Raw genomic sequence first — 57,671 nt, 5'->3', positions numbered from 1 at the left:
GTGCAGCGTCCACGCCACCGCAGTGCCGATCACGACCAGCGCGGCGACGCCGCACATGGCGAGCCGGCCGCGGCCACGCCATCTTTTCCGGAACAAGCCCATGAGCGGCGAGTATCGGTGCCTCACCTCGCAGGTGGCTGAGCCGTACCTCGGAGTTCCCTCAGAGTCGATTCGAAGGGTTCTTTGAGCTTGGTCTGACCTGGCCCGGAGGTAGTGGCGGTTGCATTGGCCAGCGTGCCGCGTTTCCCGATCCGGCGGCACGACGAGGATGGAGGACCTGTGTCTCTGCGCACGCGACAGTCTCCCCGCCCGCGATGGACGCTGGCGCTGGCCGCCGGGTCGGCGGCGCTGCTCCTGGCGGCCGGCTGCGGCTCGGACGGCGACGGCGGATCCAGCGACCCCGGCCAGGACCCCACAGGCGCGCCGAACGGAGCCTCGGCATACCTCGACTGCCTCCGCGACCAGGGCATCGACATCTCGAACACCTTCCCCTCCGGCCGACCCAGCGCGTTCCCCTCCGGCCGGCCGACCGCGTTCCCCTCGGGCCGACCCAGCGGCTTCCCATCCGGGCGTCCCACCGCGTTCCCGTCCGGTGGGCCGGGCGGCGGCCGGATGGGTGTCTTCCGCCCAGAGGGAGTCGACGACGCGACCTGGCAGAGGGCTCAGGAAGCCTGCGCATCGGTGCGGCCCAGCGGCGGCCCGGCAGGCAACGGCCCCGGCGGCCAAGACGGCCCGGGCGGCGGCAACCGCGACGCCAGCGCGGCGTACCGCAACTGCCTCGCCGACCGGGGTGTCGACCTGCGGGCCAACCCGGCTACCAGGGACCCGAAGGTCGCCGAGGCCATGCAGGCGTGTGACGTGCTCCGCCCGACCGCAACCACCACGCCGTAGGCCCAGGTTCGGTCCGATCGGCAGGAGCGCGCAAATCCGCAGCTCGCGTGCTGCGCCCCGCATCGTCACCCGTGGCTACGGGGCCCATCGACTCCGCTGTCCCGCTGTTACCGACATCGGTCGGGCGGATCCGGGACCGGCACCGCTCCGTAGCTGCACGCCGCTTGCGGCCGGTGGTGTGCCTCCAAGGCACACCACCGGCCGCAGGGTTCTGCGTCCCGTCGCCCGGTTAACACCTCACCCGCTGGTGATGACGCTGTCGGTGGCGAGATGCGACGTCCGTTGCCGGAGGAGCGTCTTCAGTTGCTCGACGTCCGCCGTCGTCTTCTGCTCGTCGTAGCCGTCGACGGTGGACAGCACCTTGGTGATGCTCTCGATGGCGTTCAACGCCGTCCCGTCCGCGTAGATCTTCTGGTAGAGGTCGCGGTAGGCGTCCTCGTACACCGGCTTGAAAGCGGCGCTGGCAAGGAAACGTTCCTTGAGCTTGTTGCCGCCGAGACCGCCCGGCCGACCCCGCCCACCGGCGGCGTCGCCGTCCGGACGCGGCATACCCTCCGGTAGCTGCATGCCGTCCGGCAGTTGCATGCCTTCCGGTGGCTGGAAGCCCCCGGGTGGAGCGGCTCCGGCCTGCGGGAACCGGCCGCCCATCCTTCGTGAGCTGTTGCAGCAGCCCACCCTCACCAGTCAGCTTCAGCCCGTCACCACGAGCCCGATCGACCAACATTGCGATCAACTGCTCGTCCGTGACCGCACCCGACGGCTCGGCAGCCGGCTGTCCCACGGTGGTCTCGGTCGTCATCTGGCGTCTCTCCCTTGATCGGTCGATCAGCCGTTATTTGTACAGTCCCAGGAATTCCGCCGGACGGCCGGTTGCAGGAGGGTGCGGATGATCGGATGGCTTGATGATGTCTGGTCCCGAACACGCCTGGTGCAGGTCGTCGAAGGGGGTGAGGATGGTGGTCCTCTTCCCGATCGTGCGGTTCTGGCCGAGCTACGCGGGGCTGGGACGGCCGAGGCGTTGCGTGTGTTGACCACGACGGGCCGGTTCACCGGTGACATCTGTCGTTGTCGGGGTGGGCCGACGCTCGTGCTCCGCGACAGCGGGGGCGAGGTGTTGGGCATCATGGTTACGGCTCGGTCAGTTGGGAGCGGTCGCGGTTCCGTAACGACCCCGCCGTGGCGGATCCGGCGGCGCTCCACCTGTTTCTGGCCGGGCACGGGGTGCCGGGCCAACTGGCCTGCTTCGTGGCGCCGCTGGCCGACCTGTTGAACCTGCACGAGGGTCGCCCGCAGTTCCGCCCGCCGGGAAAGTCGGCAAGCGGTACCTGGTCGAGCGCCGGATCCCTGACGTGTTGCACCCGGTGTTGGTCACGGTCACCGGTCAGCAGGCCGGCGAGCTGTCCGATGCGCGGATCGACGACGTCCGTCGACGGCTCACCGACGCCATGCCGTCGCTCACCGGCCGGGCGGCGATCCTGTTGCCCTGGCTGGGCCGGCTCCCGATCCCGGCGGAGGCGTTGTGGGGCGAGGGTGTCCTGGTACGGCGGCTGCTCGCCGATCTGACGCTGCCTGACGTCGCGGCCGCGGCCGCCGAAATCCGGACCGGACACGTCGCGATGGGTGTGGTCAACCTGGTCATGCACTCCGGCGACGACGGCACGCTTGCCACGGCCGTCGGTCCGACGCTGCCGCAAATGTTCCCGCCCGCATCCGCGGCCAGCACCGTACGGTGGCCGTGGCCGTGGCCGTGGCCGTTGCCGTGGGCGTGGGGGAGCGCGCCCACGGCTGGACCGTGGACCGGGTCTGTGGATAGGGCACGATGCCCAACCCATCACACTCGACTGACCGGTGGTGGCTTGCGGTGTGCCACTCATCGCGGCCGTCAGGTGCGAGGCGACCGGAGCGTACGGCCGCCGCGAGGGGCAACCAGGTGGGTGATCACGTCGTACCCGCCGCGTAGGGTCATCCGGTGGACGTGTACGACATCGCCGCCGGCCTGCCCGGCATCGACGTGCTGCGGCAGCGGTGCAAAGCGCTGGCCGTGCTGGAGTGTGTGATTGACGGTGGCGCGCCGTACTACGTCTACACGCAGTGGGGTGACGACGAGGCGGCGCTGATGAGCAACGACGGCGGTGATGAGTGGGCGGTCGTGTTCACCGGCGATGGCGCGTTCATCCGGGTCTTCGACCACGAGTCGGCGATGTCGCCGTACCGCGATCCGGACCGCGGGGTGTGGCCCGGCCTGACCGACGGCATCCCGGCGGTGTTGTCTCCGCAACTGAAGGAACCCGCGTTCTCTGACGAGTCGGGAAGGTTCCTCGCCACCGCCGTGCTGTGGCGGCTGGCCGGTGACGACCGCTGGGGCGCCGGTGCGGGCATCACCTTTCCTCCGTCGCGCGGACCGTACGACCCCGGGCCGGACGGCTCCGCGATGCTGGAGATCCTGCTGGACGACATCGTCGACCGGTTCGTCGAGTTTGCCGGCGACTACTACGAGATGGAGGTGGACCGTGTGGTGGTCGAGCACGTCGTCGCACACCGGCCGCTCAGCGACGCCGTGGTACGGGCGCTGAACCCACACGCCACCGTCGCCGATCTCCGAAGAGACGTCGCCGCGATCGGTTACCCGGTCACCGTGATGTAACCGACCTGGTACGCCACCGCGGCGTAGCGAGCGAGTCGCGGCATGAGCGTGCGTGGGCCGCCGTGGTACTGCTCGTGTTGGTCATGTGGGATAGAGGCGGGCCATCGCCTGGATCGTGTCGGTCATGCGGGCGACGAGCTGCGCGGGGGCGAGAACCTGGACGTCCGCGCCGAGCCGGAGCAGGGTCGCGGCGGTGTGTGGCACGTTCTCCAACGGGATGGTGGCTTGGCGCCAGCCGTCCGGGTCGGCGGGCGTAAGGGTGCGCCGCGCCAGCCGGGCGGCCTTCGGACCGAGGACGTCGGGGAGGGCGGTGACCCCGTTCGGCGTGAGGCGTACGGTGGCGACCTCGTCGGTGTCGGCCCGCTCGTACCGTTCGACGTGCGCCCGCCAGAACTCGGGCAGATCGAAGCCGTCAGGCCGGGCGAACCGCTCGGGCAGCGGCCGCAGGTCCACGATGGCCGAGACGCGGTAGGTGCGTGGCTGGCCTCGTCCGGCGGCGATCAGGTACCAGACCCCGGCCTTGAGTACGAGTCCCAGCGGGTGCAGCCGCCGGGTGACCTCGCCGGGCCGGGGTGCCCAGCGACGGTACCGGACCTCGATGGCCTGGTCCTGCCAGAGTGCCTCGGCTACGGCGAGCAGGTGCGGCACCGTGTCGGGCTGCCGGTACCAGCCGGGTGCGTCGAGGTGGAACCGCTGCCGGATGCGTATCGACGCATCCCGGTACGGGGTGGGCAGCGCCGCCATCAGTTTGAGTTCGGCGGCGGCCACCTGGGCGCCCAGGCCCAGTTCGGCGGCTGGCTGCGGCATGCCGGTCAGGAACAGCGATTCGGCCTCGTCGGCGGTCAGCCCGGTCAGTCGGGTGCGGTAGCCGTCCATGAGTTGGTATCCACCGGTGGGGCCCGATTCGGCGTAGATCGGCACGCCCGCCGCGGCGAGGGCCTCGACGTCGCGGTAGACGGTCCGGGCGGTGACACCGAGTTCCGTGGCCAGCTGTGCGGCGCTCATCCGACCCCGATTCTGCAGCAACAGCAGCAGGGACAACAGTCGACTGGCACGCATTTGGGAAAGTCTGCCAGGCCACTGACAGAAGATGTCAGGGGTAGCCCGCCATGATCGTCGTCATGAACGACTTCGACTTCTTCATCGGCTCGTGGAACGTGGTCAACCGTCGGCTCAAGACGCTGTTCGCCGGCAGCGACGACTGGGAGACCTTCCCCGGCACCACAACCTGCCGGTCGATCTTCAACGGCGCCGGCCACGCTGAAGAGATCATCTTCCCGACGCTCGGCAGCCGTGGCTTCACCCTGCGCCTGTTCGACGTCGAACGAAAGGAGTGGTCGATCTACTGGGCAAGCAGCCGTACCGGCCTGCTCGACCCGCCGGTCGTGGGCACCTTCACCGACGGCCGGGGCGACTTCTACGGCGACGACACCTACGACGGCAAGCCGATCAAGGCACACTTCATCTGGTCCGACATCACACCCACCTCGGCGCGGTGGGAGCAGGAATTCTCCGCCGACGGCGGACAGACCTGGGAATCGAACTGGGTCATGGAGTTCACCCGCGCGTGACAAAGCGGCTCGGCCTGGAAGGGTCGAGCCGCGCCCCTACCGGCCGCCCTCACTCGCCCGAGCGGTCAGCGACGAGCGAACGCCCGCACATCGGCTGCCAGCGCACTCGCCCCCCGCTGCTGTCGCCGCTGGACGAGGGTGGTGGGGAGCAAATTGGGAGCAGGAGGGCGCTCCCAACAGCGCCGAACGGCGCTCAACCCGTCTGAGCTGCTCTAATCCGCCCCGCACCTACCAGGGGTACTCGTATCCCTGCTGGTCGGAGGGTTGCGGATCGTCCCTTGACACGGAAGAGGTCTGGTTCAAATCCAGTATCGCCCACCAGCTATATAAGCAGGTCGTGCGGTTCGTTGCCGGATCTTCGGTAACGAACCGTTCTAATTGTGCTCCTTACGTTGGGAGCAAATTGGGAGCAGGTGACGCGCCGGCTTTCGGACGGCCGTCGTCGTGGCCGGGTGGGACGGAGCCCCGTGGCCGTTGCTCGACGGGGGATCGCACGGCCCGACCTCAGTCGGCACCGTCTTCGCCCCGTGGCCGTTACGCATGTTGGCCCGCCGGCCAGTCGTCTCGTCAACGCCAGCCTCCGTGCCGTTGACGGTACGTGGGCCAGTTCGGTCTCAACTCATCCGGTGAGCCTGGGACGGCATGACCCTGATGGGGCGGACATGCTGAAGCCCTCCCGATGACGGGCGGACTGTCAGCGTCCGCTCTGGGAGGGCTTTTCAGCGGAAGTAGTGGTCAGGTGATGACCGAGCCGGGGGAGTAGAACGTTCCCCTGAGCGGAGGATAACCGTCGTTCCACGTTACCGTGGCCGCCATCACACTCTGGACGAGGCCGGAGGCTCCGTTGAAGGGCACGCTGTGACTGCAGGTCGTAGATGGGCCAAGAGTCACCGGACAGGTCTTCACCGGGGCGAGGATGATGCCGTGCTGGGCAATGCCGATCTGCATGAAGATGGCGTCGGTCTCGGTCGCCAACCCGTTGTCGTCGGTCCACCGGCAGGCAACGGCCCAGGTCACGTTGAGGTAGCCGTTGTACACGGTGACGTCATTGCCGTAGCTGACATGACAGAGGATCGGCGCACCGGGTGCCTGCACGCTGATGGCGGAAGGATCGCTGAACGCGGCGCGTGGGCCGAGTGCTTGTGCGGCGGCCGGCGTGGTGCTCAGGGTGAGGCTCGCCAGCGAGGCGGCGAACACGACGACGAGAAGACGAAAAGATCGTAGACGTCGCAGTTTCATGAGGCTCCTTGTAGCTTGCGAGTGAGTCGTAGCCGTGGTGCCTGGTCGACATCCGTCGACTTTCGCGGTGGCTCAGGGACGCACATGGTGAACCTCCATTCCGGCGCTGCGGTCGCTGTCCCTGTGGCACGGAGCAGTCGAGTCGATGGTCGGTACGGCGAGCCGATACCGATCACCCAGTCGACAGTTGCGACTGCGTAAGGGCTACCAGTGACGATGCGGTCATCGACTGGATTCCTACTGAACACCGACTGGACGCCAGGATCGTTGAGGCCGACCAGAGCGGTCAGCCAGGGGCGGTGGGTCGAGCAACATGCTGCTGCAGTACTCGGCACACCGGTTCCGGTTCCACGACCTGCTCCGGCTCTACGCCGACAAGCTGGTCGAGGCGGAGAGCAGCCGGACCCGACACGACGCCTTCGCACGGCTGCTGGCCTCGTACGCCGAGCGGGTGACCGCCGCGATGGACCGGGCGCTGCCCCAGATGGTGCGGCTCGCCGGCCATCCCCGGCCGGAGGGCCAGTTCCCGGACGAGAAGCGGGCAGCGGCCTGGCTCGCCGCCGAGGCGACCGCGCTGGTGCTGCTGGCCGAGCAGGCCGGCCGGGACGGCGGGCTCGCCGACTTCGCCTGGCGGATCGCCGACCAGCTGCGCGGCTACCTCCTGGTCAACCCGCACGTCGACGGCTGGACCCGGATCGTCGGGGCCGGCTGGTCGGCGGCGGAGCGTTCGGCCGACCGCCGGGCGCGGGCGGCGATGCTGATGTCCAGGGGGCAGGCCCGGAGCATGGTCGGTCGCGACCTCGAAGGTCTCGACGACGCGCTCACCGCCCTGCGGCTGGCGCAGGAGTGCGGCTGGGACGCGGCGGCAGCCTACCTTTCCCACAACGTCGGCTGGCAGTACTACGAGTTCGGCCGGCTCGCCGACGCCGAGACGTGGTTCGGCCGAACTCTCGACCTGACCGCGCACGAGCCCCTGGGGCACATCCGCGCGGCGGTCCTGAACGGCATCGGCATGAACATGCTCGACCGTGGCCGCTACGAGGACGCCGCGACGAGCCTCACCGCCGCCCTGGAGATCAACAACGCGACGGGGCGCGAGCGTTCCGCGCTGGTCAACCGGGGAAACCTCGCGAGCGTACTCCGGCAGCGTGGTGAACTCCTCGACGCGGCCGAGCAGCTCGACACCGTCCTGCGCAGGCACCGGCGGCGCGGCGACCTGCGCGGCGAACTCTCCACCCTGGACGACATGAGTCGGCTGGAGATCGACCGGCGGAACCTCGCCACCGGGTTGAGCCTGGCCCGGCAGGCACACGATCTCGCGGTCGAGACGTACGACCGGCGGGCCCAGACGATGACCGCCGGCACGCTCGGAAACCCGCTCCGGGAGAACAGCGAGATCGCGCAGGCGCTCGACGTACTCCGGGACGGGGTTGCGATGGCGAGGCGGCACTCGTACCGCTATCTGGAGACCAGGGCACGGGTGGGCCTGGCCCGTGCCCTGGCGCTGGCCGGTGAGCCGGATGCGGCGTGACACGAGGCCGGCCGGGCCGAGCGGGTCGCCCACGACCTGGGGTTCGGGACGCTCGCGACGGAGGCGAGGACGATCGGGGCGGACCCGCCGGCTCCCGACTAGCCGGTGACGCCGACCAGCCGGTAGTAGCCCAGCGGGGGCTTGAAGTCGACGCTCATGTATCCGATCCCCGCCGCCGGGGTCATGGCCGAGTACAACTGCCCACCGCCCGCGTACTGGCCGACGTGGCCGTCGTAGAAGACCAGGTCCCCGATTTTGAGCTGGCTGCGGCTGACCCGGATGACGTCGCGGCTCTTCAGGTTGGTGAGGTCGGCATTGTTGTTGTTGGCCTCCGAACGCGCCCAGTCGTACTGCTGCGCCGACGACCTGACGCCGCCCCAGCCGGGGAAGTTGACCACCCGTTCGTAGGCGAACTTGACCAGGCCCGAGCAGTCGAACGCGTCCGGACCCTCGGCGCCCAGGACGTAACGCTTGTCGATCTGGTTGAGGGCGTACTGGTAGGCGAGCCGGGTGTAGTTGTAGGTCTTCTTCGTCACCGAGCACGCGGTGCCCTGCGCGCTCGTACCGTTGCTGACCTTCACCTCCAAGTGGTTGAACTGGGCGATCCCGGCCGGGTCCCAGGACATGCCGCCGCCGCTGGCGGAGGCGCCGTAGCCGCCGTCGACGCCGAACACCACCTCGTCGTTCCGGAAGACCCAGCTCCGGCCGTCGCCGGAGTCGTCCCTGGCGGCGATCTTGATCAACGGCGACTTGCCGTCCGAGCTGGTGTCGGTCAGTTCCCAGTGCACCTTGGCGGTGCGGGTACCCTCCCACTCGACCTGGATGACCGCGCGGGCACCCGGGCAGCCGACCGGGATCTCCAGGCTCGGGTTGCCGATCGGCGCGGCCGAGGCCGGCGCGGCCATGGCGACGCTGGTGGCCAGGAACACCGGTATGGCGAGCAGTATCGCGGGAAGTGACCGGCGTCGCCGGCCGGGCGTCTTTGTGAGCATTCGACTCTCTCCCTCGGTTCGTCCGTCCTGTGATCGGACGTCAGGGAGACTAGGAATCCGGCTGGCGCCGCCGATTCCCGTACCTCACCCGTACCGGGACGCCTGTACCGCGCCAGAACTCGTCGCACAGGCTGTGAGCTGGGAGTTCTCGGCTCGGTTTGATGATCGTCGGTATGGTCGTGCGGTTGCTGTACCGGGGAATGATCCACCTGTTCACCGGATCGGGGCTACTGATCCCGGGCGACAGAGCGCTGCTGGTCGAGGTCCTCGCGCTACGGCACGAGGTGGCGGTGCTACGCCGCCAGGTTCCGGTCCGGCCGGGGCTGTCCTGATCGGACCGGGCGATCCTGTCCGCCCTCGCCCGCCTGCTGCCCCATCGGATACGGGTACACCGGATCGTCGGCCCGGCCACGTTGCCGAACTGGCACCGACGGTGCAGCTGGGACACCATCCGGTATGGTCCTCGTCGGGAGAGCGGCGCCCTGCCCGGTCGCGAACACCCACGCCCTGGCCGACAGCTTCGGCGGTACGTCGACGATCTCCTCACCGTCGGCGAGTAGCCGGTCGGCGATGTGTCGGACGATGCCCTCGCAGCCCCCGATAGCAACGCTACTTCGAGCAGTGCAAACCTCTCTCCGCCCTGGGGCGACGCCCGGGCCGCGCAGGCCAGATGAGAGCCACACGACCGGCGTGGGCAGCCGAAATGAGAGAGCGACAGCCCGGGCGCCTCGACCGAAGCCTGGCCGGACCACGGTCGCAGGTCAAGGAAACCAGTAGCCGATGAGCGGACATGTCGCGCCCGCTCAAGCCGAGATCAGCGCGTCCGAGGGAGGTCCTATGATCGACACCAAGTTATGTCGAGTCGAGGGGACAGCGATGGGCATAGTCCACGTATTCGTTCGGGCAACCGAAGAGGAATTGGCACGCGCAGTCGCCGATCCGACGAGCTTCGAAGGGACGTCAGGCCGTCCCCCGGATGAGATGGCGGACCTTGACAAGGCGTTGCCAGACATCCAGGAGCTCCTCGTCGAAGCGGACATCAAGGTCGACCTGGAACTGGGCGGCAAAATGATCTTCCCCTACGGCAACAACACGGACTTCGTCATGGTCTGGAGCGTTGACGACGTCGCCGACACCGCCGAACAACTCCGCAACGTGCCGTTCGACCGGCTGGCCGCCTTCGTTGACGACCCGGACCTCGTTGACGACCCGGACGAGCTCGACTACCTGAAGGAATACTACGAGGACATGGTCGGCTTCTTCGTTGCGGCGGCGGAGGCTCGCGCAGGCGCTTTCATGATCACGGCTTAGCGTCACTGCACATCTCTCGCGATGAGCGCAGTGAGCGTCTTTTCCACGAACATCCGAGGAAGGAGCCTGGTGGCCGTGGGGCGACGGGGACCCGGCATCTCCCTGCTCCAGGTGCCTCTGCCGGTCGGGTGTTGTCTCGCGGACGGGTGAGACAGGTCCGGGTCGGCGGGTACGGCGTTGTTCTGTCGGAGGCGGCGGGCGTAGCAGGCGGCGTACGGCACCCTGTTGGGCCTGTCGAGGGCCCGGCGCGACCGACGACGAGACCTCTCGTAAGACGAGACTTCCCGTACCAGGCCCAAACCAAATTTAAACCAGCATAATAATCATTAGCTGGACATATGGCGTTGATTCTGGTCCGAGTGCGGTGACGGCCGTCTTGTGTCGGAGGGGTTGCCCATTGCCTGGTCCTCGGCGGCGCCCGCGCCCAGCGGCGGACTACAGGGCAGGCTGGTTGAACAGCCGGCCGGTCCTGTTGTTCGCGTTCGCGTTCGCGGTGATGGCCGATCCGGTGTCCTCGGTGGCCTACGCGATCGAGGCGGCCTTGCGGGCGTTGGACGCCGACCTGTCGCTGCTTCTTCCGACGATGGCTCTCGTCGTGGGCCTGATCGGGCTGGTGATCCTGAACTATCACCAGTTGGTCGCCCGTTATCCGCAGGGCGGGGGCGCCGCCTCTGCCGCTGGGGAGGCCTTCGGTGAGGCGTGGGCGTTCATCCCGATCGGGGCGCTGATCGTGGACTTCGTCCTGACCATCGCAGTCAGCGCGTCCGCCGGGGCCGCCGCGTTGATCGCCTTCATGCCCGGCCTGGCGTCGTTCCGGGTTCCCCTGGCGCTGCTGCTGATCGTCGGGGTCGGCGGGCTGACCTGGTTCGGTCATCTCGGCCGGGCCGTGTTCGCGCTGATGACGGTCGCGTTCGTCGGCGTCGCGGTGGTCGTCATCGGCTACGCGACCCAGGCCACCCCGCACCCGACCGGACAGGTCACCGCCGTGGAGCCCCGTCCGGCGCTGTTGGCTGTCGCGTTGGCGTTCCCGGTCGCCATGGCCCTCGCCACCGGGGTCGAGGCGCCCTCATCGGCGATCGCCCAGCTCGGCCAACTCGACGACGCCGGACGGCGCCGCTTCGGCCGGGTCACCCTCTGGACGACCCTGGGCATCGTCGGGATCATCACTCTTGGCCTGACCACCCAGGCGGTCCGGCTGCGGGTCGGCGTCCCGCACCCGGACACCACGCAGGTCGCCGAACTGGCCCGGGTCGCCGCCCCGGCCCCGGTCTTCGCCGCGTTCCAACTGGTGACCACACTCCTGCTGCTCGCCGCCGCCAGCTCGTCCTTCCAGGCGGGCCCCGGCTTGCTGAAAGCACTGGCCCGACAACGGCAATCCGACGGAAGCACCTTGGGAATCCTGCCCGCCGTGCTGGCCCGCACGAACTCCCGCCACACCCCGGTCTGGGGAGTGCTGTTGTTCATGGTCGTGTCAGCGTTGCTCACCATCGCGGCAGGCGGCCGTGATCAGGAGCTCGTCCTGTTCTATGCCGTCTCGGTGTTCCTCAGTTTCCTCGCCGGACTCGGCGCGATGGCCGTCTTCTCCCGCCGTGAGCGGCGCCGAACACTGCTGGTGATCAACCTGCTCGCCGCCGTCGGGGTCGCCTTCACCCTGCTGGTCAACCTCTCCCGAGGTGATCCACTCGTCTCCCTCGCAGCGGCGTTGCTCATCGCCGCCGGCCTGTACTGGCTCTGGGTGCGATCCGGACGCCCGCGCGGAATCCGTCACGCGAGCGCGGAGTCCGGCTAGGTCCGGGGCATTTGGCCGGAGGTGGGACCTGGTTGCTGGTGGCGTCGGCCCGCCCCGCGAGGTACTGCGCCAGAGCGCGGATCCGGTGCGAGAGGTTGTCCCGCCGGCCTGTCGGTGGTCGGCGGGACGGGGTGGCGTGGTTCAGCTGGTCAGGTCGCGGCGGTTGAAGACGGTGGTGGCGATGAGGACGAGTACGGCGATGGCTGCGGCGAGGATGCCGAGGTCGGCCCATTGGAAGCCGTTACGCAGGGGTTCGTTGCCGATGTAGTAGTGGAACGGGGAGGCGTAGCGGAGGCCGTCGGCGCCGATCTGGGCGGCGAAGGTGTTCGCGGCGTAGGCGAGGACACCGACGCCGGCGCTGCCGGCGAGTGCGGCGGCGCGGCTGCCGGTGGCGGCGCCGACGGTGATGGCGATGCTGCCGAAGACGGTGGAGAGCAGTGCCAGTGCCGCGCACTGGGCGGCGAACTGTCCGATGCTGATGGTGTCGAGTTGGGCGCCGGGGCGGACCGCGAGCATGGCGAGCAGGACGAGGCCGGCGAGGGCGCTGGCGCCGATGGCGAGCGCGGCGCAGCGGTGGAGCAGGAGTCTGGTGCGGCTGACCGGGTGGGCGAGGAGGAGGTCGAGGTAGCCGGCTTCCTCGTCGCCGGCGATGGCGCGGGTGCCGGTGGCAATGCCGTAGATGACGGCGATCAGGGGCACGATGATGCCGAAGACGCTGGAGCCAAGGTAGCCGGCGGCGCTGGCGATGTCTTCCATGTTGAGGGCTTCGCGCAGAGCGGGGGAGAAGCCTTCGACGGCCTGGCCCATCGCCCCGTCGGCGACCTGCGGATAGAAGCCGGCGTACATCGTGCCGACCAGAGCGGTGCCGACGGCGAAGCCGGTGAGGCTGCGGCGGGAGTCCCAGAGGGTCTTGGTCAGGACGTTAGGCACGGCTGGGCTCCTTGGCGGCTTCGGTGGTCTGGTAGTAGGCGAAGAAGAGCTCTTCGAGGTCGGGTTCGCTGGCCCGCAGGCTGGCGACCTGGTGTCGGGCGAGGACCTGGATCAGTTCGTTGGGGTCGGTGGCCAGGGCGAACCGCGCGGTCGGGCCGTCGATGGTCAGGTCGGAGATGCCGGGGAGTGTGGCGAGGGCGGCCTGGTCGACCGGGTCGGTGAAGGTGATCTCGAACCGGTGTAGGGCGTGGTCGCGGAGCCGGGCGACGGTGTCGAGGGCGACGAGGCGGCCTTCCCGGATGATTCCGACCCGGTCGGCGACGGCCTCGACCTCGGTCATGATGTGCGAGGACATGAAGACGGTCTGTCCGGCGGCCTTGGCCTCGCGGACGAGGTCGAGGAAGGTCTGTTGGACGAGCGGGTCGAGTCCGGAGGTCGGCTCGTCGAGGATCAGCAGGTCGGGGCGGTGCATGAACGCCTGGACCAGGCCGACCTTCTGCCGGTTTCCCTTGGACAGTGCCTTGATTCTGGCGGTCAGGTCGAGATCGAGGCGGGCGGCGAGTTCTTCGATCCGCGCCCGGGGTACGCCGCCTCGCAGGTGGGCCAGGAAGGTCAGGCATTCGCCGACCCGCTGGCGGGGGTTGACCACGAAGTCGCCGGCGAGGTAGCCGATCCGACGGTGGAGTTCGACGGCGGGCTCGCGGGCGTCACGGCCGAACAGCCGGGCCTGGCCACTCGTGGGGCGGATGAGGTCCAGCAGCAGCCGGATGGTGGTGGACTTCCCGGCACCGTTCGGGCCGAGGTAGCCGAACACCTCGCCCTCGGCCACCGCCAGGTCCAGCCCGACCAACCCGCGGCGGGTTCCGTACGTCTTGGTCAGCTTCTCCAGCTGAATCACGTCTCCCATGACCGCCACAGTATCAAACTTTCAGAGATTTCTGAAACTTCGAAGCTGTTAGGATTTCGTCAAGACGAGTGACGGGAGGACCGGAGTGTCAGCCTTAAGTGATTCGGCGGAGCGCCTTGCCCTGACCCTCAGCCAAGGGGGGATGCAACGAATGACCGCGCGTGTGCTGGCGACGCTGCTTTTCACGGAGCGGGACACGCTGACCGCGGGCGAGCTCACCGAACTGCTGACCATCAGTTCGGGCAGCGTCTCGACGGCGTTGAAGTCACTGACCTCGGTGGGGTTGATCGAGAGGGTGCCCGCACCCGGCAGCCGCCGGGAACACTTCCGCTTCCGCGAGGGCGCCTGGGCGACCCTGATGTCGGAGCAGAACCAGCTGGTGAAGGTGATGCGGGAGGCCGCCGAGCAGGGCATCACGGCCACCGGTGAGGACAGCGCGGCCGGTCGCCGCCTGTCCGAGATGCGGGACTTCTACGACTACCTGTGGCGAGAGCTGCCGGCCGTGATCGACCGGTGGAAGGCCCAGAGATCGAGCCACTAGCCACGTCATGAGACGGCTGGTGCGACGCCGAAGACGGCGACGGCGCCGGACTCCTGGCGGTCGTCATGGGCCCGACAACCGGTCTTCGTCTGGTGGTCCAGTGACATCAGTCGTCGCAACGCCGAGCGGTGGCGGCCGCGGCGTCCGGACGCCTCGTGAGCAGCCGCCTTCGGCATCGACAGATGTGGTCAGGCTAGGGTCGTCCGGGCAGTTCCGCAGACGCGAGCCTTCCTGCGGGCGTGATGGGGTTGGCAACGGCTGGGAGACCGAGTGCGAAGGTGGCGTCGACGCTTACGACTGAGTGTGCTGGCTCAGTTTCAACAGCCAACCCAGGTGGTCGTGGGCGGGTTCGCCGCCGCGGTCGCGGTCGGCACCGCGTTGCTGTCGTTGCCGACCGCGACAGAGTCGGGACAGCGGACCGCGCTGGTTGACGCCCTGTTCACCGCCACCTCGGCGGTGTGTGTGACCGGGCTGGTCACGGTAGACACCAGCGGTCACTGGTCCAGGTTCGGCGAGATCGTCATCCTGGCACTGATCCAGGCCGGCGGGCTGGGGATCATGACGCTGGCGACCATGTTCACGGTGCTGCTCGCCGGGCGACTCGGCCTGCGGGGCAGGTTGCTGGCCCAGGTGGAGATGAAGACCCTCGGGCTGGGTGACATCCGCCGCCTGGTCCGCAACATCGTGCTGTTCAGTCTGGTCAGCGAGGCCATCGCAGCGGCAGTGCTGACTGTCAGGTTCGCGGTCGGCTACCACGAACCGTTTGGAAGTGCCGCCTACCACGGGGTCTTCCATGCGGTGTCGGCATTCAACAACGCCGGCTTCTCCCTCAACAGCGACAGCATGGTGCGTTATGTCGCCGACCCGTGGGTCACCCTGACCGTGGCATCGGCGATCATCATCGGAGGTCTCGGGTTCCCGGTGGTGTTCGAACTCGCTCGGAACTGGCGGCGCCCCAGGACGTGGTCGGTGATGACCCGCATCACCGTGTTTCTCACCGTGACGCTCCTTGCGACCGGCACCGCCGTGTTCACCCTCGCCGAGTACGCGAACCCGGCGACCCTTGGCCGGCTGGACGCGCCGGCCAAACTACTCGCCGGTTTCTTCCACTCGGTCAACACCCGCACGGCCGGGTTCAACAGCATCGACGTGTCGGCGCTGCGCCCGGAGAGCCTGTTCGCCACCGATGTGCTGATGTTCATCGGCGGAGGCAGCGCTGGCACCGCGGGTGGCATCAAGGTCACCACCTTCGGACTGCTCGCGTTTGTCATCTGGTCGGAGATGCGCGGCGAAACCAGGGTCAACGTCGGCCGCCGCCGGATTCCGGAAACCAACCAACGCCAGGCGCTCACCGTCGCGCTGCTGGGAATCGGTGCGGTGACGGTCTCCACGTTCGTACTGTTGGCCCTGACCGCCCACAGCTTTGACCGGGTGCTGTTCGAGGTGGTCTCCGCCTTCGGCACCGTCGGCCTGTCCACCGGCATCACCACCGATCTGCCGCCGGCCGCGGCGCTGCTCCTCGTCGGGCTGATGTTCCTGGGCCGCACCGGACCGTTGACACTCGCCTCCGCGCTCGCGCTGCGGGAACGCACCCGCCGGTTCGAACTTCCCGAGGAAAGGACGATCGTTGGCTGACGAAACGGAAGAGATGGTCGTGGTGGTCGGGCTCGGTCGTTTCGGCGGTGCGCTCGCCCTGGAACTGCACCGCCAGGGCACCGAGGTGCTCGCCGTCGACCACCGGCCGAAGGTGGTACAGAGCTTCGCCGGGCAACTGCCGCACGTCGTGACCGCCGACACCACCGACATCGAGACGTTGCGGCAACTCGGCGTACCGGAGTTCCCCCGCGTGGTCGTGGCGATCGGCACCGACGTCGAGGCCAGCATCATGACCACCTCGCTGCTGGTCGATCTGGAAATCCCGGACATCTGGGCCAAGGCGATCAGCCGGCAGCACGGCAAGATCCTGCAACGGATCGGCGCCCACCACGTGGTGCTACCCGAACACGACATGGGAGAGAGGGTCGCCCACCTGCTCACCGGCCGCATCCTCGACTACATCCAGGTCGACGACGACTACGCCATGGTCAAAACCAAACCTCCGCGGGATGCGGTCAGCGTCCCGCTGCGCCAGTCCCGGCTCCGCAGCCGGTACGGCGTGACCGTCGTGTCCGTCAAGAGACAGGCCGACGGACGGGAAGCCACATTCACCTACGCCACCCCGGAAACCGTGTTGATGTACGGCGACATCGTCCTCGTGGTGGGCCGGATCAGCGACGTCGAGCGATTCGCCAACGCCCACTGATCAGACGGACCGGCGCGGCGTTTGCCCGCGCAGGACGTGTTCCGTGCCCGGACGCACCACAGCGGCCGCTGCGCCTCGAGCGCACGGAGGATCTCCCCGGGCAGAACGCCAGCGGGTCCGTCGATGATCGGCAGACCGCTCTGGAGGGGCAGCAACCAGGCGTCACGATCTACTCCACGCCGGCGGCACCGAACTTCGGCAGGTACCACCACCGGCGGTGAACCTTTCGCGCTGTGGGTTCCGGCCTGCCGATGGCAGCACCCCTGGTTTCGCCACAGGTCCTACGGCTCGGGCCAGTCGAGTAGGCGGGCGCCGAGTACGGCGGCTTGCAGGGTGAAGCGTTGGGTGGGGTCGTCGGGGTCGTACCCGGTGAGGTGACGGACCCGGTCGAGCCGGTAGGCGACGGTGCGGGCGCTGATGTGTAGTTGCCGGGCGGTGGCGGTGGTGTTGCCGTGGCAGGCGAAGAAGGCGGTCAGGGTGTCGAGGATCGGGATGGCGCCCCCTCGGGCTTCGGTCAGGGGAGCGAGAACGGTGTGGACGAGGTCGGTGATCGCGGCGCGGTCGCGGAGGAGGACGGGAAAGACGAGCAGGTCCGCGGCGCGTAGGACGGGGGTGGTGAGGCCGAGTCGGTCGGCGAGTTGCAGGGTGTCGCGGGCCTCTTCATAGGACTGTTGGATGCCGCTTGGGCCTGGGTGGGGGCGGCCGACGCCGATCTGCCACCGGTTGTCGGTGCCGAGGGCGGTGAGTAGGTGGTGGGCGATCTCGCCGGTGGTGCCACGAAGCGCGGCTGGGGTGATGCAGATCAGCAAACCCTCGTGGGTGGTGGTCAGGATGTTCCGGCTGCCGAACCGGGAAGTGAGCCCTGCCTCGACGCGCTCGAGCACAGGGTCGGTGAACGTGGTGGCCGCGCGGGCGACGATGACCTGGTGTCGGCCGGCGAGTTGGACCGCGAAGCGGTGGGCGTGTTCGGCGAGCCGCCCGGGGTGGCCGTGACCGTAGAGCAGGTCGTTGATGAACTCGCGGCGGGCGGCGTGGTCGCGGCGGGCGGCGTGCAGGTGCGAGCGTTCGTGCCCCTCCGCGGCGGCGTCGAGGAGTCGCCGAGCCGCGTTCCAGACGGCGGTGGCGGCGGCGCGGGCGGCGCTGGGGGTGGGTGCGTCGGCGATGCCGGGCAGGGTGGGCAGGAGGGTCTCGGCGGCGTGCAGGTAGGCGGCGGTGAGGGTGCGCAGGGTGATGTTGAGGTCGGCGGCCCGCTCTCCGTGGCGTCGGCACGCGTCGAGGTCGGCGCGTTGCGGGCGTCGACCGGTCGCTGCGGCGGTGGCGAGGGTGTCGAGGTAGCCGTGCAGCAGTTCGGCTGGCACGTCGAGCGTGCCGACCTCAGCTGGTGAACTGGACGGCTCGTCACTCACGGCGGGCTCCACGGCGAGAACTCTATGGTCACGGGCGGCTTGCTCCGTCCGGTGCCGACGACGCCCGCCGGCACCGGACGAGACGTCAGACGGCGAGATCGCGTCGCTCGAACGCTGCGGCGGCCGCCCCGACAAGAACCGCGATGATGCCGGCCAGGACGAGAAGGTAGCCGACGTGGAAGCCCGTGTGGAGCGGGTCGGCGCCGAGGTAGTAGTGAAAAGGCGAGAGCCAGCGCAGCGGGCGGACGGCGTCGAACTGGTTACCGAGGGCGTGCAGCAGGTACGTGGCAACGGCGACGCTACCGGTGGTGGCCAGCACGACGGGACGTCGTCCGACGAACGCGCTGACGGTGAGGGCGAGGGTGCCGAAGCAGAGCCCGACCAGCAGCAGGCCGAGGGAGGCGGCGCTGATCCTGCTGGCGCCGACGTTCATCTCCAGCGCAGCGGCGAGGGCGAGGACGAGCAGCCAGACGACCGCGCCGACGGCGACCACCGCGACGGTGAGGGCGGCGAAGCGCTGCAGGACGAACCGGCGGCGGCTGATCGGGTTGGCCAGCAACAGATCGAGCACGCCGGCGTCCTCTGGCCCGGCGATCGCGCGGGCGCCGAAAACGGTCGCAGCCATGATCAGCAGTAGCGGTACGAACACGGTGTAGATGACGGCCTGCAGGTAGCCGGCACCGCTGGACAGGTCCTGGAACGCCAGCGCGGTCTGCATCCCCTGCGGGATGCGGTCGGCAGCGGACTCGGCGGCCTCCGGATCGCCCTTGAACTGGGACCAGGAGGAGACGTAGATGGTGACAAAAACGCCTATGCCGATCATCCAGCCGGCGACGGCTCGCCGGTAGTCACGCAGGGACTTGCGGATCAGGCTGGGGATCACGACGTCGTCTCCTCGGACTGGTGGTAATAGCTGAGGAAGGTTTCCTCCAGGTCGGGTTCGGTGCTGATGAGGTCGACGACGGTGTGTCGCCCGAGGGCCTTGATCAGCGGGTCGAGTTGCCCGTCGACGGTGCAGCGCAGCACAGGTCCTTCCACGGAGACGTCGGTGACGCCCGACAGGCCGGTGAAGTCGGCCGCCGCCGGCGGCTCGGCGAAGTGCACCTCGACCTGGCGGACGGCTCGTCTGCCCAGCGACTCGACCCGCTCGACGGCGACCAGCCGGCCGGCGCGGACGATGCCGACCCGGTCGGCCGCCGTCTGCACCTCGGCGAGTACGTGTGAGGACATGAACACCGTCTGCCCGTTCGCGCGGGCCTCGCGGACCATCTTCAGGAACTCCTGCTGCATCAGCGGGTCCAGGCCGGTGGTCGGCTCGTCGAGAATCAGCAGCTCCGGCTCGTGCATGAACGCCATCACCAGGCCGACCTTCTGCTTGTTGCCCTTCGACAGGCCGCGAATCCTGCGGGACAGGTCCAGTTCCAACCGCTCCGCAAATTCGGCGATGTGTCGGGCGGAGACGCCGCCACGGGCGTCGCCGAAGAACCTCAGCAGGTCAGCCACCCGTTCCCGACCCTCGAACGCCAGCTCGCCCGGGAGGTAACCGATCCGGCGTCGGGTGTCGACGCCGTGCCGGGGTACGGCGCCGAGCACCGTGGCGGTGCCCCGGGTGGGACGGATGAAGTCCAGCAGCAGCCGGATCGTGGTCGTCTTCCCAGCTCCGTTCGGACCGAGATACCCGAACACCTCACCCGGCTGGACCCGCAGATCGAGATCCTCCAACCCGCGGCGACCGCCGTAGAACTTCGTCAGGCCCCGGGCCTCGATCACCGAGTTCACGAGACATCCCCTCGCCCAATGTGTAGTAGTGACGTGTCGGCCCTGGCCGGCGCGCGACGGATTTCCACCATGCCGGCAGCCTTGTCTCGCCCCCAGCGGGTTTCCAGGCCGATGTCGGGACAGATCCGGGCAGTGTTCGTTGCCGAATTTCAGCAACGGACAAGGCGGGAACCCCGCCGTGCACGTTCACGGCCGGGAGGAACGCGGTCACGGGCCGGGACGTTTCTGGTTCTCGATGTATTCGCGTACGACGGTCAGCGGCGCGTCGCCGCAGGAGCCGGCGAAGTACGACGGCGACCACAGGTGTCCGCCCCACAGGTATCGGGACAGGTGGGCGTCGAACTCCTTGCGTAGGTAGCGGGCCGACACGCCCTTGAGGCTGTTGACCAGCTGGGCGTGGCGAGTCACGGCTGTGGAGTGGTCTGCCTCACACGCCGTCAGGACGCTCGGTTCCGCGGTGTCTTGAGGCGGAACCCCTGGAAACGGAGGAGTCACTATGGCTGGGAACACCAAGGTGGTGGTGGTTGGTGGCGGGTACGCCGGTGTCATGGCGGCCAATCGCCTGACGCGGCGCGACGATGTGGGCGTGACGTTGATCAATCCCCGTCGGATGTTCGTCGAGCGGATTCGCCTGCACCAGGTGGTGGGCGGGTCGGACGACGCGGTCGTCGACTACCGAGAGGTCCTTGCCGAGGGCGTCCGGCTGGTGGTCGACACGGTGACCCAGATCGACGCGGCCGGTCGCGGCGTGACGCTGGCAGCCGGCGGCACGGTCGGCTACGACTATCTGATCTACGCCGTGGGCAGTGGCAGCGCCGGCCTGAGCGTTCCCGGAGCGGCCGAGTTCGCCTACCCGATTGCCACCCTGGAGGAGGCACAGCGGCTGCGGCCGGTCGTCGATGCTGCTGTCTCAACCGCGCCGGTGACGGTTGTCGGAGCCGGTCCAACCGGCATCGAGACCGCCGCCGAACTGGCGGAGGCGGGTCGTACCGTGACCCTGGTCTGCGGCGGGGTACTCGGTCCGTATCTGCACGCCCGAGGTCGGCGCTCGGTTGCCAAGCGGCTGGCCAGGCTCGGCGTGACCGTGCTCGACGGCCCCGGCGCGAAGGTGACTGCGGTGACTCGCGACACCGTGCGGCTCGCGGGCGGCCGCGAGTTGCCCAGTGCGGTGACCATTTGGACCGCCGGGTTCGGCGTGCCGGACCTGGCCGTCCGCAGCGGGCTGAGCACCGACGCGCTGGGCCGCCTGCTTACCGACGAGACGTTGACGAGCGTGGACGACGTACGCCTCGTCGCGGCCGGGGATTCGGCGGCCCCGTCGGACCTGCCGTTCCGGATGAGCTGCCAGGCCGCGACGAGGATCGGCGCGCACGCCGCCGACACCGTGCTGGCCCGGATCGCGGGTACGCAGCCAACGCCCATCAACCTGGGATTCTTCGGCCAGTGCATCAGCCTGGGGCGTCGCGCCGGCATCTTCCAGTTCGCCTCCAGGGACGACAACGCGAACGGGTTGCACATCGGCGGAGGCCCGGGCGCGAAGCTCAAGGAGTTCGTCTGTCAGCACACCGTCAAGCATCTGGCGAACGAGGCACGTAAGCCCGGTTCGCTCACCTGGGTCAAGGATGACAAGCGCCAGGAGTTGCTGCGGGCCAAGCGCGGCGGGGCGCCGGCCAACCGCTGAACAAACAGCCCGGGTCACGGGTCGGCGATCCCAGTTCGAACGACTGCCAAACACCGAGGGTGTCCCGTGGGAGCTCCGGCCTGTGTCGGCGGGCCCCGGGTCACCGAAGCCACCTAGACAAGGCAAGGAAACGCATGAACGTCGCTCTTTGGATTGCTACCGGGCTGCTGGCGGCAGTCTCCCTGACCGGGGGCATCACCAAGGTGTTCGTAGCCAGGGAGAGATTGGCTGCGCTGAATGGCGGAGAATGGACCAGACACGCCAGCGTCGGCTTCATCAAGACCATCGGGGTCCTCGAACTCCTGGCTGCGGTTGGTCTGGTCCTACCCGCCGTGCTCGACATCGCACCGTTCATGGTGCCGGTGACCGCCGTCTGCTGGGTGCTGCTCATGGTCGGCGCGGCGATCATCCACGTCCGCCTTGGCCAGCTCAGGTTGGTGATGGTGAACCTGGGCTACGTCGCGCTTGCCGCCTTCATCGCCTGGGGCCGCTTCAGCCTTGAGCCCTTCACCGGCTGACGATGATGTGCTGCTGGCGGGGCGGTGTGGTGTCGGCGCGGATCATCCGGAAGCCCGGGCCGCCCGGTGGTGGCGGCTTGCTTCGGTCGGAACAATTGGCTGCTCCCCGGCCGAACGCACCCGACAAACCCGGTCGAGGGACGAACGCGGCGTCGCCGGTCGGGACGAGACGGGAACCTCGTCAGCAGCACGGCCAGCCGAGCCAGGATCAGGGCTTCGCTGTTGATACACGATCGAAGGCCTTCGGCGACCAGGGCCGGCGGCGAGGATGAAGGGTCGAGACATGAGCGACACCACTGACCCGGCGACCGACACCTTCGTCGCCCATCGGAACCTGCTCTTCACCGTCGCGTACGAGATGCTCGGATCGGCGGCCGACGCCGAGGACGTCCTCCAGGAAACCTGGCTGCGATGGATCAAGGTGGACGCGGAGCATGTGCGCGACCAGCGTGCCTACCTGGTTCGGATCACCACCCGGCAGTCGCTCAACCGGCTACGCGCAATGAAACGCCGGAAGGAGGCTTATGTGGGCCCCTGGCTGCCCGATCCGCTGCTCACCGCCCCGGACGTGGCCGAGGACGTCGCGCTCGCCGAGAGCGTGTCCATGGGACTCATGATCGTCCTGGAGACACTGTCACCGACCGAACGTGCCGTTTTCGTACTGCGCGAGGTCTTCGATGTCAGCTACGGCGAGATCGCGGCCGCCGTCGGCAAGAGCCCCGCGGCCGTCCATCAGATCGCGCATCGCGCCCGCCAGCACGTTGACGCCCGCCGCCCCCGCCAGGTCGTCTCCCCCATCGAGACCCGGGCGGCTCTGGCCGCGTTCCAACGCGCGGTCGAAACCAGGGACCTGCAGGGCCTCCTCGACGTGCTCGCCCCCGACGTTGTTCTGGTCGGCGACGGTGGCGGTGTCAAGCACGCCGCGCTGCGGCCGGTCATCGGCGCCGAGAAGGTGGTCCGGATGTTCTTCGGTGGTCTGGGCAGGGTCGAAGGCAGGCTCACCGGTGAACCGACCGTGGTCAACGGCAACCCGGCACTCCTCGTACGCCTGAACGGCGAGATCGACGGCATTATGGTCATCCGTGTCGAGGGCGCCCGCATCGCCGGCATCTACTACGTCCGCAACCCGGAGAAGCTGACCCGCGTCGAAACCGAGACCCCGCTCACCCTGCGGTGAACACCGATGCCGGAGCGGGGACCCGGGATTCAGGCTCGCGGTTGCCCGGGCATGGCTACAGCAGGCCGAGCCTCTCGTCCGGAAAGTGCTTCCATGCGAGTCGTTCGGCGGCGAAGGGGTCCTCCACCAGTTGCGGACGGTGGTCGAGGAGCATCGTGCGCCGCTTCGTCCCGTACGTCGACCAACGCCCGGTCCGGCTGTTCGAGGGGTCGCCAGTATGGGCGAAGGCCAGCCAGGCGTCCTGGATGTTGACCGACAACGCGTCGATCGCCGGACCGGTGCCGTTGAAACGCTCGTCGTGGGTGCCGAAGACGAGTCCCAGGTCGAGCGCGTGACAGCAGCCCAGGAGGCCGTCCAGGATCGGGGCCGGATAGGTGCCGAGGAAGTGGTAGGCGGCAACAGGGTGGTGCCGCTTCGCCTCCACGATCCGAATTGTCGGCATCCGCACCGCCCGGTCGCCCTCGATCGCCATGTGCAGGTCAAACGGGCTGGTCCAGGCCTTCCCTCGGGCGGCCATCAACGGACGGTACGTGTCAATCAGCCGCTGGACATGCTCGGCGGGGATGAGGATCCCGAGCTGTTGGATGAGTTGCTCCTCGGTCATCGGGGGCAGTGCACCCTGTCCCAGGGCCAGCCGATGTTCGTCGAGCTGCGACCCGGCGAGCAGCGAGACATCGGACGAGGCGCCGTTGCGGATTGCGTCGATCGGCCGCTCAAGCAGGTTGACCCCGTCGATGACCGGAAGATAGTGCATCGCGCCGAGGTGCGGGTCGACGGCCGCCATGTGCGGCACGATGGCGGAGGACGCCTGGACCATCTGTTGCGGCGTGAGCGCTCGGATCGCCTCCACGTCACCAGGTCTGATCTTGAGGGAGTTGAGGTAGATCTCCGCAACGAGTGCTGCCCGTTCCACGGTCTGGGCCGTGTGTCCGGCACTGCTCTGCAGGATCACCCGACGGAACAGGCCCCTGGCGGGCGGGGAGGCCATCAGGAACGCGCAGTCCACCGAGCCCGCGGACTGGCCGAAAACCGTGATGTTGTCCGGGTCGCCGCCAAACGAGCGGGCGTTCTCGTGTATCCACTGGAGTGCGGCGATCAGGTCGAGTCGGCCCTCGTTGCCGGTGGACGGGATCCGGCCGCCGGTCACCTCGTTGAGGTTGAGATAGCCGAGCGCGCCGAGCCGGAAGTTGACCGTCACGACGACTACGTCCCCGCGGCGGGCCAGCGAGCTGCCGTCATAGTTGGGCTGTCCGCCGGAGCCGTACTCGTATCCGCCGCCGTGGATCCAGAACATGATGGGCCGGTGGGCATTGTCCAGACCGGGTGCCCAGACGTTCAGGAAGAGGCAGTCTTCGCTGCGCTCGCCGGGCACCGTCAGGTATGCCCCGGCGAATTCACTGGGCGGCTGCCTGTGCTGCGGTGCGACCGCGCCGAAGGTCTTGGCTGACCGTACGCCGTGCCACCGCTTCTTCGGCTGCGGCGGCAGCCACCGCCGGTCCCCGGTCGGAGGCTCGGCGTAGGGCACACCACGGAAGACGAAGAGCCCGGCTTCCTTTGTCCCTTCCAACCTGCCGCAGGTGGTGCGGATGACCGGATCGGTTCGGGGACTCGAATGCGGGCCCGCCGCAGCGGGATGGCCAGCGGACATCACCAGCGGAAGGGCAAGACCCGCCCCGAGAAGCGTTCTCCGGTTGACGCTGACCTGCTCCTCGTCGGTGGTACGCGGGAGTGAGATGCCGGTTCTTGCAGCCGTGTGGCGAAACGTGACCATGCCGACCACCCTCGCCCCGGCTCACCCGTCTTTCCAGGTCGATGTTCCGACAGGGGCCGGGGTTGTTGCCTGCCGAACCTCGGCAAGGGGGAGCGGTCCTCCCAGGGCTCGGCGGTCCCCACGGGACGATTCGGTTGGAGGCCGCCCGGGCATGGCTGGTCAGTATGCGCCGGCCGCATGCCCGGCCCGCCGTGCCGCTCCGACCGTTGCGCCGGATTGAACGGGTGTTTAATGTGTTGGTATGGCATCGGCCGGCGTGGTTCCCGGCGAGCGGGATGGCGACGTCCTCACCGCTGATCGGATCCTCGATGCTGCCATCGAGCGGTTCGGATGTGACGGCTTCCATGTCGGGCTGCGGTCGATCGCCACAGCTGCTGGTGTGACCGCCGGCCTGGTCATCCACCACTTCGGTTCGAAGGCCGGGTTGCGTCGCGCATGCGACGAGCATGCCCTGGCGGTCATGCGTGAGCAGAAGACGAAGGCGCTGACCGACGGCACAGCGGCGATGTTCATGGCGCAGCTGGCCGAGGTCGAGCAATTCGCACCAGTGGTGCGGTATCTGCTGCGCAGCCTGCAGGCCGGCGGCGACCTGGCGATGACGCTGATCGAGCAGATGATCACCGACGCCGAAGCGTACCTGGCCGCGGGGGAGGCGGCCGGGGTGATCCGGCCCAGCCGCGACCGGGCTGCCCGTACGCGGTACCTGGCCTACCAGGCGACGGGCGGCATGGTGTTGTGGTTCAGCGTGCACGGTGCGGCAGTGGGACCTGAGTCGTTCCGTACGCTGTTCCGCCGGTACGTGGAGGAGATCACCCTGCCCGCCCTGGAGCTCTTCAGCCAGGGGTTGCTTGTCGACCGGTCGATGCTCGACGACTACCTGATGTACGTCCCGGATCCGCCGTCGGACGGTGACGCGGCCACGGCCGCACGGTAATCACCACGCCCCGCGTGGGCTTCTCCTCACCATCCGACGACACGTTGCCCAGCGAGTGCTCAGGGCTGCCTTCGAACGGGACATACGACCATGACTGCTGCCATCGACATCCAACACCTCGACAAGTCCTTCGGCCGGGTAAAGGCGCTGAACGGGCTCGACCTGTCGGTCGAAACCGGCCACGTGCACGGCTTCCTCGGCCCGAACGGCGCCGGCAAGTCCACCACCATCCGGGTCCTGCTCGGACTGCTGCGGGCGGACTCCGGCCAGGTCCGCATGCTCGGCCGCGACCCGTGGACGGACGCGGTGCCGCTGCACCGCCGGCTCGCCTACGTACCCGGTGACGTGGAGCTGTGGCCCAATCTGACCGGCGGTGAGGCGATCGATCTGTTCGCCCGGCTCCGCGGCGGCACCGACTCCGCCCGGCGGGACGAGCTGTGTGAACGGTTCGATCTGGACCCGAGCAAGAAGGGGCGGACGTACTCGAAGGGTAACCGGCAGAAGGTGGCCCTGATCGCCGCGCTGGCCAGTGACGTCGAGTTGCTTCTGCTCGACGAGCCCACCGCCGGACTGGACCCGCTGATGGAAGCGGTGTTCCAGGACTGCATCCGGGAGGCGAAGGCCGCCGGCCGGACCGTCCTGCTGTCCAGCCACATCCTTGCCCAGGTCGAGGTTCTCGCCGACCAGATCTCGATCATCCGGCAGGGCCGGATCGTCGAGACCGGCTCGCTGGCCGAACTGCGTCACCTGACCCGTACCTCGGTCGAGGCGATCACGGACCGGCCCGCCGACGCGCTCGCCAGCCTTCCCGGCGTGCACGACCTGCGGACCGAGAACGGCCACGTCCGCTTCGAGGTCGAGGGCGACCACCTCGCCACGGTGGTGCGGCAGTTGGGCGAACTCGGTGTGCACGGGTTGACCGCCCGCCCGCCGACGCTGGAGCAGCTGCTGCTGCGCCACTACGACGACCGGCTTCGCGACGACGCTGCCCGGCAGGTGGCGTGATGCCTACCGTGGATGCCGACCAGCCCACGCGTGCCGCCGGTCCCTCTGGGACGGTGCTCACCGGGACCGGCACGCTCCTGCGCTTCATGCTGCGGCGCGACCGGATCCGGTTTCCCGCGTGGACGCTCGGGCTGACGCTGATGATGACCTACTACTCGACCGCGATCGGTGGCGTCGTCCAGAGCCCGGAGGACCTCGAAGGGCTGAGTGCGTTCTCCGGCAGCCCGGCGGGTGCCCTGTTCGGCGGGCCCGGTTTCGGGTTCGACGAGTTGACCATCGAGCGGTTCCTCGCCGGCCAGTACGGGCTTTACATGTTCGTCGGCGCCGCACTGATGGGGTTGCTCACCGTCGTCCGGCACACCCGGGCGGAGGAGCGCAGCGGCCGGGCCGAACTGGTTCGCGCCAACGCCGTCGGCCGACACGCCCAGCTCACCGCCGCGCTGACCCTCGCCGCCGTGATGGGCGTGCTGGTCGCGCTGCTGGTCGGCGGGCTGATGACCGCCCTCGGCTACGGTGTGGGCGGGTCGCTGCTGTTCGGCGCCGCCATCGGCGCCGTGGGGTTGGCCTTCGCGGCGGTCGCGGCGGTCACCGCCCAACTGTCGGAATACCCTCGGGCGGCTGGCGGCATCGCCGGTGCCGTCCTCGGCGCGACCTTCCTGCTACGCGGCCTGGGCGACATGGCAGCGGTGCAGGGTAACGGTCCCTCGTGGTTGTCCTGGCTGTCGCCGATCGGCTGGTCCCAGCAGACCGCCCCGTACGTCCACGACCGCTGGTGGCCACTGACCATCTCGCTGGCGTTCGCGGCGGCGACCGCCGCCGTGGGTTTCACGCTGTCGGCGCGCCGCGATCTCGGTGCGGGCCTGATCCCGCCGCGCCCGGGTTCCCCCCGTGCCGCCGGCTGGCTGGCTGGTCCGCTCGCGCTCGCCTTCCGGTTGCAACGGGCCAGCCTGATCGGCTGGAGCGCCGCCCTGCTCGTCAGCGGCCTCGCCTACGGATCGTTCACCCAGCCGATACTCGACGGCTTCGCCGACGCACCCGAAGACCTCGTGGCGGTGATGGGAGGCTCGCAGGACATGCTGGCTGGCTTCCTCGGCCTGATGGGCCTGACCATGGCGTTCACCGTCGCGATCTTCGCCATACTCGCCGTGCACGCTCTACGCGGTGAGGAAACCGGCGGCCGTACCGAGCCCATTCTCGCGACCGCCGTCAGCCGCCCCGCCTGGATCGGCAGCCATCTCGCCGTCACCGCCGTCGGCGTGCCCTGGCTGCTTCTCGTCGCCGGCGCCGGAATGGGGATCGGGGCGGCGGTGAGCACCGGTGACGCCGCACTGATCGGCGACCTCATCGTCGGGCACGTTGCCCATACCCCGGCGGTCTGGTTCGTCCTCACCGCCGCCGCCCTCCTGTACGCGGCTGCGCCACGGCTGCTGCCGGCGATCTGGGCAGTCCTCGGATACGCCCTGATCGTCGGCTTCTTCGCACCGATCCTCGACATCCCCGCTGGCGCCGTACACCTGTCGCCGTTCGAACACATCGGGGAGTACCCACTCGACGAGGTCCGTATCGCCGCCGTACTCGTCCTGACCGTGCTCGCCGCTGCGGTCGCCCGGACGGCCGTGGCCGCGTTCCGCCGACGCGACCTGACCAGCTCCGCCTGACGGGACGACACCATCGTCGCGACGGCAAGCCGTTCGGCCCACGCGGTGACGAAGACGAGGTGGTGAGGGCGGCGGCTGTTCCACGAACGCCCTCACCACCTGCGACACCTGGCACGGTTGAATAGCTTCAATGTGATGGCCGCCGTCCGAATGCTCAGGGAGGACTCGTGGCGGCGGCCGCGCTCGGTCGGTGGCAAATGAGTGCGCCAACGCGTCGATTGACGAGTACGTCTCCCTCGGCAGTTCTCAAGGGCGGCGAGCGAGCAGGGAGAACGAGTTCGGCAAACGGCCCTCCCACGCGGCCGCCGCGACATCGTCCGGACTCCGGAACGGCTCGGGATACTCGGCGAGATGCAGGAGCTCCATCCCGGCCGCGACCACAGTGGTGACGATCTGGCCGAGGGTCCATTGCCACTCCACCGCACCGTTGGCGGGGAAGGTGTCGTTGACGTGACTTCGGCCGAAATAGCTTCTATCCGGGCGAATGCGTGGCTGGTCGGTGTCCCACGTCCACAGCGGCACCGCCGGATGCGCTTCGTAGACAAACAGGTGCCCCGACGGTCGCAGCACGCGCACGATGTCGCTAGCCCACGCCGCCAGGTCGCGCATCCAGATCAGCGCGCCTTTGCCCGTGTAGATGAGATCGGCGCTCGCGCCTGCCAACGGCAGCTCGGGCACTGCCGCAACAACGTACCGGCAGGCGACACCGACCTCTGCGGCCCGCCGTTGCGCCGCGTCAACAGCCACCGCGCTGTAGTCAATACCGACCACCGACCTCGCGCCGGCCTGTACAAGCGCCACGTCCTCCAGGCCGTGGCCGCTCTGCAGGTGCACGACCTCCGGCGAACGGGCCAGTACGTCGTGCAACAGCTCACGTTCCGTCTCGATCAGTGACGAGCCGGCCGCCGCCTGTGCCAAGAGATCCTCGTACTCGCGCACATACTTCTGCGACGCTGTTTCCCAGGCAATCCGGTTCGAGTGCGTCGTGCGATCCACAAGGGGATGATCCTGGCATGGTGATGGTGCGTCAACTGTATTGACGACGCGCCTCGCGGGCGCCGCGACGTACTGCCATCGGCTATGACAGCCACTTCGCCGCGCTGTTGTCCTGGTGTGGGGAGTGGATTGGAGTAGGCGGACTTTCCCCACGGCGCTGAGCGGCACTCACCCCTCTGAGCTGCCCCGATCGTCACAGCGCCGACCGGTCGCCATGACATTGGCGCTGCCCAGAGAACTGCGGATCGTTCCTTGACGCGGAAGAGGTTATTGGTCCAGCCCCGGTACCGCCCGCCAGCTATAAGCAGGCCATGCGGCTCGTCACCGGATTTCCGGTAACGAGTCATTCTCGTTGTGTTCCGTTGGGCGGGCGCACGTTGAGAGCACGTGGTTCGCCGGGCCCCGGGCCGCGGGTTGGCCCCGTGCGGCCCGGTCGGACGGAGCGGGCGGCAGTTGATTCGAGGGCGCCTTGGGCGGGGCATCGCTTGTCGCGCGGCATCCGGTCACGCTTCCTGACGGTGTGGCGTTTTTCTCGGGGGAACGCCGACCGGTACGGAGGCTGTGTAGGAGGCGAGCAGAGCGAGCTTGTCGGCGCTGTCGGTTCCCGGGTCGGGGTGGTAGACGGCAAGGGCGAGGGTCTGCGCGGTGTCGCCGACGATGAGCTTCGCGCGGTTGAGGGTGAGCGGCCCGACGAGGGGGTGATCGATGGTGACCGGCCAGTTCTGCTGGGCTTGGACGTCGTGCTGTGCCCAGAGGGTCCGGAACCGTTCGCTGGCGAGGGAGAGTTCGCCGACCAGTTGGACGAATCTGGTGTCGTTGGTGTCGGTCCCGACGGAGCGGCGGAAGCCGGCGACGAGCCGGGCGGTCGTGTCGTCCCAGTCCGGGTAGAGGGCTTGTTCGTCAGGGTCGAGGAAGACCGCGCGAAGACGGTTCTCCCCTGGGGCGAGCCGGGGCGAGAGCGCGGTGGCCAGCGGGTTGGCGTCCAGGACGTCGAGATAGCGGCCCTCGACAAAAGCGGGCAGATGTAGGGATACCAGGAGCTTCCGGATGCCCTCCGGGACGGTTTCGCGCGGCCGCCGGCCTGCCCGTGCCGGGGACTGCTCGGTGAGGGAGAGCAGGTAGGCGGTTCCGGTCGGGTCGAGCCCGAAGACGCGAGCGAGGGCTTCCAGAACTTGCGGCGAGGGGTGCCGGTCGCGGCCCTGCTCGAGGCGGAGGTAGTAGTCGGGGCTGATCCCCGCGAGGAGGGCCACCTCCGCCCGGCGCAGGCCCGGTACCCGGCGGTTACCCGTAACGGGCAGGCCGACCTGATCGGGGCGTACCTGCGCGCGGTGGGCGCGCAGGTAGTCGCCGAGCATGTTCTTGCCGGAAGCCATGTCTCGATCGTAGATCCCGGATCAGGGCTGGTCGTAGCCCTGCGGGGACCACTGTCCCGGGGGCATACCCGCGGTGACGGCGGCGAGACCACCATTGGTGGCAGATCAAGCGCGACCGGCTTCCCATCGGAGGTGCGGGCGTTCTCAATGCCGCGAACGCGGCTGCGAACGAAGGGAAGAACTGTGACTGGGCTGGCAGTAGTGACTGGTGCGTCCTCCGGGATCGGCCGCGAGTACGCGCGCCGGCTGGCCTCGCAGGGCGTGTCACTGATCGCGGTCGGGCGCCGGCGGGAGCGACTCGACGGATTGAAGGCCGAGTTTCCCGATGTCACCGTGCATACGGTGGTCGCGGATCTGGCGACACGGGACGGCATCGAGCAGGCGATCGCCGCGGTCGCGGACCGGCCGGTGACGATGCTGGTGAACAACGCCGGTGTGGCGCACTACAAGGCGTTCGTCGAGCTCCCGCCGGAGCAGGCCGCCGAACTGGTCGGGGTGAAGGTGCTCGCGCCGACCCTGCTGACCCGCGCGATCGTCCCCGGCATGGTCGCCCGTGGCGCCGGGCGGATCGTCAACGTGTCCGGAATGATCGCGTTCAGCGGCCCGGCGAGCCTGGCGCAGGTCCCGCTGCGCCGTGCGGTGTACGCGGCCAGCCTTGCGCACAGCGTCGCCCTGTCGCAGACGCTGCATGCCGAGCTGTCGCCGCACGGGATCCACGTCCAGGCGCTCTGTCCGGGCGTCGTCGCGACCGAGTTCCACGAACGGCAGGGCATGGACCTCAGCGCAGCCCCGCGGATGAGCGCGGCCGACGTCGTCACCGCGAGTCTTCGTGGTTTTGAGCTCGGCGAGACCGTCACCGCGCCGGGCGTCGAGCAGAACGACCTCCTGCAGAGGGTGTTCGACGCCGACCTCGCCGCATTCGGCGGCCAGTCCCCGCAACTGGCGACCCGCTACCGCTCCTGACGATCGAGCAGCAAGGTTCGGCGGCAGCACACCAGGCCGCCGCGCCCCGCCTTGTGCCGGCGCGCCGTCAACGCCACCAGGTGCGCGAGTACGGCCTGGAGCCGCGAACCCGGCGGTGGTGGTCAGAGCCTCCCCGGCGATTCTCTCCGAGGAGGCTCTGACCACTGCTGGCGAATCGGTTGGTCAGCTCAGAGGCGCGGGTCCTGCTGGACCTTCAGGGCGCTGAGGATCGGGTCGCCCTCGCCCTTCTCACGGGTGAGCTCGATCTTCAGGTCGCCACCCGGGTGCTCGACGATGGCCGTGTTCAGGTCCGCGGTCAGCGCACCCACCTTCGCCTGCACGTCGTGGTCGTAGAGCACGACCTTGCCGTTGGCAAGCACGTCGAAGGCACGCTTGCCGACCTTGATCTTCTCGATTTCCGCGAAGTCGAGGCCGATCCGGTACGTCCCGGCGGGGGCGTTCTTGAACACGTAGCTGAACGTCTCGCCGGTCCGCTGGGTGCGGAACAGCACGTCGTCCTCGGTGCCGGCGATGTCGGACCTGGTGGTACGCGCCCTGCCGCCGACGTAGCCCCACGGCCGCTTGCCGAGCTCCTGGTCGGGCGACCAGACGAAGCCGTCGGCACCGACGTACCCGGACCCGCCCACGTCCACGCCCCGCCAGTAGGCCGAGGTCGCCAGGCGGACCGGCTTGAGCTGGGCTTCGCCCTTGCCGGCGTTCGTCGCCACGAGCAGGTCCCCGACGAGTACGCCGGGCTCGACGTCGGCGTTGTCGGCCGTCGCCGTGACCGTGGTGGACTCGCCGGCCGCCAGCGTGACCGTGCCGGTCGCGGCCGCGCCCGTGAGGGTCAGCCACGGAAGGTCGGCGGCCTCGTGCCCGCCGCCGCTGGTGCGTTTCTGCTCGCTGATCCGCACCTCGAGCGGGGCGGAGCCGGTGTTGGTCACGGTCACGTCGGCCATCGACTTCTGGTTCCTGTCGAGGAGCCAGTCGAGCTCACCTCCGGTGACGGTGGCGATGCCCGTGGTCAACGCCGTGTCGACGACCTCGGCCTGATCCTTCCTGGCGATGGTCACCGGGTGGCTGGCGGTGACGTAGTTCGGCGCCGAAACCTCCACGGTGTTCTCGCCGACCAGCGCCTGGGCCTTCCACCGGCCCTTCGCGTCGGCCGTGATGACCCGCTCACCGCCCGGCCCCTTGAGCGTGACGATCGCGCCCTCGATCGGCTTGCCGTCGTTGGCGTCGGTGGCCGTGCCCTCGATCGTGCCCGCGGCCGGGAGGGTGTACTCCAGCCCCAGGCCGGCCTTCAGGACGGGCTGGTTGACGGAGTACTGGCTCGCGGGGTTGCGGGTCAGGCTCTCCACGCCGACTGTCGCCGACGACCCACGGGTGAGCGGGTTGTCGCCGCCGACGCCGTCGCCGTACCCGATCTGGATCCGTCCGTCCGCGATCAGGGTGACCGAGAAGCTCACCCGAGCCGTCCGGTCGTTGTAGAAGGCGACGTTGCGCCACTCGATGACCTGCGCCGCCAGCCCGTCCACCTCGGTCGTGCCGAGGTAGATGCCCGCCTGGTCGTCCACGACGAGGTCGTCCCAGAGCGGATAGATCGCGTCGATCGGGTACGGCGACGGCAGTGCCGTGTTGTTCCCCAGCGTGCTGGCGCGGTCGAAGGTCAGCGTGCCGTTTGTCGTCACGCACACGCCGTCCCAGGCCGTGTCGTAGAACGGGAACAGGAAGCTGGAGTCGAACCACTGCACGCCGCAGAGGTCGTCGCCGTGCCACCCGGACTCCTCCGTGCCCTGGCGGTAGAGCCCGTCGGTCACCTTCATCGAGTACGAGCGACCGGCGGGGGCCACCGGCACGGGGCCCGGCTCCGGCTGTTCGGGCTGGGGCTCCGGCTCTGCTGTGTCTGCGCGCGGGTCGAGCGTCACCCGCAGCGCGGCGATGGTCGGGGCCTTCAGGCCCTTCGATCCTCGCAGCTCCACGGTGAGCGGACCGCCCTCGTGCTTCACGACGGCGGTGCGCCAGTCGGCGGTGTTCGGCCCCACGGCCGCAGCCGGGTCGTACGCGTACTCCGCCAGCGTTCCGTCCACGAGGACGTCGAACACCCGCCTGCCCTTGGCCGTTTTCTCGATCTCGGCGAACCCGAAATCGATCGTGTAGGTGCCCTTGGGCGCGTCGGGGAATCGGTAGAACAGCTGCTTGTCCGCCGTGCTGCGCTGCGACTGGAACAGGGCGTCGTCCGTCGTGCCGTTGATCCCGGCCTTCGTGGCGGCCACCTTCGTCTTCCCCTCGTAGCCCCACGCCGCCTTGCCGGCGGCCTGGTCGCCGGACCAGGTGTAGCCGGAGCCGTCGGTGAACGTCGAGCCGCCGGCGTTGACGCCGACCTGGTACTTCGTGGTCGTGAGCGTCACCGGGACGTAGGTCTTGGACTGACGTCCGGAGTCGGACCTGACCACGATGTTCGCACCGAGGACGCCGGGCTTGGTGCCCTTCGAGGAGATCGAGACCTTGACGGTCGTCGACTGACCCGGGGCGAGGGTGCCGCCGGTCGAGGAGAGCGACAGCCATGGCAGGTCGGTGACCTGGTCGTCCTCGACGTCGACCAGCACGACGTCGTCGGCGATCTGGTCCACCGCCCACAGGGCCCCGGTCGAGTCGGTCTCGAGGCCGCCGCCCTGGCCCACCTTCTGGCCCGGGAACCACCACGCGTTCACCAGCGAGCAGTCGTCGGGGTCGACCTGCAGCAGGCGGGTGGGCCGGTTCGAGGTGAGGTCGGTGTACCAGATGGTGTCGGACGCCTGGTTGTAGGCCAGGCCAATCACCTCGGGCAGCGGCGGGGCGCAGAAGGACAGCAGTGCGCCCGCGTTGTCGTGCGACGTCCCGGCGACGGTGCCGATCATGCCGTTCGCCCGGCCGCCGACGTAGAACACGTCCTCCGTCGGGTTGTAGGCGAGGCCGGTCAGCGGCAGCGTGGACCAGTCACCCTTGATCTGCCGGGTCTCCTTTCCGGTTTCGCGGTCGAAGCAGTGGATGTAGCTGGCCGGGCTGTCCTCCAGCTGGCACATGTCACCGGTCTTGGTGTCGAGCGCCATGTCGAACGCCCGGTAGGCGGGGTTCCACGCCGCGTCGAAGACCTTCCCGGTCGGCTTGCCCGCCACCGTGTAGGCGGTGTTGGTCCGCGCGTTGTAGTCGTGGACCCAGACGTCGCCGTCGTACCCGACGCCGGACGGCTCCTTCTCCGCGATCGTGCCCGGGATGGCGATCCGGGTGATGACGTCTCCGCCGGCGGTCGGGCCGACCTTGGCGGCCGCCTGTGTCTCCGCGGCGCTCGTCGTCGTCGCCTTGCCGTCGACGTTCGACGGCTTCGTGCCGCTCGCACCGGCCTTCCACGCGGTGAGGTCGATCGTGCTGGCCGCACCCGTGCCGGTGCGCGCGGTGGCGCCGGAGGCGTCGAGCTCGGGGTGGCGCGCGGCCTCACCCAGGTTGTACGTCAGCGGGGCGGAACCGGTGTTGGTGAGCGTCAGCGAACCCGCACCGTTCTGGTCGGTGCCCAACAGCGCCTCGAGGCCGTCGGCCTTCAGACCGGCGACACCCGTGGTCAGGCGCACGTCGATCGTTGCGTTCGCGTAGAGCTTGTCGAGGGAGAAGGGATATGCCGAAGTCGCGTAGTTCGGCGCGTCGACGGTCATGGTGTAGTCGCCGACCGGAAGCTGGCGGTGCACGACGCCCGTCCCGTTGGTCGTGACGGTCTCGACGAGCCCAAACTTGTTCGAGAACGAGACCTTGGCCCCGGCCACCGGCAGCCCGTCGTTCTGGTCGACGACGGTCGCGTCGAGGTACCCGAAGTCGGGCATGTCGTAGGTGACGGTCATCCCGTCGCGCAGCACCGGGGCGCTGTCGGAGAACCGGATGCCGTCGACGCCGGCCCAGCCCTGGATGCCGGTGACGGCGTGGCCGCCGGCGGTCACCGGGTCGTCGGTCCCGACGCCGTCGCCGTAGCCGAAGATCACGGTGCCGGAGCGGGTGAGCGTGGCCGAGAAGTTGACCGGCTCCGTGTACTCCGACCGGATCGGGTAGGCCCAGATCTTGGCGTTGCGGTACTCGACGACAAACGCGTCCTCACCGTTGACCTTGGTGGCTGCCGTGAAGACACCACCGCCGGGGGCGAACTCGACGGGGGACTGGACGTAGAACGGGAAGATGCCCGCACCGCCGGTCCCGGGCCCGGTGGTGGTGTCCGGGGAGATCACGCCGCGCTTGCCGATGCCGAGGGTGTCGTGGCTGCCGTTGTACAGCGCCACCGGGAACGGCAGCTTCACCGTCGCCCACACGCCGCTGGTGAACCCGACCGGGTCGGTGCCGCGCAGGTACTCGCCTTCGGAGACGACGCAGCTGTAGCCGCCCTCGTCGACGACGAGCCCGACCGGGATCTCGAGCGACTCGTTCTGCGTGCCGACAGTCAGCGGGATTGTCGTGGGCGAGAAGCAGGCGTTGGGCTTGACGGTCAGCTTGTACCCGCCCTCGGGGACACCGCTGATCGTGAACGCGCCGTTGGCGTCGGTGCGTACCGGCTTCAGCGGCGTGTCCGCGACGGTGACGTCGGCGTTCGGGACGGGCTGCAACTTGTCGTCGACGACCCTGCCGCTGATGTCATGCCTGGCGGCGGCGGTGAGCGGCAGCCTGACCGAGGTGTCCTGGCCGAGAGTGATCGTGACGTTGGCGGTCGCGGTCAGGTAGCCGAAGACCTTGGTGCTGAGCTGGTAGTCGCCGACCGGGAGGTTCGTCGTGAACCGGACGGATCGCTGTTGCTGCGGCTGACGTCCCGGTTGCCTGCTGGCGTGACCCAGCTGAGGATCGCCCTGGCGCCGATGCGACCCGACGACACGGCAGCGCTGGTCTCCTCGATGCTGGACGGCAACCCGGTATCGCAGGAGTTCGCGACGTTCATGCACGAGCGGACCGGCGGCGTTCCGCTGGCCCTGGAGGAGTCGGTTCGCCTCATGTGCGACCGTGCCGACCTCGTCTTCCGCGACGGGCAGTGGGTCCGGCTGAAGTTGCGCGAGCTACAGGTGCCGCCGACGGTGCGCGACTCCACCCGGGAGCGGGTGGGCCGTCTGTCGCCGACGGCGCAGCAGGTGTTGCGAGCCGCGGCCACGCTGGCTGAGCGGTCGTCGGTGGCCACGATCGCGAAAACCGCCGGCCTGTCACCGGCTGCGTGTCGAGGCGCTGTCGCGGAGGCAGCCGACGCCGGCGTCCTGGACGGAGACGACCGCGGCCGGTGGCGATTCCGGCACGTGCTGGCCGCCACGGCTGTCTACGAGGCGATCCCGTTGACCGACCGCAGACAATTTCACCTGCTGGCCGGCCGGGCCTTGGAGGACATCCACCCGCCGCCTGTGGCGCGCCTCGCCCACCACTTCCGTGAGGCGGGCGAGCGGCAGTCCTGGGCGCGGTACGCCGAGCAGGGTGCCGAGTTGGCCATGGCCTCGGGTGACCACACCAAGGCGGTCGACGTGCTGGTCGATCTGTTGTCGTGGGCCGTGCTGCCGCCGGTGGACCGGGCACGGGTCGCGCGCATCGCCGGAGTGGCCGCGCTGGGCCGGCGTGAACCGGTCGACGAGGTCCACCACCGCGTGATCCGTACGTTGCGCTCGGTGCTGGAGACCCCCGGTCTCTCCGCCCGCCAGCAGGCCGAGATCCGCAACCCACTGGGGCGACTCCTGATCACCGGGGGTGAGGCGCAGGCCGCACTCAGCGAGCTGGAGCGGGCGGTGGCCAACCTTGACCATGACCCGGTCGAGGCGGCTCGGGCGATGACCTACCTCGGATGGGCCTATGCGGGGCCGTGGCCGGCGGCGACCCATCGGCGCTGGCTGGATCGCGCCGCCGAGCTCGCCGCCGAGGTCGATTCCCCCGCGCAGCGGCTGAACCTGGCCGGCAACCGCGCCGCCGCGTTGCTCATGCTCGGCGAGGAGGAGGCCTGGGACGTCGTTGCCGGCCTACCCGTCGACGGCGCAACCTCGGCGGAGCGCCTCGACGTGGCCCGCATCCACGCGAATGTCGGGACCGGCGCGCTGATCTGGGGTCGGTACGCCGACGCGGACGAACACCTCGCCGTGGCCATGCGCCTTGCCGAGACCGAGCAGGCGTCCCGGTTGCAGCACAACGTCCGACTCGAACAGGCCAACCTGGCGTGGCTGACGGGCCGGTGGGAGGATCTCCCGGACCGAAGTGCGGCACTCGCCGATGCCGACCGAGACCGGCCGGCGCACTACCTCGGCAGCATTCGCCTCGCGGCCCGGCTGGCAGCCGCGGCCGGACGGCGGCGCGCCGCGGAGGAGCAGTTCCGGCTGGTCCTCGAGGAGTCTGCCCGTCTCGGCGCAGCCGACGACACGATGGAGGCCGCCGCCGCGCTGGCCAGACTGTGGCTGACGGACGGAAACAGCGGTCGGGCGCTGCAGATCACGGACGAGCCGATGGACACCGTCCGGAGAAAGGGCATCTGGATCTGGGCGACGGACCTCGTTCCCGCCCGGATCGAGGCGCACCTCGCCGCGGGCGACCTGAAGGCCGCGACCCGCCTGGCCGACCAGTTCGCCAGAGGACTACGTGGCCGCACAGCACCGGCGCCCCGCGCCGCGCTCACCGTATGCCGCGCCCTGCTGCTCGCCGCGGCCGGAGACCACGCCCGCGCGGCGACGGTGCACGATCGGGCGGCGCGCGCCTGGAGCGTGATGCCGCGCCCCTACGACGCCATGCTCGCCCGGGAGCGGCAAGCCGAGGCGCTCATCGCGCACGGCGAGCTCGAACCGGGCCGGGAGCTGCTGGCCGCACAGTACGAGCACCTGTTCAGGCTCGGCGCCCGCGGCGATGCGGACCGGGTCGCGCAGCGGCTTCGCGAGCACGGCGCCGAGGTCCCGCGCCTGTGGCGCGGCGGCCGACGGGGGTACGGTGACCAGCTCTCACCTCGCGAGCTCGACGTGGTCCAGCTGGTTGTCGCCGGCAAGACGAACCGGGAGATCAGCCGGATCCTGGCCAAGTCGCCGGCCACGGTGGATCAGCAGCTGCGTGCGGCGATGCGCAAGTTGAAGGTGACCTCTCGGACCGCGCTCGCGGTCAAGGCGGTGGAGGCCGGAGTGTTCGCAGAAGAGGACTCTCTCGACGACGCGTCGTGAAAATTGACGTATCCGCTGGATAGCGAAGATCATTCACCCCCGTCGAGCATGGCTTCATGATCCACAGCCCTGGGGCGATGCATGCCTGAGCGACCTGCCGCGCGTGACGACGCCACCGACGTGCACCAGCCACCACCCGAACCGTCCCGCGAGCCGCGCGTCAACTCCCCCGACACGCGCGACGTCGACCGCGCCGACGGCGCCGACGACCACGAGAACCACGACCCCTACCAGCCCCTGTAGGCCAAAGGACCCACATGAGACTCAAAGCCCTCGCGGCAACGCTTGCCGCAGCCGTCGGCCTGAGCCTGATCCAGGCGCCAGCGGCCTCCGCCGCCGACCCGGATCCCGGCGCCGCCACCAACAAGATCGCGTCGAACCTGAAGGACCGCTTCCGCACATCTCCGGCATCCGACTTCTGGATCAGGTTCGACACCGAGGCCGACCTCGAGCCGGCGAAGAAGATCACCGACTGGGCCGCTCGTGGTCAGTTCGTCTACGACGCGCTGACCGCGGCGGCGAAAACGTCCCTGACATCCGTCTCCACCGACCTCGACCAGGCAGGCGTCACATACACCTCGTACCCGATCGCCAACGCCGTGCTCGTCAGGGGGGGCACCGAGAAGCTTGCCCTCGACGTGGCCTCGAAGGTGCAGGTCGCCGAGATCCACGCGACGCCGCAGGTCGCACTGGTCGAGCCCGTGGTCGAGAAAAGCCCCGCTGACCAGGCTGCCCGTCCCGCCGCCCCGAAGGCAGCCGAGGCAGACACCGTCACGTGGGGTCTGGAGGCCATCCACGCACCCCAGGCCTGGGCCATGGGCGCCACCGGTGCGGGCATCACCGTGTCCAACCTCGACTCGGGCGTCCAGTTCGACCACCCGGCCCTGACCAACCAGTACCGCGGCGTGCAGCCCGACGGCACCGTCGACCACAACTACAACTGGATGGCCACCCGGGGCACGTGCACGGACGCGCCGTGCGACGACAACGGACACGGCACGCACACCATGGGCACCATGGTCGGCGCCGACGGCACCAACCACGTCGGCGTCGCCCCGGACGCGCAGTGGATCGCCACGAACGGCTGCTGCGACAGCACCGGCGTCGAGTCGCTGCTCCGGTCCGGCTGGTGGCTGCTCGCCCCGACCGACGTCCACGGCGACAACCCGGACCCGTCGAAGCGTCCCCACGTCATCAACAACTCGTGGGGTCAGACCGCCGAGCACGCCTTCGACGACTTCTTCCGGGCCATCGACGAGGCCTGGACCGCCGCGGGCATCTTCAGCGTCTGGTCATCGGGCAACACCACGCCGTACGCGGCCTGCGACACCGTGTCATCGCCCGGCTCCGCCGAGAGCGCCTACTCCGTGGGCGCCTACTCGTCGGACGGCACGCTCGCGTTGTTCTCCCGCAAGGGCGAGGGTGAAGGCGGCCGAATCAAGCCGGAGATCTCCGCTCCGGGTGACGCCGTCCTGTCGTCCTACCCGGGCAACAGCTACGTCGAGATGGGCGGCACCTCGATGGCGGCGCCCCACGTCGCCGGTGCCGTCGCAGCGCTGTGGAGCTACGACCCGACCCTCATCGGGCAGGTCGACCAGACCCGTCGCCTGCTCGCCGAGTCGGCCGTCGACGTCGACGACACCGAGTGCGGCGGCACCGCCGCGTTCAACAACAAGTACGGCGAGGGCCGGCTCGACCTCGTCCGCCTGCTCGAGCTCGCGCCCCGGCAGGGCGGCACCCTGACCGGTGTCGTCACCGCCGACGGCGCCCCGGTCCCCGCCGCCGAGGTGACAATCAGCGGACCGTTCAGCCGGTCGATCGGCACTGACGAGGACGTCGTCCACCTCCTCCGGCCGGTAGGAGACCACGAGGCTTGGCCCGTCCGACTGCTGTCGGGAGGTGACGAACAGCAGGAACTCCAAGGTCACCTCGTCTGCCCAGTGAGCGTCCTCGAGCACGAGAACGTCGACACGCAGCGCCCGCAGCAGCTCGTCCAGGGCGCGGAACAGGCGATGCCGTGCCGCCTTCGCATCGTCCAGGGGCTGTAGTGCGGGCGGCAGGTCCGAGGACCATTCCGGGAACAGGGGTCGTAACGCACCCGCGAGCTCGGTGAGCCGCAGTCGCGACACCGGGCGGTCGATCCCACGGAACGCGTCGACGATCGGCCCCAACGTCAGCGACTCGCGAAGCGGCGGGCACACCGAGACCAGCGCCGTACGCTGGTCCGGCGCGGCCAACCACTCTCGCAGCAGCCGGCTCTTCCCGATCCCCGCCTCGCCCTCCACCAGTACGATCGCCGGTGGCCGGGCCAGGGCGCCGCGAAGCGCCGCCATCTCTCGATCACGGCCCACGAAACGCGGTGTAGAAACCGTTGGTGCAGTTCCATCGTCCTCGGGCGAGGGGTCGAGCATGCGTGATGATCTCGCTTTTCGGTGCTCGGGCACAAGTACCATCGCCGCGACTCTCGACCAGCGCGATGGAGTTTGCGTCGGTGGCGTCGGTCTTGCGGCCCTGCCCGGTGGCGAACATCCCCGCCCCGGGCGGACAACTCCGGTGCACGTCCACGACCTGCTCGCCATCGGCGAGCAACCGGTTGGCGATGTGCCGGCTGATTCCCTGACAGCCCTCGAGCGCCCGGATCCGATGCGGCCACCGCTTTGCGTACTCCTTCATCGCCGCGTAGTCGTCCCGGCCGGTGTCGAAGCGGCCGCCGCCGGCTCCGGTGCTCGATCCGCCTGGTCCGTCGAGCCGGGAGGGCGACGTCACTTCGAGCAGCGCAAACCCCTCGTGAGCCGCTCCCCGCCCTTGGCGGCGCCCGGGCCGCGCAGGCCAGATGAGAGCCACACGACCAGCGTGGGCAGCCGATGAGAGAGCGGTCGACGAGCGGATGTCGCCTGAGACGTTCAGTTCTTGGGGTCCGGAGACTACTGTGGTCCGATCGGCATCGGCCCGTCGTGAGGATCAGCAACGTGGTGCCTGGAAACAACGTGGTGCCTGGAAACCCGGACCGAGCGGCGCGTCCGCCAACCTCCGAACCCGCCCGAGGCACAGCGCGTCGCGAATACCTTACACTTTGAAGCCGCATCCTGCGGCGCAGCCAACTGCCCCGAGGGATGACCTATCGAGTGATCAGGCACGACGCTTGGACCATGCGGTACGCGCGGTTGGTGCGCTCGACCCTGTGGAGGGCAGATGACCGATCTGACGCTCGTGACAGTCCACGGGTTCGTCTCCTCACCGCGGACCTGGGAAAGACTGGTGGCTGTCTGGTCTGCCGACGAACGTCTCCGCAGTCTCAGGATTCACCCGTTCGAGTACCGGTCGCCGAAGATGCCGAGACTGCCACTCTCGCCGCAGCGCATTCCGGACTACGACGACATCGCCCAGACGCTTGCCTCCACCTTCACGGCAGCACTCGCGGACGCCCCGGCGACAGCGTTCGTCACCCACAGCCAAGGTGGTCTGATCGTACAGCGGTTTCTCGCCTGGATGCTGCAGCAGGGGCGAGGTCGCGAACTGTCCAGAATCGTCTCGGTGATCATGCTCGCGTGTCCGAACAACGGGTCGGACTACGTCCGTACGTTGCGGCACGCGTTCGGATACCGCCGCCATCCGCAGGCTGGCGACCTGGAGATGCTCAACAGACGGGTTGCGGACACGCAGCGGACAGTGTTGCGGGACATTGTCAACACCGACCGCACCGACGATCACCGGTGCCGGATCCCATTCCATGTCTATGCGGGCGACAGCGACCGGATCGTGGTCGCGGCGTCGGCGCAGTCCGCTTTCCCGGGCGCGTCGACGCTGGCAGGGAATCACGCATCCATTCTCGACCCGTCGGCTCCGGGAAATACCACCGCCGACGTCGTGCGGTATCACCTCCTGGCCGACCACTCGTCGTGGCGTACGGCAAGCCCATCGTCCGGCCGGGCGGTGCCGCAGGACAGTAGGGGACCGGGCATCGTTGAGGGGTTGATGACATCGAACGGCGACATCACCGTGAGCGGTACGTATGTCGCCGGTCATGACATCAGGTTCGACCGCCACGCGGACGACGAGCAGGAGCGATCGTCCTGAACCCGCATCGAGAGTCGTTCGGTCCCGAGGGCGGCAATCGACCGGTTGAAACCTCGAACCCCGGTCTGACCGTCGAAGGTGTCGCCACCCAGCGTGGCGACGTTCGGCTTGACGGCACGTTCGTCGCCGGCCATGACGTGAAAATCGACAAGGTGGTCGTTGTCAATGAGCTGGTTGACGGTGACGACGCCGCTCCCTTCCTGGTTGTCGATCGCGAATACCTGAAGAGACAGTCCGACGTGCCCAAGCGGGTCTACGTCGCGCGCTCGCCGGACTGGGCCGATGTCGTTCGCGGCTCGGATCCCGAACTTCGGTTCATCGAGCGGGAGCAAACGGAGCAGGTGCTTGCAACCGTACGGGAGGAGTTGCTGGAACCGTGCCTGCGCGGCACCGACTCGCTTCTGCACGCCGTGTTCGTGTTGGGAGCACCTGGGGCAGGCAAGAGCACGCTGGTGCGGCGGGTCGCCGCGATGCTGGTGCAACTGGGCGAGTGCGTCGTCGCCGACTTCGGTGTCAACACGACGGCCGTCGCGTCACGTGACACCAAGCGCTACATCGCGGCACTGGACAAGCTCGCCGACGGTGGGATGCCTGTGATTGTGCTGCTCGACGACCCCTTCTTCGCGAACTCGGGTTGGGTCGAACTGCTGCACGCGTTGAGCCGCCCGCAGCACCGCGGAATCGCGGTCCTGGGGGCCAGCCCCGATTTTCTCTTCCAACGCTACGCACACTGGCTGTTCGACCGTCGTACGGTGGGGCAGACGATCTCCCTCGTCAAGCCCTCCAGCGCCGAGCGGCAAAGTCTCGCGACCTTGTACGGACGAGCGCCGTCGGGGTTGTCGTCGGATGACGATCTCCTGGTCATAGCGATGGAGGCAGCCGCAGGCGAGTCGTTCGCCGCCATCATCCAGCGAATCTGGACGACGCTGAACGGCGGAGTTCCGCTGAGCCCCGTCACCGACCACCGCGAACTGCCATGGCAGGTCATCGCCTTCGCGCTGGCGTGCTACTTCCACCGGAACTACGTGCTGTGCCCCGAGCCCCTGCTCAGGGCCTTGTTGATCGATGCCCTCACGGAAACTCCCCCCGCGTACCTGACCCAGGAGCTGCAGGATCTGGTTACCCGCGAAGGGTGGCAGATCTTCTCGATCCGTGGTGCGTCGGAGTCAGACGCGGTCGGCATGCGCCTGATCGGCACGACACACGCCCGCGTGTCACGGGAAGCATGGAAACATTTCCCTCTGCGGAACCTCGACATCGAAAAGCGGATCACCGACATCTCGGTGCAGGTGCCGCAGGCGGTTCCGCAGCTGGCCGAGTTGCTCCTGGCCATGCACGCCTCACCGAGCAGTCGTGAGCGCGGGCTCACACAGCGCTTCGCGGCACGATGGCGCGCGGCAGTGCAGTCCGGCACCCTGGAGACGCGAGCGGTCGCCTCACTTGTCAGCCACCTACGACCCTCCCGCGGCGCCCGTCTTCGATTTCTTCCCATTCTGCGGACCTGCCTGAGAGCACAGAACGACCAGAGCTGGCTCGCCGCGTGGCAGTTGTTGCACCTGTCGTCGGCAACGTCGCATCCGCAGGAGCGGGACTTTCTCTTGAAGGTCAGCATCCCGTGGACGCTCAAGCACGCCGACTTCTCGGCCGGTCCGCGAGAGGCCGTGGAGATTGCCGAACGGCTGGGCGGGGCCGTCCGAGAATTGATCATCGAGCGGCTCATCGTCGCGCTGAAGGGCTCGCTGGGCTGGCGAGTAGATGCCCATCAGGTCGCCTGGCTGATCCGTACGATTCCGCCGCGCGAGGTCGACGCCGTCCTCGAGGACATCTACGACTGGTTGGCGGAAGGGCTCCTCGATGAGCCAGGCGTCGGCCGCACGCCCGACGATCGCGCGGTCGGTGCGCTGGTGGATCTGCTCGACAGTACGAAAATTGTCGACGCGGCCCAGCGGCAGCGGCTCTTCGATGTTCTCTTCGAGTGGATGCACGTGTCGACGGACACCGACCTCAATCTCGCCAGACGGATCGTCCGGTGCGCGGTGGAAGGCGCGAAGGCGGGGGACCTGAGCGCTGCCACCGTGATGGTGTCTCAGATACAGGAGCTGCTCCGGGCACGACCGGATGTCATCGGCGGCGTGTCGGTTGAGCTTCTCTCGTTACTCACGGACGTCCCCGGACTGGTGCAAGACGGACGAACGATCGTCGAGCTGACGTTCGCCTGGCTCCGGGGCCGTCCGGAAAGCAATCAGGGTATTTGGACCGCGCTGCTGGGGATCCTCGAGCGCTCGCCCGAGCTCGCCGACCTCAAGCCGGCCGTCGTCGAGCAGACGTTCGACTGGCTCCGGGGCCGTCCGGAGAGCAGTCAGGGTACGTGGACCGCATTGCTGGGGATCCTCGGACGTTCGCCCGAGCTCGCCGACCTCAAGCCGGCCGTCGTCGAGCAGACGTTCGACTGGCTCCGCGACCGTCCGGAAAGCAACGAGAGTATCTGGACCACGTTGCTGGGGATCCTCGGACGTTCGCCCGAACTCACCGACCTCAAGCGCACTGTCGTCCACGGCACCTTCGCGTGGCTGCTGAGCCGTCCGGAGGCCAATGAGAGCGTATGGTCCGCGCTCTTCGGGACGTTGCGGCGTTCAATCCACCTCGTCGAGGACGCGCGGCTTATCGCGCCGGTCGCGTTCGAGTGGTTACGGAAGCGAACTGAGGTGAACGAAGGGGCATGGGGTGGCCTCCTGCCGCTGCTCTGCTGGCCGTCCGAGATGAGGCGGGAAGCGACCGAGATTCTTCTCGCGACGTTCGAGTGGGCGAGCACGCAGTCAGCACTGCCGCAAGGAGTGCGGTCAGGGCTCCTTCTCCTCCTGTCGACGCCACTCGACATCACGCCGGCCGAGCGGCGGGGCATGATTGAAGTGCTGGCTCGAGCAGTCGTCGAGTCCGACGAAAGCCCAACCATGCACGGTCGGGGAGTTCACCTTCTTGATGCCGCCACGAGCTCCGATGCCAGCCTCGCCGCGGTGGCAGAGGCGGAACTGATCTATGCCGAGGGAGCCGATCAACCCGAGCTGGAAGTTGTCTTTCCGCTGGCGTACGCGGTGTGCCAGCTCGGTCGCGAAGACCTCGCCGATCGCCTGCGTCGGTGCGTGTCCGGCACTCTCGAACGGAGTGAGAACGAGTCGAGCGTCTATCTGTCTCTTCTGGCCGCTATCCCTGAGATACTGCGCGGACAGTAAGATCTGAGCTCCTGGCGCGTTCGGCTGCGGAGCCGGTTGTCGAGACCATCGCAGCGGCCGTTACCTGGCGGACGGTAGCCGCATGATCAAATGCGGCTGACCGTCGGATGGCGGACGGGAGCCTGCAAATCCGGCGGTTGTGCCGTTGGCGGACGAACGGGCGCTGCTGGTGGACATGCCGGTCGTAGTGTCCGACCCCGATCCTGATGCCGGAGAGCGCCGTCACCGTCAGGCTGGTCGGCAGGCCACGCGCGGACAGTGTGGCGGTCACCAGGATCGCGCCACCCACTCCCGCGGCGACGGCGGCCCGGGCGTCGGCACCGTGGAAGGCGCGACCCGGCGCTGGCCGAGGGTCGCGGCCACTGCCGTGCCGAGGACCACCGGGTCGGCGCCGACCGCGGCGGCGAGCAGGACCAGGCCGGTGAACGGTCGGAACCCGCGGATCCGCAGGCCGATCCCGACGAGGGCGCCAGCGTCGTTGAAGCCGGTGAAGGTGGCGAAAAGAGCTGCCAGGGCGAGGCTGTCCCAGCTGATGTCCAGCACCGGCACCTCCGCAGGCGTTGAGCGGGAACTCCGGGTACGGGCCGGAACGCCCGGAGCGCCACCGGCCGGTTGGCCCGGCTACGTGGATGTGGATGCTGGTTGACATGCCGCGCCGGCCGGGCCGCGTTCCGTCCGTTCAGCCCACCGGGCCGGCCGGCAGCGAGGTCAGCCGGTCGACAGTGACGGTTTCCAGCGGCACCACCACGGCAGCGTGACCGTCGGCGTCGGCCAGCGCCCGGCTCGCCTCGGGTACGGCCACGACCAGGCAGCCCGCGGCCAGCGCCGCCGCGATGCCCCGGGAGGGGTCCTCCAACGCCACACAGGCGCGCGGATCGACGCCCAGCCGATCGGTCGCCGTCAGGTACGCCTCCGGATGGGGCTTCGGGTTGGTCACCCCGTTGCCGCAGACCACGGTGTCGAACATCCCGGGATCGAGTTGGCGACCGACTCCTCGACGTCGGCCTCGACGCCCAGGTCGTCGTGGACGGTCCGGACGATGTCTCGCAGACTTCCGCCGACGACCCGGCGACGTGTCTCGGTCGACAGCGTGCCGCCGGACATCTTGGCCAGGTCGTCGAGACTGACGTCCCGGAGGGGTTCACTGTCGAACGGGGTGTCGTCCATGTCGAACAGCACCGCTTCCAATGGACCTCTTTCCACACCCCTGCGGTCCGTCGGAGTCGCGCCCGGAGGTCGGGGCGCAGGCGCCGCACTGTTCCGGTGGAAGGAGGTCCAGTGGGCCGACATCCGGGGCGGCCATCTCCGCCGTCACCGGAGGGTGTCGGCAAGCCAACGTCGCAGTGTACGGGGATTGTCGCTGGTCGTCCCGTCCACGCCGAGTGCGAGCCCGCGCCGCAGATCCTCCTTGTTGCGGGTGGGCCAGCCGTGTACCGGGAAGCCCTCGTCGTGCAGCTGCTGGACGATCTCGGCGGTCAGCCCTTCCCAGCCGCTGTGTATCCGGCAGGACCCGGTTTCCTTGATCAGCTTGTGGTAGCCGCCGGGGTATGCCTCGGCGTCGGTCCAGTTGGACACGATGATGCCGCGCCGGATTCCCGGCAGCTTCTCGGCCACGGTCGCCATCGCCTCGACCGAGAAGCTGGTCAGGATCGTTCGCTCCGCGTAGTCGGCGTGATCGGGGAAGAAGTCGACCAGACCGTCGATGGCGGCGAGATCCTTGATTTCCAACTGGATCACCCGCGTTGTCGCCTGATACATCTGCTCCAGCGTGGGCACCCGCTCACCGTCGCCGACATCGATCGAGCCGATCTTCGACCAGGTCAGTTCCGCGACCGGGCCCAGGTCCTTGCCGGCCGGCTCAACGGCGACCCGGTCCAGGGTCGCGTCGTGCAGCATGAAGAGTTGCCCATCGGAACTGATCCGTACGTCGGTCTCCACCTCCTCGACGCCGATCTCTTCCGCCACCCGGTAGGACGCGACAGTGTTCTCGGGGGCTTCGGCCATTGCGCCGCGGTGTCCGACAACGGCAAATGTCACGATCTTCCTCTCGATACAACTTCTGCTTGTCGCTGGGATCCTCGTGCCGCCGGCCGGCGGCACGAGAGGTCTGGGGTCAGGGCAGCACCAGGCGCCGATACTTCGGCAGCACGCGCTTGACGGCCGGGTTGAGCTCTCGGGCGACCCCACGTAACACGTCGCGGGGGTTGGTGTCGGAGGCGTACACCTTCTGCAGCGCGAGCAGCATCTCGGCGATCGTCTCGTTCACGTACCGGCGCATCACGTCCGGCGTGCGGGCGCGGCCCAGTTGGTCCTGGGCGATCTGGTAGGCGGGAGTCCGGGTGTTGCGGTCCCGGATCTTCGGCGAGTTGAGGGTGCTGGTGGTCACCGGGAGATAGCCGGTCTCGAGGCTCCAGGCGGGCGCGCCCTCTTCGGTGAGGTATTTGATCAGTTCCCAGGTTGCCTGTTTGCGCGTCTTGGTCGCGTTGCGCATGACCGCCAGGCCACTGCCTCCGGTCGGCACGCCGGGCGCGTCCTGCTCGGGCAGGAACGCGGCACCGAGTTCGAACTTGGCCGTGTTGAGCAGCGAGGTGAGCGATCCGGTGGAGTTGCAGATGGACGCGGTCACGCCGGCCACGAAGTCGCCGTTGAGGTTGCTGGCCAGGTAGGCCATCTGGTCGTCGTGGATGAACGCCCGATCGAATTCCAGGGCAGCGATGGTCTGCTCGGAGATCAGTTGCGACACCATGCCGTCGTCGGAGTAGCTGCCGCCGAAGGCCCAGGACGAGGCCTGGAAGTACCAGTCGTCCGCGCCGGTGTAGCCGCGCATCTTGACCGGTGAGCCGCGATATGTGAAACCTTTGAGCTGGCGACCCCACTCCCGTAGTTCGCTGTACGTCCGCGGGCCGCGGTCGGGCAGTCCCGCGGCGGCGAAGATTTCCTTGTTGTAATAGAAGAGCGGCGTTGAGCGAGCCCAGGGCAGCCAGTAGACCTCGCCCCGGATGGTGCCCTCGGCCAGGAACCTCGGGTGGAACGCGTCCGTGCCGAAGTCGGCGTCGAAGTAGCCGGTCAGCGGTTCCAGCGCCTCGGCCAGGAAGTAGCGGTTCCAGGACACGTCGCCGAGGATGACCACGTCGGGAATCTGCTCCGTGGTAAGGCTGACGGCCAACTTCGAGTCGAGTGCGACGTATCCGGGGAACAGTTGGATCTCGCAGAAGATGTCATTCTGCGAACTGTTGAACCCGTCGACGACCGACTGTAGGACCTTGGCGTTGTGGGAGGTGAACGCACTCCACAGCACCACTCGGTCGCGGCGGGCGAACTGCGCCGGCACGTGCCCACTGACCTGGGCGTAATCGCCGTCCCGGCGGCCGACGCAGCCGGTCAGCCCCAAGCCGGCGGCGAGCGCGGTGGCACCGGTCAGGAGTTGGCGGCGGCTGAAACTGGTCCCGGTCACACTGGTCCCTTTCTGATCGAACCGGTTCTCAGGCAGGCGACAGTCATCGGCGGACCGCGCTGCCGGCCAGACCGGCAACGATGTAGCGCTGGGCCAACAGGAGGACGATCGCCATCGGCAGGACGACGAACAGGGTCCCGGCCATCAGGGCGCCCCAGTCGTTGATGCCTTCGTTCTCCTTGAGGTAGAGCAACCCGATCGGCAGCGTTCGCATGTTGACCGAGTTGGTCACGATCAGTGGCCAGACGAAGCCGTTCCACTCATCGATCAGGGCGATCAGTCCGACCGTGATGATCGCCGGTCGGGCCATCGGCACGATGAACGAGACGATCGTGCGCAGATGCCCGGCGCCGTCCAGTTCCGCCGCCTCCAGCACCTCCTTGGGGATCGAAAGGAAGTACTGGCGGAGCAGGAAGGTGCCGAATGCCGATGCCACGCCCGGCAGGATCAGGCCGGCATAGGTGTTCACCAGGTTCAGTTGGCCGACGGTGATGTAGTTCACCAGCAGGGTCACGTGGCCGGGCACCATCAGCGCGCCGAGCATGAAGAGGAACAGCCAGCGCTTTCCCGGGAACGGCAGGTAGGCGAAGGCGTACGCGGTGAAGATCGCCAGCAGCACCTTGAGCGTCGTCCCGATCACGGTCACCACCACCGAGTTGATCAGGAACTGGTCGAACGGGGCCAGGTTCCAGGCGTTGACGAAGTTGTCCAGGGTCAGCGATCGCGGGATCAGCCGCATCGGCCAGATGTTGATGTCGGCGCTGGTCTTGAAAGCCGTGCTGACGAAGAGGTAGAGCGGGATCAGGAAGACCAGGGCCGCGGCCACCAGGCCGACCAGGCCCCACCAGCGCGTACGCCGGGGACCGGACGGGTTCTGCGGAGTGGTCTCGGTTGTCACTGCGGTTGGCATGACCGTCATCAGTAGTGCACCCTCCGCTCGACGAATCGGAACTGCAGTACGGTGATCGCCATCAGCACCACGAACATGATCATGGAGGCCGCGCTCGAGACGCCGACGTTGTTGCGGCTGAACGCCTGGTCGTAGATGAACCAGCCCAGCGTGGTGGTGGCACCGGCGGGCCCACCGCCGGTCATCAGGGCGATCACGTCGAAGGCCTGGAAGGCCGAGATCGTCTGGGTGATCACCAGGAAGAAGGTGGTCGGGGAGAGCAGCGGGAAGAATATCTTCCGGAACAGTGCCCAGTGGCCGGCGCCGTCGATCCGGGCGGCCTCCAGCAACTCCGCCGGAATCTGCTGGATGCCCACCAGGTAGACGATCGCGACGAAGCCGAGCCCCTTCCAGATCGACACGACGATCAAGGCCCACAGCGCCCAGTCGGCGTCGGTCGTCCACGTGGGGGAGTCCGCTCCGAACGCGTTGAACACCATCCGGCTGAGGCCATGATTGGGATCGAAGATCAGTAGCCAGATGGTCGCGATCGCCGCTCCGGACAGCACGTGGGGGGAGAAGGCGAGCGTCTGCACCGCGGTGGTGCCCCGGAGACGCAGCGAGAACAACAGGGCCAGCGCCAGGCCGAGCACCATGGTCACGACAACGACGGCGACCACCCAGACCAGTGTCCGTAAGAGGACCGTGGGGAAGGCCCAGCTGCTGAACAGGCCGGTGTAGTTGAGCAGGCCGACGAACTCGGCTTTGGGCGAGATGAAGTCCCAGGTGGTGAGACTCAGATAGATGTTCTCGACGATCGGCCAGTAGGAGAATACGGCGATCAGCGCCAGGTTGGGCAGCGAGAACGCGGCGAACAGCAGGTACCCGCGCCGGCGTCGGCGCACCGCGCCGGGGTGACGCTTGGCGGTCGTTTCGCCGGTACTGGTCGGCCGGTGGGCGCTGACCGACACAGCTGATCTCGGACTGAGATCGGTTGCTCCGCTGCTCACGAGCTACCACCCTCCGCATCGACGTCGAACCGCCGCAGACTCTACTGACGATCATGTGCTCGACTCTGGTCAGAAGATCGCCAATCTGTGATCATTGCGCGAACGTTTCAACCTTCTGTGCAAGGGTGCAAGCCAGCATGCCTAGCTCGTTTCAGGGCCGCGCCTTCGATCGTCAGCAGCGGATCCTCAGTTACGTCCGGAACGAGGGCCGTGCGGTCGTCTCCGAGATCGCCGACCTGTTCGCGATCGCTCCGGCGACGCTGCGTCGGGATCTGCGTGCGCTCGAGGCGCAGCGGCTGATCGTCCGGTCGTACGGCGTTTTCTACCCCACCGACATCGGCGGCTACGAGACCCCGGTGGAGTACCGGCACAAGGCCCGGACCGAGGAGCGGCTGGCGATTGCCGAAGCCGCGGTCGCCCTGATGGCCGACGTCGGCACGGTGTTCCTCGACGAGGGGGCGCTGCCGGAGGACCTGGTCGGGCCGATGCGCCGGCTGCCCCGGATGACGGTGGTGACCCGATCATTGACCGTTGCTGCCGAGCTAGGTCGTCAGACCGATCATGATGTGATCATCGTCGGCGGCCGGCTGCGGCCGGCGACCATGGGCACCGTCGATCGGTGGGCGACGGCGATGCTCGGCGAGCTGAACGTCGACCTGGCGTTCATGGGCACCAACGGGGTGTCGATCGAGCGTGGGCTGACGACTCCGGACCCGTCCGTGGCGCAGGCCAAGACGGCGGGGATGCAGGCGGCCCGCCAGTCCGCGCTGGTGTGCGAGCACACCCGGTTCGGGGTGACCAGTTTCGCGAAGTTCGCCGACGTGGCGCAGCTGACCTGGGTCATCACCGGCAAGCAGATGTCCCAGGCGTCCGCGCGGCGCTACAGCGCGGCTGGCCCCCGGGTGCTGCGCGTCTGACACTCCGGCCGTACCCGCCGAAGCCTTGGCGGTCAGGTCGGCACGCGGGCCCCGGAGCGTTGCGCTGGTACTCGACTCCGGACGCACGAGCCGTGACGCGCGGTTGGGTTGGCGTCAACCACGAGACGCGGCGCGACTGGGTCGAACGGCGGTGTTGGAGGTGGATGGATCGCCGCTGGGGAGCCGGGTCAGCGGGCGGTCGCCTCGCCTGTCGGCGCGTCCTGACGTGCGGGTACCGCCTGCCCGGCCACCGCCTTCTCCAGGTCGTCGATGCTGCCGGACATGATCGTCCGGATGTGCTCGGTGATGCGCTGGAGCGGCCAGTCCCACCAGGCCAGGGCGAGGAGGCGGTCGATGTCGGCGTCGCCGTGGCGGCGGCGGATGAGTCGGGCGGGGTTGCCGCCGACGATGCCGTAGTCGGGTACGTCGTCCACGACGACCGAGCCGGAGGCGATGATGGCGCCGTTGCCGATGCGTACTCCGGGCATCACCATCGCCCGGTAGCCGAACCAGACGTCGTGGCCGACCACCGTGTCACCCCGCCCGGGCAGTCCGGTGATGAGGTCGAAGTGCTCGGTCCAGGAACCACCCATGATCGGGAAGGGGAAGGTCGACGGGCCGTCCATGCGGTGGTTGGCGCCGTTCATGATGAAGCGCACGCCCTCGCCGAGCGCGCAGAACTTCCCGATGATCAGCTTGTCCGGCCCGTAGTGGTACAGCACGTTGCGGGTCTCGAAGGTTGTCGGATCGTCCGGGTCGTCGTAGTACGAGAACTCCCCGACCTCGATCAGCGGCGAGGTGACCAACGGCTTGAGCAGCACCACCCGCGGCTGCTCGGGCATGGGGTGCAGCACGGTCGGTTCGGCGGGAACGGGCGGCGTCACGGATCGGGTCCTCTCGGGGTCCGGGCGAACGCTTCGGATGAGCGTTGATCAGCCACTAGTGCGACAGATGGTACATTAAGTCGTTGCCACGGCGTCGATCCCCGGAGCAGACGGACACCAGCGATGACAGATGGACCACCAGCGATGACTCCCGCGGCCCCGGGACCGCAGTCCGCCCAACCGCCGCCGACGCGCCGTCGACCCGGAGGCCGCACCGCCCGCATTCGTGGACAGGTGCTCGACGCGGTCCGCGTGGAGCTCGGCGAGCGCGGTTATGACGGGCTCACCATGGACGCCGTCGCCGCCCGCGCCGGCGTGCACCGCGCCACGGTCTACCGGCGCTGGGAGGACGTCGGCGGCCTGCTCGCCGACGTCCTCGACGCGGCGGGCGAGGACGACTGGCAGCCACCGGACACCGGCTCGCTGGAGGGCGACCTCGCCGCGCTGAACCGAGAGATCCTGGCGGGAATGACCGCGCAGCCGCCGGTCATGGCAGCCCTGATCGCCGCCTCGTTCCGCTCCGAGAAGGCCGCCAGCGCCCAACAGCGGCTCTGGGAGGACCGGTACGCCCGCTGCGAGGTCGTGGTCAGCCGGGCTGTCCGGCGCGGCGAGCTTCCGCCGCACACCGACGGCCGGCGACTGCTCATCGCCGCCACGGCACCGCTGTACCACCAACTCGTGCTCCTCCGCACGCCACCCGACCCGCACCTGCCCGACCACGCGGCCAGAACCGCGGCCCTCGCCGCAGCCGCCGGAGCCTTCGCCGAACCACCGGATCAGAAACGTTGACCAGGTCGGCTTCACCGTGTGGCCGAGAAGATCCGCAGAATGGAGTGCCGATGACCTGTGACGTCTTCCGCCATACCCGTAACCGGCCGACAAACCGTCGCAGGGCTGCCAGGGGCATGGCAGCGCTGCTCGTCGCCCTGGTCGCCCCCGCCGTGCAACCGGAGGCCGCGCTCGCGGGCGCAGACGCGGGCTCTCACGTGGAGGGCGCCCTCCCGGACGGCTCGACCTACGTGATGGACGTGCCGGCGAACTGGAACGGCACGGTACTGCTCTACAGCCACGGCTACGTGCCGGACAACTCACCGAACCCCGCTCGCAACGCGCCCAGCGACAACGTCCGCACCGCGTTGCTGACGGCCGGGTACGCGCAGATCGGATCCTCGTACCCGGAGACCGGCTGGGTCGCGGAGCGGGCGGTGCACGACCAGCTCGCCACGTTGGACACGTTCCAGGCGCAGTTCGGGCGGGCCCGGCGAACGATCGCCTGGGGCACGTCCATGGGCGGCATGATCACGACCGGGCTCGCCGAACGGTTCGGTGGCCGGTTCGACGGTGCCGTGGCCATGTGCGGACTCGAACAGGGCGCCGTGGCCAACTACAACAACGGCCTCGACACGATCTTCGCCCTCCGTACGCTGCTGGCGCCGGGCTCGACCACGCCGTTGGTACGCCTGCCTGACCAGGCCACGGCCCTCGCCTCGACCGCCGAACTGATCGCCGCCCTCGACGCGGCACAGGCGACCCCGCAGGGCCGCGCGCGCATCGCGCTGGCTGCGGCGCTGCGCAACACCCCGGGGTGGACCGACCCGGCGCGGCCGGAGCCGGACGCGGACGACCACGACACCGCTCAGCGCAACCAGTTCGAGATACTCCACCAGGTCATCACCATGACACTCACCTGGCGGCAGGACGCCGAAGAGCACGCCGGCGGCAACATGTCCTGGAACACCGGCGTTGACTACGCCCGCCTGTTGGCTCACTCGGCCGTCCGGCAGGAGGTCGAGGAGTTGTACGCGCGGTCGGGACTGTCGCTGCGCGATGATCTTGCCGCGCTGGCCGTCGCGCCGCGCATCACCGCCGACCCTGCGGCGGTCGCCTACATGAGCCGGAACATCTCCTTCACCGGCCGGATCACCGTGCCGATGATCAGCATCCACACCACCGGCGACCCGCTCGTTCCCGTGCAGGCCGAGCAGGCCTACGCCGAGGCGGTCAGCGATGCCGGTCGCTCGCCGCTGCTGCGCCAGGCGTACGTGCGTCGAGCCGGACACTGCACCTTCACCACTGGCGAGATGCTGGCGGCGCTTCGCGCCCTCGACCACAGGGTCGGCACGGGGCAGTGGCCCGACACCGCCCCCGTCGCGTTGAACCGCCTCGCGGCGGCCCTGGACCCCACGGCCACCCATGCCTACCTCAGCTACCGGCCTGATCCGTACCCCAGGCCGTTCCGTCTGACGTGCTGACGCTGACCAAGGGTGTCCGCCGGCCAACACGCTGACGGACAAAGGGCTCGAGTCCCTTCGAGCGCGCAAGATCAGCCAGGGCCTGAGCCGCAGCGCTGCGGCTCAGGCCCTTCGCTGTTTTCATCCCGCACGGACGATCGGTGGTGGGCGCGGTTGTCGGAGACGGGTTGGTTGCCGCCAGCGGGCGCTTGAACGGCGTCTTGACCTGCTCTCCTGGCCGGATTCGGGCAGCATGGACCGGTCGACTCCGGCGGCGGGCCAGTTCAGGCCGGCGGTGACGGCGTACGCACCGGGCCACTGAGCTCTCGCTTGTCGGCGGGCGCACCGAAACTACCGCCGGTCGGCCGAAACTATCGCTTGATAAACCCACGACTTTCTGAAAATCTGATAGTCGTCGATGAATGTGAACGCTAACACCGCCCCATCCCCGACCCCTGGGAGGTGCCCGCGTCGTCCCCCCGAGAGTCCACCGCCCGTAGCCACCACCACCGGACGGGCCGGACCACGCCCCCAAGCTCCAACGCCTGAGCGCACAACCCGGGCGACCCACATCCGAGCAGACGCCGGACGTGGAGTCGTGCCGGCGGGCGGGCCGTGGGCACCAGACGTCCCGGCCATCACCGCCCGGGCGACTTCCGTCGTCCGAACTGGGCCAGAAACCATCCCCGCCAACCTTGGAGGAAGCATGATCTCCCGGACCCGTCCCTCCGGGCATCGACTTCGAACGCTAACCGTTTCCGGAGCCTTCGCGATCGTCGCGGCCCTCGTCGTGTCGTTGCTGCCCAATCTCGCGCAGGCCGCCGAGTCCACGCTCGGTGCGGCTGCTGCCCAGTCCGGTCGGTACTTCGGTGCCGCCGTCGCGGGCGGAAAGCTCGGTGACAGTGCGTACACGACGATCTTGAACCGTGAGTTCAACAGCGTCACCGCCGAGAACGAGATGAAGATCGACGCGACCGAGCCGCAGCAGAACAACTTCACCTTCGGTAACGCCGACCGGATCGTCAACCACGCGTTGAGCCGGGGTTGGCAGGTGCGTGGGCACACCCTGGCCTGGCACGCGCAGCAGCCGGGCTGGATGCAGGGCATGGAGGGCAGCGCGCTGCGTTCGGCGATCCTGAATCACATCAACCGGGTGGCGAGTTACTACCGGGGCAAGGTGGTCGCCTGGGATGTGGTGAACGAGGCGTTCGAGGACGGCAACAGCGGTGCGCGTCGGAATTCCAACCTGCAGCGTACGGGTAACGACTGGATCGAGGCGGCGTTCCGGGCCGCGGATGCGGCGGACCCGGACGCGAAGCTCTGCTACAACGACTACAACACCGACAACTGGACCTGGGCCAAGACCCAGGCCGTCTACAACATGGTGCGCGACTTCAAGCAGCGCGGGGTGCCGATCGACTGCGTCGGTTTCCAGTCGCACTTCAACAGCGGCTCGCCGTACAACAGCAACTACCGCACCACGCTGTCGAGTTTTGCCGCCCTCGGGGTGGACGTGCAGATCACCGAGCTGGACATCGAGGGTTCCGGCACCACCCAGGCGAACACCTACCGCAACGTGGTGAACGACTGCCTCGCCGTCGCCCGTTGCAATGGCATCACGGTCTGGGGCGTACGCGACTGTGACTCGTGGCGTTCCAGCGGCACCCCGCTGCTGTTCGACTGCAACGGCACCAAGAAGGCCGCCTACACCGCCACCCTGGAGGCACTGAACAGCGCCGGCCCCGGGCCCACTCCCACGCCCACCACCCCCACCGCTTCGCCTACCGTGCCACCGACGGGTCCGCCCGGTTCTGCCAGTGAGATCGTCGGGGTGCAGTCGGGTCGGTGTGTCGACGTGCCGAACGCTTCTCGTACGAATGGCACCCGGGTGCAGC

The 57,671-nt window shown here is 68.6% G+C and carries 48 protein-coding genes and 4 pseudogenes (1 of these 52 running past the window's edge); 27 read left to right on the top strand and 25 right to left on the bottom strand.

Features of this window, described 5'->3' with window-relative positions:
• Window positions 1–102, bottom strand: partial view of an efflux RND transporter periplasmic adaptor subunit gene (locus ABGB21_RS33050; RefSeq protein ID WP_347681156.1) — the beginning only. The gene continues 1,215 nt to the left of window position 1, outside the view; only the first 102 of its 1,317 coding nucleotides appear in the window; its start codon is at window positions 100–102; the stop codon falls past the left edge of the window.
• A gap of 177 nt (window positions 103–279) precedes the next feature.
• Here ABGB21_RS33050 and ABGB21_RS33045 point away from each other — a divergent pair, with 177 nt between their 5' ends.
• Window positions 280–891, top strand: coding sequence for a hypothetical protein (locus tag ABGB21_RS33045; protein WP_347681154.1), 612 nt, complete (start codon window positions 280–282; stop codon window positions 889–891).
• 237 nt (window positions 892–1,128) lie between these two features.
• On the opposite strand, the gene ABGB21_RS33040 is transcribed toward ABGB21_RS33045, so the two are convergent.
• Window positions 1,129–1,476 carry a hypothetical protein gene (locus tag ABGB21_RS33040; RefSeq protein WP_347681152.1) on the bottom strand — a complete coding sequence of 116 codons (348 nt, stop codon included), beginning with the start codon at window positions 1,474–1,476 and terminating at the stop codon, window positions 1,129–1,131.
• 1,384 nt (window positions 1,477–2,860) lie between these two features.
• Here ABGB21_RS33040 and ABGB21_RS33035 point away from each other — a divergent pair.
• Window positions 2,861–3,535 (top strand): hypothetical protein, encoded by a 675-nt coding sequence (locus tag ABGB21_RS33035; RefSeq protein ID WP_347681150.1) that lies wholly within the window; start codon window positions 2,861–2,863, stop codon window positions 3,533–3,535.
• A gap of 81 nt (window positions 3,536–3,616) precedes the next feature.
• Here the strand turns inward: ABGB21_RS33035 and ABGB21_RS33030 are convergent, their stop codons facing one another.
• Window positions 3,617–4,594 (bottom strand): WYL domain-containing protein, encoded by a 978-nt coding sequence (locus ABGB21_RS33030; protein WP_347658546.1) that lies wholly within the window; start codon window positions 4,592–4,594, stop codon window positions 3,617–3,619.
• 62 nt (window positions 4,595–4,656) lie between these two features.
• Between ABGB21_RS33030 and ABGB21_RS33025 the strand changes: the two genes are divergently transcribed.
• Window positions 4,657–5,106 (top strand): hypothetical protein, encoded by a 450-nt coding sequence (locus tag ABGB21_RS33025; protein WP_347658547.1) that lies wholly within the window; start codon window positions 4,657–4,659, stop codon window positions 5,104–5,106.
• Between the two features lie 735 nt (window positions 5,107–5,841).
• Here the strand turns inward: ABGB21_RS33025 and ABGB21_RS33020 are convergent.
• Window positions 5,842–6,345, bottom strand: coding sequence for a hypothetical protein (locus tag ABGB21_RS33020; protein WP_347681148.1), 504 nt, complete (start codon window positions 6,343–6,345; stop codon window positions 5,842–5,844).
• Between the two features lie 313 nt (window positions 6,346–6,658).
• On the opposite strand from ABGB21_RS33020, the gene ABGB21_RS33015 reads away from it, so the two are divergent.
• Window positions 6,659–7,876: a hypothetical protein gene (locus tag ABGB21_RS33015; protein ID WP_347681146.1), complete on the top strand. Its 1,218-nt coding sequence runs from the start codon at window positions 6,659–6,661 to the stop codon at window positions 7,874–7,876.
• A 98-nt stretch (window positions 7,877–7,974) separates the two neighbouring features.
• Here ABGB21_RS33015 and ABGB21_RS33010 read toward each other — a convergent pair whose 3' ends face one another.
• A complete protein-coding gene (locus ABGB21_RS33010; RefSeq protein WP_347657858.1) occupies window positions 7,975–8,868 on the bottom strand; it encodes an NlpC/P60 family protein in 894 nt (297 codons plus the stop codon).
• Between the two features lie 173 nt (window positions 8,869–9,041).
• On the opposite strand from ABGB21_RS33010, the gene ABGB21_RS33005 reads away from it, so the two are divergent.
• The 3 genes from ABGB21_RS33005 to ABGB21_RS32995 all read left to right on the top strand — a co-directional run bounded on the left by ABGB21_RS33005 (window position 9,042) and on the right by ABGB21_RS32995 (window position 11,968).
• Entirely contained in the window at window positions 9,042–9,200 is a 159-nt protein-coding gene (locus ABGB21_RS33005) for a hypothetical protein (protein WP_347657857.1), read from the top strand.
• Between the two features lie 505 nt (window positions 9,201–9,705).
• A complete protein-coding gene (locus ABGB21_RS33000; protein WP_347657856.1) occupies window positions 9,706–10,179 on the top strand; it encodes a DUF1877 family protein in 474 nt (157 codons plus the stop codon).
• Window positions 10,180–10,630: 451 nt separating this feature from the next.
• The gene (locus ABGB21_RS32995; RefSeq protein WP_347657855.1) at window positions 10,631–11,968 is read left to right on the top strand and encodes an amino acid permease; all 1,338 of its coding nucleotides are present in this window, start codon (window positions 10,631–10,633) and stop codon (window positions 11,966–11,968) included.
• 141 nt (window positions 11,969–12,109) lie between these two features.
• Here the strand turns inward: ABGB21_RS32995 and ABGB21_RS32990 are convergent, their stop codons facing one another.
• A complete protein-coding gene (locus ABGB21_RS32990) occupies window positions 12,110–12,898 on the bottom strand; it encodes an ABC transporter permease subunit (protein ID WP_347657854.1) in 789 nt (262 codons plus the stop codon).
• Complete coding sequence (locus ABGB21_RS32985) at window positions 12,891–13,805, bottom strand: ABC transporter ATP-binding protein (RefSeq protein ID WP_347657853.1); 915 nt, start codon at window positions 13,803–13,805, stop codon at window positions 12,891–12,893. Before ABGB21_RS32985 ends, ABGB21_RS32990 begins: the two co-directional genes overlap by 8 nt.
• A gap of 151 nt (window positions 13,806–13,956) precedes the next feature.
• Here ABGB21_RS32985 and ABGB21_RS32980 point away from each other — a divergent pair, with 151 nt between their 5' ends.
• The 3 genes from ABGB21_RS32980 (at window position 13,957) to ABGB21_RS32970 (ending at window position 16,648) form a co-directional block, all read left to right on the top strand.
• Window positions 13,957–14,346, top strand: a complete 390-nt coding sequence (locus tag ABGB21_RS32980) for a MarR family transcriptional regulator (RefSeq protein WP_347657852.1) — start codon at window positions 13,957–13,959, stop codon at window positions 14,344–14,346.
• Between the two features lie 333 nt (window positions 14,347–14,679).
• Window positions 14,680–15,981: a potassium transporter TrkG gene (locus ABGB21_RS32975; RefSeq protein WP_347681144.1), complete on the top strand. Its 1,302-nt coding sequence runs from the start codon at window positions 14,680–14,682 to the stop codon at window positions 15,979–15,981.
• Window positions 15,974–16,648, top strand: coding sequence for a TrkA family potassium uptake protein (locus tag ABGB21_RS32970; protein ID WP_347657850.1), 675 nt, complete (start codon window positions 15,974–15,976; stop codon window positions 16,646–16,648). Before ABGB21_RS32975 ends, ABGB21_RS32970 begins: the two co-directional genes overlap by 8 nt.
• A gap of 281 nt (window positions 16,649–16,929) precedes the next feature.
• Here the strand turns inward: ABGB21_RS32970 and ABGB21_RS32965 are convergent, their stop codons facing one another.
• The 4 genes and pseudogenes from ABGB21_RS32965 to tnpA form a co-directional block, all read right to left on the bottom strand.
• Window positions 16,930–18,054, bottom strand: coding sequence for a helix-turn-helix domain-containing protein (locus ABGB21_RS32965; protein ID WP_347657849.1), 1,125 nt, complete (start codon window positions 18,052–18,054; stop codon window positions 16,930–16,932).
• A gap of 85 nt (window positions 18,055–18,139) precedes the next feature.
• Window positions 18,140–18,937 (bottom strand): ABC transporter permease subunit, encoded by a 798-nt coding sequence (locus ABGB21_RS32960; protein WP_347657848.1) that lies wholly within the window; start codon window positions 18,935–18,937, stop codon window positions 18,140–18,142.
• Entirely contained in the window at window positions 18,934–19,833 is a 900-nt protein-coding gene (locus ABGB21_RS32955) for an ABC transporter ATP-binding protein (protein WP_347657847.1), read from the bottom strand. Before ABGB21_RS32955 ends, ABGB21_RS32960 begins: the two co-directional genes overlap by 4 nt.
• 207 nt (window positions 19,834–20,040) lie before the next feature.
• Window positions 20,041–20,229, bottom strand: a pseudogene (gene tnpA, locus ABGB21_RS32950) (IS200/IS605 family transposase); the annotation flags it as partial.
• A gap of 100 nt (window positions 20,230–20,329) precedes the next feature.
• Here tnpA and ABGB21_RS32945 point away from each other — a divergent pair.
• The 3 genes from ABGB21_RS32945 (at window position 20,330) to ABGB21_RS32935 (ending at window position 23,209) form a co-directional block, all read left to right on the top strand.
• The gene (locus tag ABGB21_RS32945) at window positions 20,330–21,514 is read left to right on the top strand and encodes an FAD-dependent oxidoreductase (protein ID WP_347657846.1); all 1,185 of its coding nucleotides are present in this window, start codon (window positions 20,330–20,332) and stop codon (window positions 21,512–21,514) included.
• 134 nt (window positions 21,515–21,648) lie between these two features.
• Entirely contained in the window at window positions 21,649–22,032 is a 384-nt protein-coding gene (locus tag ABGB21_RS32940; protein ID WP_347657845.1) for a DoxX family protein, read from the top strand.
• A 283-nt stretch (window positions 22,033–22,315) separates the two neighbouring features.
• Window positions 22,316–23,209, top strand: a complete 894-nt coding sequence (locus ABGB21_RS32935; RefSeq protein ID WP_347657844.1) for an RNA polymerase sigma-70 factor — start codon at window positions 22,316–22,318, stop codon at window positions 23,207–23,209.
• Between the two features lie 55 nt (window positions 23,210–23,264).
• Here the strand turns inward: ABGB21_RS32935 and ABGB21_RS32930 are convergent, their stop codons facing one another.
• Window positions 23,265–24,857: a carboxylesterase family protein gene (locus ABGB21_RS32930; RefSeq protein WP_347681166.1), complete on the bottom strand. Its 1,593-nt coding sequence runs from the start codon at window positions 24,855–24,857 to the stop codon at window positions 23,265–23,267.
• A gap of 364 nt (window positions 24,858–25,221) precedes the next feature.
• Here ABGB21_RS32930 and ABGB21_RS32925 point away from each other — a divergent pair.
• The 4 genes and pseudogenes from ABGB21_RS32925 to ABGB21_RS32910 all read left to right on the top strand — a co-directional run.
• Window positions 25,222–25,407, top strand: a pseudogene (locus ABGB21_RS32925) (helix-turn-helix domain-containing protein); the annotation flags it as partial.
• 33 nt (window positions 25,408–25,440) lie between these two features.
• Window positions 25,441–25,914, top strand: coding sequence for a hypothetical protein (locus ABGB21_RS32920; protein WP_347657862.1), 474 nt, complete (start codon window positions 25,441–25,443; stop codon window positions 25,912–25,914).
• A 90-nt stretch (window positions 25,915–26,004) separates the two neighbouring features.
• Window positions 26,005–26,919: an ABC transporter ATP-binding protein gene (locus ABGB21_RS32915; protein WP_347657843.1), complete on the top strand. Its 915-nt coding sequence runs from the start codon at window positions 26,005–26,007 to the stop codon at window positions 26,917–26,919.
• A complete protein-coding gene (locus ABGB21_RS32910; RefSeq protein WP_347681142.1) occupies window positions 26,919–28,577 on the top strand; it encodes an ABC transporter permease in 1,659 nt (552 codons plus the stop codon). The genes ABGB21_RS32915 and ABGB21_RS32910 overlap by 1 nt, the downstream gene beginning before the upstream one ends.
• A 246-nt stretch (window positions 28,578–28,823) precedes the next feature.
• On the opposite strand, the gene ABGB21_RS32905 is transcribed toward ABGB21_RS32910, so the two are convergent.
• Together ABGB21_RS32905 and ABGB21_RS32900 are read right to left on the bottom strand one after the other, a co-directional pair.
• Complete coding sequence (locus ABGB21_RS32905; RefSeq protein WP_347681140.1) at window positions 28,824–29,573, bottom strand: class I SAM-dependent methyltransferase; 750 nt, start codon at window positions 29,571–29,573, stop codon at window positions 28,824–28,826.
• A 503-nt stretch (window positions 29,574–30,076) separates the two neighbouring features.
• Window positions 30,077–30,946, bottom strand: coding sequence for a helix-turn-helix transcriptional regulator (locus tag ABGB21_RS32900; RefSeq protein WP_347681138.1), 870 nt, complete (start codon window positions 30,944–30,946; stop codon window positions 30,077–30,079).
• Between the two features lie 147 nt (window positions 30,947–31,093).
• Here ABGB21_RS32900 and ABGB21_RS32895 point away from each other — a divergent pair, with 147 nt between their 5' ends.
• Window positions 31,094–31,909 (top strand): SDR family NAD(P)-dependent oxidoreductase, encoded by an 816-nt coding sequence (locus ABGB21_RS32895; protein WP_347681136.1) that lies wholly within the window; start codon window positions 31,094–31,096, stop codon window positions 31,907–31,909.
• Between the two features lie 188 nt (window positions 31,910–32,097).
• Here ABGB21_RS32895 and ABGB21_RS32890 read toward each other — a convergent pair whose 3' ends face one another.
• The gene (locus ABGB21_RS32890; protein ID WP_347681134.1) at window positions 32,098–36,861 is read right to left on the bottom strand and encodes a malectin domain-containing carbohydrate-binding protein; all 4,764 of its coding nucleotides are present in this window, start codon (window positions 36,859–36,861) and stop codon (window positions 32,098–32,100) included.
• Between ABGB21_RS32890 and ABGB21_RS32885 the strand changes: the two genes are divergently transcribed.
• From ABGB21_RS32885 to ABGB21_RS32875, 3 genes and pseudogenes are all read left to right on the top strand, one after another.
• Complete coding sequence (locus tag ABGB21_RS32885) at window positions 36,814–39,084, top strand: LuxR C-terminal-related transcriptional regulator (RefSeq protein WP_347681132.1); 2,271 nt, start codon at window positions 36,814–36,816, stop codon at window positions 39,082–39,084. The two genes, ABGB21_RS32890 and ABGB21_RS32885, sit on opposite strands and share 48 nt — an antisense overlap.
• Before the next feature lie 81 nt (window positions 39,085–39,165).
• Window positions 39,166–39,327 (top strand): hypothetical protein, encoded by a 162-nt coding sequence (locus tag ABGB21_RS32880; RefSeq protein WP_347657837.1) that lies wholly within the window; start codon window positions 39,166–39,168, stop codon window positions 39,325–39,327.
• A 14-nt stretch (window positions 39,328–39,341) separates the two neighbouring features.
• Window positions 39,342–40,760: pseudogene (locus tag ABGB21_RS32875) on the top strand (S8 family serine peptidase); the annotation flags it as partial.
• Window positions 40,761–40,976: 216 nt separating this feature from the next.
• Here ABGB21_RS32875 and ABGB21_RS32870 read toward each other — a convergent pair.
• Window positions 40,977–41,417: pseudogene (locus ABGB21_RS32870) on the bottom strand (AAA family ATPase); the annotation flags it as partial.
• 7 nt (window positions 41,418–41,424) lie between these two features.
• Window positions 41,425–41,928, bottom strand: a complete 504-nt coding sequence (locus ABGB21_RS32865; protein WP_347681130.1) for a hypothetical protein — start codon at window positions 41,926–41,928, stop codon at window positions 41,425–41,427.
• 348 nt (window positions 41,929–42,276) lie between these two features.
• Between ABGB21_RS32865 and ABGB21_RS32860 the strand changes: the two genes are divergently transcribed.
• Both ABGB21_RS32860 and ABGB21_RS32855 read left to right on the top strand, forming a co-directional pair.
• Window positions 42,277–43,161, top strand: coding sequence for an alpha/beta fold hydrolase (locus tag ABGB21_RS32860; protein ID WP_347657834.1), 885 nt, complete (start codon window positions 42,277–42,279; stop codon window positions 43,159–43,161).
• A 137-nt stretch (window positions 43,162–43,298) separates the two neighbouring features.
• Window positions 43,299–46,391, top strand: coding sequence for an ABC transporter ATP-binding protein (locus ABGB21_RS32855; RefSeq protein WP_347681128.1), 3,093 nt, complete (start codon window positions 43,299–43,301; stop codon window positions 46,389–46,391).
• A gap of 267 nt (window positions 46,392–46,658) precedes the next feature.
• On the opposite strand, the gene ABGB21_RS32850 is transcribed toward ABGB21_RS32855, so the two are convergent.
• The 7 genes from ABGB21_RS32850 to ABGB21_RS32820 all read right to left on the bottom strand — a co-directional run bounded on the left by ABGB21_RS32850 (window position 46,659) and on the right by ABGB21_RS32820 (window position 51,744).
• Window positions 46,659–46,934 (bottom strand): hypothetical protein, encoded by a 276-nt coding sequence (locus ABGB21_RS32850; protein WP_347681126.1) that lies wholly within the window; start codon window positions 46,932–46,934, stop codon window positions 46,659–46,661.
• 136 nt (window positions 46,935–47,070) lie between these two features.
• Window positions 47,071–47,358 (bottom strand): HAD family hydrolase, encoded by a 288-nt coding sequence (locus ABGB21_RS32845; protein ID WP_347657831.1) that lies wholly within the window; start codon window positions 47,356–47,358, stop codon window positions 47,071–47,073.
• On the bottom strand, window positions 47,325–47,579 hold the full coding sequence (locus ABGB21_RS32840; RefSeq protein ID WP_347657830.1) for a hypothetical protein: 255 nt from the start codon (window positions 47,577–47,579) through the stop codon (window positions 47,325–47,327). Before ABGB21_RS32840 ends, ABGB21_RS32845 begins: the two co-directional genes overlap by 34 nt.
• Window positions 47,580–47,702: 123 nt before the next feature.
• Window positions 47,703–48,395, bottom strand: a complete 693-nt coding sequence (locus ABGB21_RS32835; RefSeq protein ID WP_347657829.1) for a glycerophosphodiester phosphodiesterase family protein — start codon at window positions 48,393–48,395, stop codon at window positions 47,703–47,705.
• Between the two features lie 109 nt (window positions 48,396–48,504).
• A complete protein-coding gene (locus ABGB21_RS32830; RefSeq protein ID WP_347657828.1) occupies window positions 48,505–49,845 on the bottom strand; it encodes an ABC transporter substrate-binding protein in 1,341 nt (446 codons plus the stop codon).
• Between the two features lie 43 nt (window positions 49,846–49,888).
• The gene (locus ABGB21_RS32825) at window positions 49,889–50,764 is read right to left on the bottom strand and encodes a carbohydrate ABC transporter permease (protein ID WP_347681124.1); all 876 of its coding nucleotides are present in this window, start codon (window positions 50,762–50,764) and stop codon (window positions 49,889–49,891) included.
• Window positions 50,764–51,744: a sugar ABC transporter permease gene (locus tag ABGB21_RS32820; RefSeq protein ID WP_347657826.1), complete on the bottom strand. Its 981-nt coding sequence runs from the start codon at window positions 51,742–51,744 to the stop codon at window positions 50,764–50,766. The genes ABGB21_RS32825 and ABGB21_RS32820 overlap by 1 nt, the downstream gene beginning before the upstream one ends.
• 137 nt (window positions 51,745–51,881) lie before the next feature.
• Between ABGB21_RS32820 and ABGB21_RS32815 the strand changes: the two genes are divergently transcribed.
• Window positions 51,882–52,661, top strand: coding sequence for a DeoR/GlpR family DNA-binding transcription regulator (locus ABGB21_RS32815; RefSeq protein WP_347657825.1), 780 nt, complete (start codon window positions 51,882–51,884; stop codon window positions 52,659–52,661).
• Window positions 52,662–52,849: 188 nt separating this feature from the next.
• Here the strand turns inward: ABGB21_RS32815 and ABGB21_RS32810 are convergent, their stop codons facing one another.
• Window positions 52,850–53,503, bottom strand: coding sequence for a CatB-related O-acetyltransferase (locus tag ABGB21_RS32810; protein WP_347681164.1), 654 nt, complete (start codon window positions 53,501–53,503; stop codon window positions 52,850–52,852).
• A gap of 276 nt (window positions 53,504–53,779) precedes the next feature.
• Here ABGB21_RS32810 and ABGB21_RS32805 point away from each other — a divergent pair, with 276 nt between their 5' ends.
• From ABGB21_RS32805 to ABGB21_RS32795, 3 genes are all read left to right on the top strand, one after another.
• Window positions 53,780–54,334: a TetR/AcrR family transcriptional regulator gene (locus ABGB21_RS32805; protein WP_347657824.1), complete on the top strand. Its 555-nt coding sequence runs from the start codon at window positions 53,780–53,782 to the stop codon at window positions 54,332–54,334.
• A 116-nt stretch (window positions 54,335–54,450) separates the two neighbouring features.
• Window positions 54,451–55,797, top strand: a complete 1,347-nt coding sequence (locus tag ABGB21_RS32800) for a hypothetical protein (RefSeq protein ID WP_347657823.1) — start codon at window positions 54,451–54,453, stop codon at window positions 55,795–55,797.
• Window positions 55,798–56,482: 685 nt separating this feature from the next.
• Window positions 56,483–57,671: endo-1,4-beta-xylanase (locus ABGB21_RS32795; RefSeq protein ID WP_347657822.1), on the top strand; the 1,189-nt coding region annotated here is incomplete at its 3' end.

This window comes from Plantactinospora sp. B24E8 (assembly GCF_039871735.1).
Taxonomy (GTDB): domain Bacteria; phylum Actinomycetota; class Actinomycetes; order Mycobacteriales; family Micromonosporaceae; genus Plantactinospora.
Note: the sequence above shows the minus strand (reverse complement) of the source record. Positions and strands in the feature narration are given on the sequence as shown.

Coding starts and splice junctions, on each gene's coding strand:
- ABGB21_RS32930 (WP_347681166.1), bottom strand. CDS start 24,857: ATGTCCGCTGGCCATCCCGCTGCGGCGGGCCCGCATTCGAGTCCCCGA.
- ABGB21_RS32800 (WP_347657823.1), top strand. CDS start 54,451: ATGGCAGCGCTGCTCGTCGCCCTGGTCGCCCCCGCCGTGCAACCGGAG.
- ABGB21_RS32860 (WP_347657834.1), top strand. CDS start 42,277: ATGACCGATCTGACGCTCGTGACAGTCCACGGGTTCGTCTCCTCACCG.
- ABGB21_RS33000 (WP_347657856.1), top strand. CDS start 9,706: ATGATCGACACCAAGTTATGTCGAGTCGAGGGGACAGCGATGGGCATA.
- ABGB21_RS32885 (WP_347681132.1), top strand. CDS start 36,814: ATGCTGGACGGCAACCCGGTATCGCAGGAGTTCGCGACGTTCATGCAC.
- ABGB21_RS32985 (WP_347657853.1), bottom strand. CDS start 13,805: ATGGGAGACGTGATTCAGCTGGAGAAGCTGACCAAGACGTACGGAACC.
- ABGB21_RS32810 (WP_347681164.1), bottom strand. CDS start 53,503: ATGCCCGAGCAGCCGCGGGTGGTGCTGCTCAAGCCGTTGGTCACCTCG.
- ABGB21_RS32910 (WP_347681142.1), top strand. CDS start 26,919: ATGCCTACCGTGGATGCCGACCAGCCCACGCGTGCCGCCGGTCCCTCT.
- ABGB21_RS32845 (WP_347657831.1), bottom strand. CDS start 47,358: ATGTTCGACACCGTGGTCTGCGGCAACGGGGTGACCAACCCGAAGCCC.
- ABGB21_RS32900 (WP_347681138.1), bottom strand. CDS start 30,946: ATGGCTTCCGGCAAGAACATGCTCGGCGACTACCTGCGCGCCCACCGC.
- ABGB21_RS32835 (WP_347657829.1), bottom strand. CDS start 48,395: ATGGCCGAAGCCCCCGAGAACACTGTCGCGTCCTACCGGGTGGCGGAA.
- ABGB21_RS33020 (WP_347681148.1), bottom strand. CDS start 6,345: ATGAAACTGCGACGTCTACGATCTTTTCGTCTTCTCGTCGTCGTGTTC.
- ABGB21_RS33030 (WP_347658546.1), bottom strand. CDS start 4,594: ATGCGTGCCAGTCGACTGTTGTCCCTGCTGCTGTTGCTGCAGAATCGG.
- ABGB21_RS32980 (WP_347657852.1), top strand. CDS start 13,957: ATGACCGCGCGTGTGCTGGCGACGCTGCTTTTCACGGAGCGGGACACG.
- ABGB21_RS32880 (WP_347657837.1), top strand. CDS start 39,166: ATGCCTGAGCGACCTGCCGCGCGTGACGACGCCACCGACGTGCACCAG.
- ABGB21_RS32815 (WP_347657825.1), top strand. CDS start 51,882: ATGCCTAGCTCGTTTCAGGGCCGCGCCTTCGATCGTCAGCAGCGGATC.
- ABGB21_RS32940 (WP_347657845.1), top strand. CDS start 21,649: ATGAACGTCGCTCTTTGGATTGCTACCGGGCTGCTGGCGGCAGTCTCC.
- ABGB21_RS33015 (WP_347681146.1), top strand. CDS start 6,659: ATGCTGCTGCAGTACTCGGCACACCGGTTCCGGTTCCACGACCTGCTC.
- ABGB21_RS32825 (WP_347681124.1), bottom strand. CDS start 50,764: ATGACGGTCATGCCAACCGCAGTGACAACCGAGACCACTCCGCAGAAC.
- ABGB21_RS32920 (WP_347657862.1), top strand. CDS start 25,441: ATGCGTGAGCAGAAGACGAAGGCGCTGACCGACGGCACAGCGGCGATG.
- ABGB21_RS32935 (WP_347657844.1), top strand. CDS start 22,316: ATGAGCGACACCACTGACCCGGCGACCGACACCTTCGTCGCCCATCGG.
- ABGB21_RS33010 (WP_347657858.1), bottom strand. CDS start 8,868: ATGCTCACAAAGACGCCCGGCCGGCGACGCCGGTCACTTCCCGCGATA.
- ABGB21_RS32945 (WP_347657846.1), top strand. CDS start 20,330: ATGGCTGGGAACACCAAGGTGGTGGTGGTTGGTGGCGGGTACGCCGGT.
- ABGB21_RS32895 (WP_347681136.1), top strand. CDS start 31,094: ATGCCGCGAACGCGGCTGCGAACGAAGGGAAGAACTGTGACTGGGCTG.
- ABGB21_RS32915 (WP_347657843.1), top strand. CDS start 26,005: ATGACTGCTGCCATCGACATCCAACACCTCGACAAGTCCTTCGGCCGG.
- ABGB21_RS33025 (WP_347658547.1), top strand. CDS start 4,657: ATGAACGACTTCGACTTCTTCATCGGCTCGTGGAACGTGGTCAACCGT.
- ABGB21_RS33005 (WP_347657857.1), top strand. CDS start 9,042: ATGGTCGTGCGGTTGCTGTACCGGGGAATGATCCACCTGTTCACCGGA.
- ABGB21_RS33040 (WP_347681152.1), bottom strand. CDS start 1,476: ATGCAACTGCCGGACGGCATGCAGCTACCGGAGGGTATGCCGCGTCCG.